Genomic DNA, 55469 nt, shown 5'->3' with positions numbered 1-55469 from the left:
CCATCGTCGAGTTCAAGTGCGAAGTACCGGGACAGTACGTTCTTGTGGACCATGCCCTCTCGCGGGCTGAACGCGGGCTGGCCGGCTACCTGATCGTGGAAGGCGAGGAACAACCCGACATCTTTGGCCCTATCGGTGAGCCACCGGACGCGTCCATGTCGGGCCACTAAGCCAAGCCTGATCGACCTGCTGGCACCATGCCAGCAGGTCACCTTTTTCTATGATGCCAGCGGAGACCCAAATGACCTTGAAACTTCTGAAGCGGACGCTGCTCGCCGGCGGCGCAACTGCCCTGCTCGTGGGAGCGACCTGGCCATTCAGCGTAGCGCAGGAAATGCAAGTCGAAGGTGTTTTTGCGCTGCCTGATGTCAGCCAGAAAGTTTCTGGCGACATGGTTCTGGAGGAGACTGGGCCACTCAGCCGCGCAGTGGAGCTGGTTTACACAGACCTTGCAACCAACAAGCAAGTCTCCAAGTTCGACGTCGAGCTTACTCAGGAATTGCACATCCTAGCTGTCGACGCAGAACTGACTACCCTGGTCCACCGGCACGTGGAAGAAGCCAATGACGAAGGCGTTTTTGCGGCCGAACTCGACTTCCCCAAGCCTGGGCTTTACCACATCTATACCGACGCCGTTCCCTCGGGTATGGGCCAGCAGGTTCTGCGCTTTGACGCTTCAATTGGAGCTGGGAGCAAAGAAACACCGAGGCTTCCCGCCCCCTCCGCTTCAAGCGGTCCAATTTCATCTGGGGACGGTGAATACACCGTCACCCTGGATCCATCGCAGCTGCGCGCAGGCGCCGAAAGCCTCATGACCCTCTCGGTTGAAAAGAACGGCAAGCCTGCCCAAGATCTAGCGCCCTATCTGGGCGTCGCTGCCCATGCCGTGCTCGTGCGGGCTGAGGACCTAGCCTATGTGCATGCGCACGCCATGAGCGATGGTGCCGAGCAGCATGGCTCCGAAACCGCGATGCAAGGGCACGACGGGCATCACAGCTCTGGCGGCCATGGCCACGCCGGTCATTCGCAAAGCGCCACTACGCCAGCCACGAGCCATGGTGCACATGGTCACGGTGCTGCGGATCACCCGCCGGCGCAAACATCGAGGAGCCATTCAGGCCACGGCGACCATGGAACAATTGCGACAGCAATCTCCCCTGAAATGAGCATCCATGTGACGCCACCGGCACCGGGCACCTATGCTCTTTGGATCGAATTCATCGGCGGTGAAGAGGTTCTCACCGTGCCTTTCACCATCGAAATTCCGGAACAACGTAACTAAGGCTGCGGATATGTTCCACGCCATAAGGAGAAGAAGAAAATGAGGATTGCACTTACGCTGGTCACCGGTACCGCTGCATTACTGGCAATGTGCGCCCCCGCATTCGCTCACATCACGCTGCAGACAAAAGAGGCACCAGTCGGGGCCTCCTACCGTGCAGTGCTTGTTGTGGGTCACGGCTGCGGCAATGAGGCAACTACCGCCGTTCGGGTCCAGGTTCCGGAAGGGCTGTACAACGTCAAGCCGATGCCCAAGGCCGGCTGGACGATCGAAACCCAGACGGGTCCTTATGAAACCCCCTTCATGAATCACGGCACTGAGCTAACCGAGGGCGTTAAGGAAATCACCTGGACCGGCGGCAACCTGCCCAACGATTTCTTTGATGAGTTTACCTTCCGTGGCACCCTGGGCGGTGAACTTGAAGAAGGAAGCACCCTGTTCTTCCCCGTGATCCAGACTTGCGGCACAACGGAAGACGCCTGGATCGACCAGTCTGGCGACCATGATTCTGAGTTCCCTGCACCCTCGCTCACGCTTACTCCTGCTGCAGGGCACGCCCATTGAGTTCATCGACCTTCGACGCGAGGGAATACCCTTGCGTCTTTTCTCTGAGCCGCTTCCTTGTCCCGCTCGCCATTATGCTGGCAGCGGGACTGCTGGTTTGCCTCGCCTTGTGTCAGGGCGCACACGCACACGCCACCTTGACAGCAACGCTGCCGGCGGATGGAGCGGTTCTCGAGAGCGCACCAGACACAGTGGCTCTCTCGTTCAACGAACCAGTGTCGCTTATTGCGGCGTCCCTTGTGCGCCCAGGGGGAGAACTGAGCGATCTGGAGCAATCTTCGGCCTCTGGCACCACCATATCAATCAGCTTGCCCCCAGAACTGGGTGAGGGAAGCTATGCGCTGAGCTGGAGGGCAGTTTCCGAGGATGGGCATCCCATCAGTGGAACGAGCTTTTTCGTTGTAGGCACAGCCAGCGCTGCTCAAAACTTCGTTGCTTCACCGACTGGCTCGGCTGTTGCCAGCGCGCTATGGGTAACGCGGTTGGCGATGTTTATCGGCTTGTTCTTCGGAGTCGGCGGAGCTGTCTTTCGTTTGCTTGCGCCTGAACTGCCGCCACTTGCAGGTACTAGCTGCAAATGGACAATTATTGCCGGCCTCGTCGCTGCGCCTCTTGTTGTTGGCCTTCAGGGCCTGGACCTGGCCGGCGCAGATTTCTTCGCACTTCCCCAACCCCGAACCTGGCTGCTGGGAATAAACAGCCCGTACGGCACCACTGTTCTCCTCGCCGTCGGCGCATTGCTGTTTGGATTCGGAACCTTGTACGCCAAGTCGCCAACATGGGTTCGCGTTTCGGCCGCTGTGGCGCTGCTGTTGACTGGCATTGCCATCTTGTCCAGCGGGCACGCGAGTGCTGCCCAGCCGCAATGGCTTACCAAAACTGCCCTGTTCCTGCACATAACGACAATCGCCTGGTGGGTAGGCGCCTTGTTCCCCCTTGTGCTGCTGCTCCGGCAAGATAGGCGCTCCGCAACGCCACCGCTGATCAAGTTCTCCCGCGCCATCCCTTTCGCCATCGTCCCGCTTGTGCTTTCGGGCGCCATTTTGGCTGCAATTCAGCTGGGACCGCCGGGCAGCAATTGGCTGTCACCCTACGGGCAGGTTCTGGCGGCAAAGCTTGTCCTGCTTGTGGTTCTCTTTGCCATTGCCAGTTGGAACCGCTGGGTTTTGACGGCGCCGGCAGCGGCGGGGGATGTGCGCGCTTTGCGGCACATGCGCCGCGGCATCATCGCTGAAATCCTCATCATACTCGCTGTGCTGGGCCTGGTCTCAACCTGGCGCTTCACGCCGCCGCCACGCGCCCTGATAACTCAGCCAGCAACATCGATCATGATTCCGATCTCGCAAGAAGAGCTGCATGCATCGCTGAGTTTTTCCTCGCCACGGGTCGGGTCCACCAACGTCGAGATCGCTCTGGGAAAACATGGTGGCGAAACACTCACCCCAAGAGGGGTCAAGGTGTCGCTCAAGCCAGTGGGCGAACAGATGGCGCCAATTGTCCGTACCGCGGAGTTGAACGACGCAGGTGTCTGGCAGGTAAACCAGCTAACCATACCTCTTCCTGGCATTTGGTCTGTCGAAGTGGAAGTGCGGGTCAGCGACTTTGAATTGGCCAAGCTCAAGAGCCAGATAGAAATCACTCCTTAGCCTTAGGCGTCATTTCGCTCGGCGTCTCCCAATACATAAGGGAAGACCGCGTCAGGGATCACGCTGTGCGCCACGCTCATAGGCGCGGTTTTGATGGCTGCGATGCTTGCCATCGCCACGCTAGAGGGCGTCCTTCCTATCACTCCAGCCAGTTCCAGTTGCACTTGCGGAGGTATGAGCAGGAACATCTCGGCCGCACGCGTGGCGTGACGAAGTGCAGGCCCTCTCTTGCCTTCCCGCACCTTCACCCCGGAGGCAGAGAGCAGGATCAAGCCTTTGAAGAACAGTTTTTCATCTCCCAAGGCCATCTGCCACAGCCCCTCCCAGGCTTCGTGCGCTTCCCAGTAATAGCCGTGATTGAAAAGGTCGGTTCCCCAGAGAAACTCGTGTGAGCCCAGCATAGGGCTCCCATGGATTAATGGTGCCGGGAGCCCGTGGCTGTGCCCTGCTGGATCCCGCACCGGATGAGGATAGCGTCCTGGCAAATACGCATAAGACGGAAAGCTCCTGCCGATTGCATAGCGCGGCCGATCAGTCACGTTGTTGATCCCTCCAGGCCGCAACATTGTACGTCAGGCTGTCAGGATCGGACTAGAAGGTTTGTGCAAGCGCCAGCTTTTCCCTGCGCTTGAGACAAGAAGCTCCCAAGGCGTGTGCGCTCGGGAGCCATGGGAAGCCGCTCATCACCAATCGCTTACTGCAGCGAAGGATCATGACCCCCCGGTTTGGTAGTGCCGACTGTGGCTCAGGCAGCCTGGGAAAAGCGCACGCTTGTCCCATCAACCACATCCCGCACACAGATCAAATCGGCCAGGAGCGAGGTCGCGCGAAGCACTTGTTCGGGGTCCAGATTATTGCCCGTCAAGGTCACGACACCATCGGCTACGCTCACCTGCATGCCGGTGGGGTCCAGAAACGGATCCTCCCACAGCGACACCATGACCCGGTCCGCGATCGCCTCGTCCGTGCGTGTCATATTTGTCTTGCTCATGTCAGCCTCCAGAACTTGAGGCATCCATAACCCGGGCAAGAGCGCGCTTTGTTGCGCAAGATCAAAGATCCACCGGATCGGCTGCATGCCAGCTATGTGTCGCACGCGCAGTGAAAGGCCAGCAGAATATTCCTGCTGGCCAAAGCTTGTGCGCTTTTAGTCGTTGTAGTCGGGCATGGCTTCGATCTGCTCCTGAGTAAGCTGAGTAATCAGGCGCCCCTCAGCCACGCTCAATTCGCTGATCTCCAAAATGATCGTTTTGTCGTCGAACAAACCTTCATCGATTTCGATTGCGACTGCTGAAACGACTCCAGCTTCGGTGCCAAGAACTTCATCCACTTCGCCAATGCTCTCACCACGCTCGGTGAAGACATCCATGTCTTCGAGCTCGTCAACACTTACGTTGAGCCCGGGAACCTGTACGGCATCGTCATCGATCTCGATCCAGTTCGCTGGCGCATTCTGCGCAAAGGCGGTGCTGGTCATCAGCAGAGCTGCGGCTAGGGTAACAATCTTGTTCATGTAAACCTCCTTGATGGTGGCATTTGAACGACCACCCCTGTCGCAAGTTCCGGGCAACCGGCTGCACGGTCACGTTAGTACGGAGTTTACCAAAGCCGTCCAATATCTGAGGGCGCGATCCTGTACTGCTTACGCGCTTTTCACCTTCTGGCCCCGGACACATCCATGCTCAAGTCTTTATCCGCTTGCCTCTTGCTGCTTGCGGCTCCGGCATGTGCTGCTGAATGGCAGTTTGAGAGCGGCAGCACCCCTATTGCCTATTTCGACAATGAGGGCGCACAATTTCAGTTTGCCTGCCGGGGCGGTGATCTCGCCATGGCCTTTTGGGTGCGAAAGCCCGACAGCGAGGTAGCCTCGGCAAGCACCATGAGCCTTGCCCTCAATGCCAAAGGCAACAAAGTGTCTGTCGCCAACGACACCAACTTCGCTCAGGATTTTCCCCTGATCCACAGCGATGGCAGTTCCGTCCTGGTTCGTGGTCCCGTGGCCCGCCAATGGGCACGCCTGGCCCAAGAAGCTGGTGACAAGATCCATTTGGCCTTCGCCCGCACGAAGCGCGACGGTCAACTCGAATTCCTGGATCGCCAGACTTTCGGCGCCAAGAACTCGTCTGCCGCTATTGGCAAGGTTTTAGCCCGCTGCGGCTAGCTGATTTTGCGTATAGCGCTCGGCTGGAGCCCAACGGTCTGACACACCTAAAAGGGTCGGGTTGTACTTCACCTGAGGCAAACGGGAACCCTGGCGCATGCGCAATGTTCACCGCTGATACCAGGAAAAGGAGAACAAGATGCGCTTCGCCATAGCTATGGGCACCGCCCTGCTCGTAACCGCACCGACCTTCGCACAGGAAGCAGGCACCACCACCGCATTGGAGATCAATCCACAGTCCTATACTGGGCTCTGGTACGAAATTGCCCGCACGCCCACGCCTTATCAGCAAGACTGCGATGGCGGCGTAACCGCGACCTACAATCTGGTGGATGATGCCACCATGGAGGTCATCAACCGCTGCGACCGCACCTCCGGCGACGAGCAGGGTGTTGTCGGCACGGCCGAAGTCGTCAACGGCAACTTCAACACCTTCTCGGTTGAATTTGGCGAAGACAGCGGTGCTCCAGGAGTCAACTACGTCGTCGCCGCCGTAGGCGAAGAGGAAGACGGGCAATATCCCTGGGCCGCTGTTTATTCGCCTGATGGTAACACAGGCTGGATCCTGGCGCGCGAGCCTGAACTCTCGAGCGAGGACCGCGAGGAAGCTGAAGCGTCCCTTAGCGAGGTCGGCGTGGATCTCTCGGAGCTTTCCGATACCTCCCAGCCGCCCCAGACCTATGACCCGTCTGCGCAATAAAAGCTTTCGTGAGCTAGAATAACAAATAGATCGATCGATGTTGCTCAGCCAGCATCGATCAATCATTCGACGCCCGCTCGTAGCCGGGTAAAAAATCATGCGCGCCTCCACAGCGCTCTACCCAGCGCGAAGTTGGCCGGACCAATGCCCGAGCAAGCCAGCTCCTAAATTCTGGCATGCTCGCTTTCGCATAAGCCATGATCCGCCAGCGCCTCGATGATCCTGCATTCACAAATACGCCCATGGCCGCATTCATCGATCATGCGCGTCAGCTCGCCCTTGAGCGCCTCCAAGGCCGCGATCCGGCGGTTGATCTCGGCAAGATGGCTTCGGGCAATGCTGTCCGCCTTGTGGCAGGAAGCTTGTGGCTCGGCGGCCATCGCAAGAAGCTCGCGTATGTCCTCGACCTCGAAGCCCAGCTCGCGCGCGTGCCGGATGAAGTTAAGACGCCGGATTTCAGCATCGCCATAAAGGCGGCGATTGCTTCCTGTTCGCGGCGGTGAAAGTAGCAATCCTATTTGCTCGTAATATCGGATGGTCGGGACCTTGATCCCGGTCCGATCGGACGCCATGCCTATGGGAACAGCCATGGGAAGTTTCCTCTTGATCCTCTAGTCACTAGAGGATGTAGGAGTGATCCTGAGGCATTGCAAAGGAAGCAATATGGACAAGACAGCAGAGGCAAGGGCGTGCACCGTGGTTCATGGCGGTTGCGGCTGCAGCAGCAATGCGCCCTTTGACGGGATGGCACCAGGCTATAAGCGCGTGCTCTGGATCGTGATTGCCATCAACGCCGTGATGTTCATCATTGAAATGGCAGCAGGACAGCTCGCGGGTTCGCAGGCCCTCCAGGCGGACGCGCTCGATTTCTTGGGCGATACGCTTACCTATGGCCTCAGCCTCGCCGTGATTGGCGCCAGCTTGCGCGTGCGCTCCACGGCTGCCCTGTTGAAGGGGCTCTCGCTCTTGTTGATGGGTCTATGGGTATTCGGTTCCACGGCCTATCAGGTGCTTGTGCTGGGCACGCCCAGCGCCGAAGTTATGGGCCTTATCGGCCTTCTGGCGCTTGGGGCAAATTTGGGCAGCGTTCTTCTTCTTATGCGCTACAAGGACGGAGACGCCAACGTCCGCTCCGTCTGGCTATGCTCGCGCAATGATGCGATCGGCAATGTCATTGTCATGGGTGCGGCAGTAGCAGTGTGGTTCACAAAGAGTGCCTGGCCCGATCTCATCGTGGCCGCGATCATGGCCGCACTCTTTCTCTCTTCCTCCTTCCAGATCCTGCACCAGGCTTGGGGTGAGTACCGCAGCGGGGAGGATAGGGGAGCCCTGAGCAGTCACGGGCATGACCATGCCCACCACTAACTAGCGCGTGGAGCCCATAGGATAACGCTTGCCCCCAAGAGTGCCAGCACGCCGCCGGCAAGATCCCACCTGTCGGGAACCCGCCCTTCGGCCAACCACAGCCAAAGCAGAGAAGCCATGATATAGATGCCGCCATAAGCAGCGTAGGCTCGTCCGGCATTCTCGGCTGGCGCCAGGGTCAGCAAATATGCAAACGCCACAAGCGACGCAGCGCCGGGGAAGAGCCACACGGGCGAATGTCCCTGGCGCAGCCAGGCCCAGAATGCAAAACATCCTGCAATCTCGGCCAAGGCTGCCCCAGCATAAACAAAGGCGGTGGTTGCATAGACGGGCACGACGATCTCCCTGCAGCGCAGCAGCTAGATCGCAGCCATGGTCGAGAACGAACCAGTTGGACAAGGGCCGTTGGGGTCCAGGGGCGCTTTCCTCGGATCGTTCTGGTTGAACACATAGCGCTGTTCGCAGACATCCCAGACCGGAGGCTGCCTTGTTTGGTCAAACGCATCCACACCCGTTTTGAGGTTCCGCCAGAACCCTACATGCGGGCTTGTGGCGTGCCGCGCGAAATTATCTTCAGTCATCCGGAAAGGCAGCAGCTGAAGCTGGAATGCCGCGCTGCCACCTCGGAAGGCCTCCCGCGCAAGCGCATAGATCTCCTTGATCCCCTCGTCGGTCATCGCATAGCAACCCACCGATTTGCAGTCCCCATGGATCATCAGATAGCTGCCGGTGCGGGCCAGCGCCTGGTCAAACTTGTTTGGGAAACCGACATTAAACGCCAAATGGTAGGATGATTTTGGGTTCAGCAGCGCAGGCGTCACGTCATAGAAACCCTCGGGCGACTGAAGATCCCCTTCCCGGATTTTAGGGCCAAGCGTTCCCGACCATTTGCAGATCGGATAGGTCTTAAGGAGGGCAAATTGGCCTGACCGGCTCCGTTTCCAGACCTCGAGCTCGGACGATTCTTTATAGACCCGGATCATCATGGGCTCGGCCGGCGATGTCCCTATGGCAGCCATGCGCTCCACCAGCGCCGCCGGAAGCGGTACGTTGGCGCGATTGTCACCCCAGAGCTGGCAACCAGCCAGGAACGCAACCGCTGCCAACAAGGTGATAATGCGAATGGTGCTGTTCAACATGGTCAAAAGCCCTTTTAATTTGTGCGCACCATGCGGGCAGAGAATTACTCCCCGGTAAACCAAAGCGATCTGTGACCGGAACGAAAGGGAAGGTCAGCTCTCTGGCGATTTCGCGCGGCTAGAGCAGCCAAGCTTGTTTGGCGCTCGGGATCGCACTAGGGCTGGCGGTACTGCGACCAGCAAGGGCATCTACCGGCAATGGCGAAACAATTTCCCCGTCTTGAATCCCACCATCATCGATTCATCGCAGAACAGCACATGTTCTTCACCGCCACGGCAGCGCCGAATGGCCGGGTGAACATGTCGCCGCGCAGTACGGACATGTTCCGTGTTCTGGATGACAATACGGTCCTCTATCTTGATCGAACCGGCAGCGGCAACGAAACTGCCGCCCACCTCGCGATCAATCCGCGCCTGACCATCATGTTCTGCGCTCTGGCCGGCCCGCCATTGATCATGCGGCTCTACGGCCATGGACGGGTGATCCATCGCAAAAGCACAGAGTTCGCCGCCTTGCTTGCCCAACACTATGGCGGACAAGCTCCGCTGGGCGCCCGCCAGATGGTGATGCTTGATTTCGATCTGGTGCAGACCTCGTGCGGCTATGGCGTGCCACTTTTCGAATACCAGGACGAGCGGCCTCAGATGGATGCCTGGGCACGAGCCAAGGGCGTTGATGGCATCGAAGACTATTGGCGCCAAAAGAACCAGACCAGCATGGATGGATTCCCCACGGGCTTGATGGACCAATAGATTGCTGCTGTCTCCCGCTGGGCAACGCGGGAGTTAGTGCCTCATCATTAATGAGCCAAGCTCTGAAGCCGGTAAGGCGCGGCTGATCAAATAGCCCTGAATCTGGTCGCAGCCCTCCCGACGCAATAGCTCTAGCTGCTCCTTGGTTTCAACGCCTTCGGCTGTGACCTTTGCGCCCAGCGCTCCTGCAAGCGATGTCACCGCGCGCACAATGGCCACGCTGACCGCGTCATTGGGCAGGTCCTTGATAAAGGAGCGATCGATCTTGATCTTGTCGAAGGGAAAGCTCCGCAAATAGCTCAGGCTTGAGTAGCCGGTGCCAAAATCATCGAGGCTGACCTTCACGCCTAGCGTGCGCAAATCGTGAAGGGTGCGGGCAGGAAGATCCCCCTCCTCCAGCAGCGCGGTCTCGGTAATCTCCAGTTCCAGCCGGGCAGGGTCAAATCCAGTAGACCCAAGCGTTGCCCGAATTTTTCTGGCCAGATTGGGATCGCGAAACTGTACAGCCGAGATGTTGACGGCAACCGTGATTTTGCGGGGCCACTCGAGAGCATCCTCGCAGGCGCGGCGCAAGGCCCATAAACCAAGACTTCCGATGATACCGGTCTCCTCCGCCAGGGGGATGAACTCGGCGGGGGAAACCATGCCACCAATTGGATGCTCCCAGCGCATAAGCGCCTCGAACCCGGCGACGCTCTCATCGGCCAGATCATAAAGGGGCTGGTAATGCATCGCCATCTGGTCCCGCTCCAGAGCCTGCCGCAACTCGGTTTCCATGGTTTGCCGCTCTTGAGCGCGCGCGTTCATCGCGGGATCAAAGAACACATAAGACCCGCGCTTGCCCACCCTTGTGGCCGCAAGGGCGAGGCTGGCGCTGGTAAGCAGCCTTTCAGCTGTCAGACCGTCCCGGGGCGCCAGTGCTATTCCAGCGCTGCAGCTCAGAACATGTTGCTGGCCGTCCAGCCTATAGGGCTCGGCCAATCTGCCCAGAAGGTCCTCGACGAAGCGGGCAGCAGCTTCCTCATCACGGACGTCCTTAAGGACAATCGCAAACTCATCGGCACCGAGGCGCGCTACAATCCCGGTCTGCGCGGCAATACCCTCAAGACGCTGCCCTACGGCCTTGATCAGGGCATCGCCGGCTGCGTGGCCCAAAGCGTCGTTGATGGCCCTGAACTTGTCGATATTGAGATGCAGAACGGCAAGACTGGTGGATGTTTTCTGCTCCTTGAGCGCCTGGATCAGGCCTTCCTTGAGCATTGCGCGATTGCCATGACCAGTGAGGCTATCCCGATAGGTCATCTGGTGAATGCGCGCCTGCGATTGCTGGCGTTCGGTGATTTCGTGTTCGAGCCGCTCGTTGAGCCGTGTGAGTTCACCGATCCGGTTCTGCAAGGCAACTTCAGCCCTGCGGCGGGCGACATGGGCTTCCACCCGCGCCAGGGCAATGGAAAATTCGACTGGCTTGGTGATGTAGTCATTGGCGCCAAGCTGCAGCGCCGTGACAATATCCTGCACTTCTGTTTTTGCCGTCACCATGATCACGGGCAGCATAGCCTGTGACCAGGTGGTGCGTATTTCTCGCAATACCGCCAGACCGTCCATGCCTGGCATCACAACGTCGAGCAGCACGATATCGTAGATATTGTTGGCGATCAGATCGAGCGCCTGCGGGCCGTTCTCCGCCTCAGTGACGTCATAGCCCCGGCGCGTAAAGCGGCGGCGCAATATTTCTCGGTTGTCGGCGATGTCATCGACCACCAATAGCTTGGGCGCAGGAGCGGAGGGAATATTGTCAATCAAGGCGCTGCCTCGCAATTTGTATGATGGCGGGATTGCGCGTAAGTGCGGACGGGCCTGGGGGTCCATCCGCAGACTGGGAATTTGCTGAAGGAATTACGCGACAACATCGAGCGGTTGGGCGTTTTCCGCCTCGAGCAGCACGTTGGCTTCGTCGTAAGCCTGGCGCAGAATGCGAACCGCATCATCGATGTTCTGCCTCGAATGCCCGGCCATGACCTGCAGCCGGAAGCGTGCCGCCCCCTTCCCCACTGCGGGGAATTCAACCAGATTGGCCAACAGCCCGGTCTCGGCAATCTGCCGGCTGACAACACGCGCGAGACCTTCCGAACCCATCTTTACCGCCACGATAGCCGAGGGCTCTCCATAGACTTCTAGCCCGGCATCGACGAGCTTCTGCCGGAGGTCAAGCACATTGCGCATCAGGGCGCCGCGCAGTGCTTCCCCTTCGGCCGAGTCAACGATCTCGAATGCCCGCAGCACGATTGCAGCCTGAACCGGCGACAGCGCGTTCGAGAATGTCTGCGGAGCACTGTAGAATTTGAGATATTCTTTTACGGCGCGCGTCTTGCTCGCCACAAAGCCACCATTGGACCCAAAGGTTTTGGAGAAGCTGCCCATGACGAGATCGACCTTGCCGATCATGTCCTGCGCGCCGATGTGACCGCGTCCGTTTGGACCTAGGGCACCCAGATCATGGGCCACGTCAACAACCAGCGTTGCGTTATATTCGTGGCATAGATCCTGCATGGCACCGATATCGGGCGTGTCGGAGTCCATCGAAAACAGACCCTCGGTCACTACCATGATGGCGTTGGTCGTGTCTTCGGCGCGAATGGTGTGCAGCCAGTGGCGGCAATGCTCCAGGTCGAGGTGGCGGAAGCGGTACAAATTCTTGGTGGCAGCCGCTGCCCCTTCCTGAAGACAGGCATGGGCAAGATTATCCATCACGATGTGATCGGCGCTGCGAACCAGGCCCTTGATCACGCCGAATCCTGCGGCCCAACCAGTGGGAAAAAGCGTTACCTCTTCCATGCCCAGGAAGTCTGCGATCTTGCGCTCAAGCGCCACGGAGTGACTGGTGTTACCCACCAGCGCGGGCGAGCCGGCGCTATGGACACCCGTCTCGTCAATAACCCGTTTGGCAGTTTCGATAATGGAGGGGTGGGAAGACAGGCTCAAATAGTCCTGCGACGCAAAGTTCACGCCGCGCATGGCAATGCCGCGATCATCCCGGGCCGAACACACCGCACCGGGGCCGCCCTCTGTGGCGCGAGAAAATGGCCAAAGGCCGCTGCCACGCCGCGTGTCCTGCCAGGCAAAGAACTTCTCGACTCGAGAGATGATGTTATTGCCATCAATGATGCGGAAGTCCCGCATGCTGCCCTTAAGAGCGGCAGGCGGCAGGCTTTTCACTGTATTTGTCAAAACGAACCCCTGTTTACTTGAAGTATTTGGCCACTTCTTCTTGGGCGTCGCGGCGCATAATGAAGATCACGGCCTAAATTTTGCCTTAAAAAACAAAGTCGAGTTCCCTGTGTGCTGCTCACATTTAGCGGATTGGTTATCATGGTCTTATGGGAGAAGCCTAAGCGAACGTGAACCCCCATAGCTTGGTTGTACCTAATGAGGAGAGCTAGGCCCACATGGGGAACAAATTGGCTTGCAGCGCAGGCTTATCCTTACTAATCAAGGTACTTAACCCGAGCAGCAAGGATGGAAAACATGAAAATAGCTGGTCTTGCCTTGACTGCTTCCTTGTTGCTTGGCGTTGGGAGCGTTGCTGCTGATCCGCTGATCCTTGCGCCAGATGCTTCCCCGTCCGCGATCGCAGAGGTACAGAGCTATAACTGGTCGGGCTTCCATGTCGGCATCTTCGGTGGCTATCTCAGCAGCAATGCTTCATCGGAGCTGGACAGCGTAGAAGGCGCTCTTCTTGAAGCCGATGTCGCGAACGGCGCCTTGCCAGGAAGCGTCTCGGGCAGCTCAGGCGGCGCATTGTTTGGCATTGGGGCTGGCTATGACCAGCAATTCGGCCGTTTTGTCCTCGGCATCGCAGGTGACGTGGCTTGGGCAAATGCTGATGGATCGGCGGAGTTCCGTGCCATTGACCCTGGCACTCCCTTTAGCCCGCCGGCCTTCGTTGGCCAGGAAACGGTCACCAGCTTCCAGACCAATCTGAACAATCTCACTACGGCCCGACTTCGTGCCGGCGTCACCGCCGACAAGGCTCTATTTTATGTCACAGGCGGCTTGGCCGCTGGCCACGTGGAAAACGAATTTGGGATTGCTCTGCCCGGAATTGCGACAAGCTTCGGACCTTGGTCGGCTGACGGCCTGCTATGGGGTTATAGCGTAGGCGCCGGCGTCGAGTACGCTGTCACGGAAGATGTTACGGCCAAGCTCGAATATTTGTACTATGATTTTAGCGATCGGAGCGTCCGCGCTACGGACGGAGCCTTCCCCGGCCAGCAGATCACCTATCGCTTCCTCAACAATGGTGGCCTGGTCCGCGCTGGCTTGAACTTCAAGTTCTAGGAACCGCTTGAGCCAAAGAGACCGGGAACAATTCAGGACCTGGTTAAGGTACACGCGCTGCGAGGGGCGAGAGCGCGTTCAATCCGATATAGAAGACGCGGCAGGTCGACCGGCTTGGTCTCAAAACCAGCACATCCCATTTCCGCGCTCCTATTGCGGTCAGCCGCGAGCGCATGGGCAGTCAGCACGATAATGGGTATATCGCGGATCTCCGAAGACGATCTGATGATCCGGATAGCTTCCCACCCGTCCATTTCCCCTAGCGCAATATCCATCAAAATGAGGTCTGGCCGGCTACTTGCCGCTTTGGCAATGCCATCCGGCCCGTCCACTGCACACACAATTTCATAGCCGTGGCGTCTCAGCCGGCGGGAAAGCATATCCCGATTGGCTTCGTTGTCTTCCACCAGCAATATCTTATACATAGTCTCTGCTTTTCACCGCAGGGTAATCAGTCCTGCCCGCGAACGCCGTAAGGACGAAATCGGGGGCGGGGCAATCCGCTGCGGGCCGATCGTTGTTAGGCAACTTCACTAAGAAGGTGATCGCCGTCCGTGCGCTCACCATTTCCAGTCTGACCTTGTGCTATCTGCCTGTCGCCAAGAGGCAGTGAGACGGTGAAGCAGCTACCTTTCCCAGGCTCGCTTTGCACCGCAATGACGCCCCCCATCAAACCTGCGAGCTTTTGACTAAGGGCAAGGCCCAGGCCAGTTCCACCATATTTGCTAGAACTATAGTCCTCGGCTCCGTTGAATGCGTCGAACAATCCCGGCATCATCTCCTCGGACATGCCAATCCCGGTGTCCTGAACCTCGAGCTGCAGCACGCCATCGGCACCGTCTGTGATGCGCCTGGCGCGAACTTCTATCTTTCCGCCCTCTGTAAACTTCACCGCATTGCTGACCAGCTGCGAAACGATCTGCTGCACCTTGTGAGCGTCGCAGGCGGCCCTTTCTAGATCCGCGCAAATGTCCACAAACAGCTGGGTCCCGCGCCCTTCGGCCGTGGCTCGGAACTCCTCGGTTGTCGCCGCAATCAAGGCGCCAATCTCCGCCTCTTCAATAAAAAGCTCCATCTTCCCGGCGGCGATTTTGGAGAGATCCAGCAGATCATTGACGAGGCCAAGCAATTGCTTGCCTGCGCCCCGAATACGCTGAAGGTCAGACACCCCGAAGCTGTCTTTGGACGCTTCGGCCTCCTCCAGCAGCATTTCGCTATAGCCGATCACAGCGTTGAGCGGCGTGCGCAGTTCATGGCTGGTCTTGGCCAGGAACTCGGACTTGGCGGCATCTGCGCGTTCTGCCGCCGCAGTAGCTTCGCGGAGTTCAGCCGCAGTAGAAAGATGCTGCTTAACCTCGCTCTCCAGCCCGGCCTGTGAGGCAAGTATCCGAGCATAGTAGAACGACATCATTGTCACGTACAGCGAAGCCGCAACTGTGGAGATGATCCCAAGGGTCAGCTGCGAGGACTCGGGAAGATCGTGATGGGGCGTGTAAACGAAAATATAGAGCCCGCACGCAAGGACGACATTTGCGGCAAAGAGCGCCATTGCCGCTCCACGAAGGGCAGGCACTGGGCCAAGGTAAAAGAAGGCAAGCAAGGGTATGACAAGTACCCACGGCAAGGTCGGGGACGTCACACCGCCATAAAAATAGCAGCTCCACAAAATGCAGAAGATCAGGTTTTCGACCGAAAGCAGCGCCAACAGATTGTAACGCGCTGTAAACCGCAACAGAAAGGGAAACAGCCAGAAGCCGGTAATGGACAGGGCGAGCACCGCAACAGGCAAGCCCGGAGCCGGATCGAGCAAGAACAGCGCAAGCGGCACGGTATTGCCAAGAAACGGCCCAAACAGATGGCTGATCAGGAACACCCGCGCCTGTTTGCTCTTTTCCGGGTCAGCAGCGAGCCGTTGGGGGATAAACCATTCCACCAGGCGGCTAAGGTGATCGGACACCATCTTTGAGCTGAAGGGCCGTGGCATGTTCAATCTCCAGCGGCGGAATGGCCGGGCGATAGCTCTGCCTGACCTGCCTTCGCGCCCGCCACACAAGCATATCTACTGATGTTTAAGTGGGTGTTACCTCCAGCCGATGCACAATTCCTTAAAGGCTCCCGCCGCACCATGGCACGCTTGAAGGAGTGAGCTCGTTGGCCGCTAAAGACAGCATTCTTGATTTTATCGACAGCTTCATACCGGCGTCTGCCAAAGCTGAACGCTGGGAGCTAGGCCAGGCGAGAAACTTCGTTTTCACCCATTTTCTAGGCCCAGCCCTGGCCCAGACGATGAGCGTCTACCTTTATCTGGTGGACACTGAGCCGAGCTGGCAAAAATGGGTCGTGATCTGCCTGATCTGCTCATTCTTTGTCATGCCGCTTATTTTGCGCAGGTCAGGCAATCTCAAGCTCGTGGCCCTGCTGTCTTTCCAGGTGCTGACATTCGCCTCTCTGTTTGGTGCCTATCACTACGGCGGCGTGGTATCGCCATTCGTACCCTGGGTAATCGTCGCCCTTATGCTCGGCTTCTTTTACCTGTCCGAGCATGCTCTGGGGGTGATCGCCCTGTTTGCCGCCAATCTGGTCGGCTTCGGTATCGCAACCATGGTCTGGGGTCTTTCCTCGCGCCTCCCAATTTCCACCCTCACCCCGCTCAGCTACGTGTCCATCATGTCGGCCACTATCTATATGGCGTGGATGGCCAACTACTACGCCGGCATCGTTTCATCGCGATCGGAAACCGAACGCGAGGCAGAGCGGCATCGCAACACGGCGCTGCGGCTGCGCGAAACCAAGGAATTGGCGGAGAAGGCAAGCACGTCGAAATCCATCTTTCTCGCCAAGATGAGTCACGAACTGCGAACACCGCTGAACGCTGTGATCGGCTATAGCGAGATCCTGTTGGAAGACGCCGAAATGGAGGGCAAGGGAGACCAAACACTTGCTGACCTCAAGCGCATCAATGCCGCAGGAAGGCACCTACTATCGCTGGTTGACGACGTTTTGGATCTTTCCAAGATCGAAACGAGCACCATGGAGCTTGAAGCAAGTGCATTCGATCTCCGTTCATTTGTTGATGATGTGATCTCCAACGCTCAGCCTTTGATAACTCAAAATGGAAATCGGCTGGAAATTGAAACTAGCGGCAGGCTTGGCTCGGTCCGCAACGACGCAACTAAACTCCGGCAAGTCGCGCTCAATCTTCTGAGCAACGCGGCCAAATTCACGCAAGACGGCATTATTACATTCACAGTGCGCCGGGACAGCAAAGTAGGCGGCGACTGGATCGAGATCTCGGTGCGCGACACTGGCATAGGCATGTCGGAAGCGGATCAGGCCAAGCTCTTCCAGAATTTCGCCCAGCTAACGGAATCCACCTCCAGCAAATATGGCGGCACCGGGCTGGGACTAGCACTGAGCCAGAAACTTTGCGCCATGATGGGCGGTGCAATTTCTGTGCGGAGCGAGCCCGGCAAGGGCGCCCTCTTTACAGCCCGCGTGCCGGCCGACGTCACAATCGCCCAAAGCCCCTTTATAGGGGAAGCAGGGGATGAACTCGAATACCCGCACCCCATGGCCACTGCGAGCTGATCGCCGTGCATCTCAGCCGGCTGCGGCTACGATAAATTCCGATACTACCTCAAGGGCGCGGTCCTGAGTGGCTGCTACGCCCTCTGGTGGTTGGTGATCACGCAAGGTGCGGTCTCGCTGGCGGATCAGCTCAGCCACGACATCTTCATAGGCCACCATCACCGATGTGAGCCAACGATTAACCAGATAAGAAGGCCTGGGCATCTGGATATCAAAGCGACCCAGCAATGGGATGGTTTTGTCTGCATCGGCCCAGTCGTCCCCCACCACCCATTGGTTCACAGTGAAGATCCGCAGGAGCCGCCCCTCTGCGTCCACACCAATGGCAGCCAGGTGATGGATCGACCCTCCTGGCCCCTCTGGCCGCACAAAGCAATGGAAGTGCCCGTGCTCTCGCGCGCCTTCCTCGGCAGGGTGGCAGTGGTAAAACCACTGCCCATTGCTGACGGGATCAAACACATCCCCTTCCGGGTAGTGCTCCCAAGCATCGATATTATCCACGCCCCGGAAAGTTTCACTCAGAATGGAAAGCCCTTCCTTGGCGAGGATCGCCTCGCAGAAGGCCTTTTCGGCAAGTGCACGCTCCCGAGCTTCGCTCATTGGCTTGTGACCACCAGATCGGGGGCTTCCTGGTCTGCAGGTTTGCGCACCGGCGGAGGCGGCGGAGCCTTGAGCACGGGCGCAGCCGGTTGCGCCGCTGGTGGCGGCGGTGGCGCCTTTTTACCCTCGCTTGTAGGCTGAGGCGCTGCGGGCGGAGGCGGTGGTGCCTTCAAATTCGGTGCACCGGCAGCGCAAGGGGCTGCAGGTGACGGTGGCGCCGGAGCCCGCGTGGGCGCCCCGGCCGCACAGGGTGCACCTGCAGCGCAGGGCGCAGCACCAGCCGCACAAGGTGCGGAACCCGCAGCCGCGACACTGGTGCCTTGGGCGCTAGGTCGGGGCGGCACGGGGTTTGTTACAGTGTCATAGGCTATTGCGACGGTCGTAACGGCGAGTGCTGCGCCAAACAGGAGCGTGTTGCGAGTTGTCGTCATTTCTTGGCGAACCCATCAAGACCAAAGACCGGCCGCAGCCATACGCCGCCGAGCGACCCAACAAATGCGGCCGCGAACCAGAGCCAGCCATGCAGGCTTCCCGTAGCGATACCCGAAAACAAGGCACCGATATTGCATCCGAACGAGAGCCTTGCGCCATAGCCCATCAGCACTCCACCCAAGGCAGCAGCCAGGAGCGATCCAAGAGGTAACTTCGCTTTGGGAGCGAACTTACCGGCCACCGACGCTGCGAGCGCAGCACCAAGAACCAGCCCGAAATCCATTACCGAAACGGTGTCGGCCAATACGCTTGAGTTGAGTGCTCGAGCCTGCGCAGGCCAGGTCCAGAACTCCCAGCTCGCAACATCGACACCCAGCCCTTGCGCGAGTTTTGCGCCCCAAAGGCCAAAGCCATAGGTGATGGACCATGGATGCCCGGCCAAAAGCAGGGTGGCGTTGTTCAGCAATGCCAGCATGAGCCCTGCCCCGACAAGCGGCCAGGGTCCACGCCAGATCCAGGTCCAACCGGGTCGCGCCGGAACGGGTTCAGCTTCTATGTTGCCATGGACACGCTTTTCAATGACAGCGGTGACCAGCGCCACACCAGCCAGTCCGGCTATGGTCGCGGCAATGGCAAAACCCACCCCAAGTTCTGCGCCCAGGCTGATCGTGCCTATATTGGGTTGTTGGAGCCAGAAGGGCAGATGCGCGGTGCCCACCAGCGCGCCGATGATAAAAAAGGCGAGGGTGACCAGCATCCTGGCTGAGCCGCCACCAACGGTGAACAAGGTTCCCGAGCCGCAACCACCACCCAATTGCATGCCAAGACCAAAGATTGCCGCCCCCAGCAGCACCGACACACCCACTGGACCGGCCGCCGCCGCAATGGATTGACCACCGATATTGCCTGCTGCAACCAGCGGGATCATGGCCAGAGCTGCCACCCCAATGGTGAGCATCTGCGCCCGCATGCCTCGACCGCGCTTTTCCACCACCATGCGCTTCCAGCCGCCGGTGAAGCCAAAGGAGCCATGATAAAGCGTAACGCCCAGCGCGCCCCCGATCAGGAAAAGGCCGCCTTGCCTCAGGTCAACCAGCCAGGTGATCGCAGCAAAGCCAAGAAGCAGGAAGGCGACGGCCACGGCAAAAGGCGCCCGATCGGCAACAGCTGTCGGCAGGAACTTCGGGGCGGAAATGGAAAGATCTGTCATGAGTTCTCGAAGAAAAAAGACGAGCTCCGGAGCCATGCCAAGGTGCATGAACTCCGAAGCTTTTCATAGGCTTGGGTCAGGTAGAATTACTGGATCGGACGCGCCGGATCAGCTGCCCACTCAGCCATGGAGCCATCATACATGGCCGTGTTCTTGTTGCCCCTGACCTCATGGAGCGCAAACCAGGCAATCGATGCCCAATGGCCTGTGTTGCAGAAGACGATGTTCTTTTCATCCGCAGCTAGCCCCACAGCCTGCTCAAGCGCAGCAATGGTCTCGGGCTGGGCGAAGCTGGCATATTCGCCGCTGTAGAGTTTGGAATGGGGAATGTTGATCGCACCCGGAATGGTCCCCTCAACTCGCACGACCGGGCTCTTGGACTGTCCGAGGAACTGCTCCTCGGGGCGGCCATCGACCAGCTTGATGCCGGCAGTCAAGGCTGCTTCCACGTCCGCTGTCGTTGCGCGCAGGTCAGGGCGCACCTGCGCAGGAAATTCCACCGCAACAGGGGTTACCGGCTCTGCAACACGCTCGCCGCCCTGAGCATCATATTGGCGCCAGCCGCCGTCAAGAATGGAGACGTCGTCGTGCCCAAGGTACTTGAAAGTCCAATAAACGCGCGTTGCGCCACCAAACTCTGAAGAATCAGTACCCCACGGCACGATAACCACATGGTCATCCCCATCGATGCCCAAGCTCCCGATCAATTCGGCAATCTCGCCTTCGGACGGTATCTGCCCGGGCACGCCATCCACTTCGACGCGCCATCCAGCCGACGCATAGGGAGCAACCACGGCATTGGCGATATAGGGAAGCTCACCCAGATCCGTGCCTTCGATGTCATCGCGAATATCGAGGATCTTTACATTTTCCTCCCCCGCATGCGCCTTGAGCCATTCGGCCGTTACCAGCGGAGTGACTTCCTGCGCGAAAGCGATGGAGGGCGCCGCGATAAGAAAGGCAGCAGAAACAACAAGCGATGCCAAACGCATTGCGAAAGCTCCAAAAAACATGGTTGGGCGCATACTAGATCAGAGCAGTCGGCTATTCGACGCATAGCGCTTCAAAGAAGTCCCGCTTCGGGGAAAGCCACTCCAAGGTCAAAGCTTGGGAGAGCATGATCTTCTCCGGCCTATGGCCGCGCGTTTATCCTTAAACACGGCAAAGCAGAGGCGACAGGAAAATGCCCCGCAGTTTAGCCCGGCTCGGCACTGCACACATCGGATGCCCATATGGATACCGGCTCGCCCGGCGTTGCGCCGAGTTCATGGCAATTCTCGTCTGCACAAAGCTGCCAGCCACTGAGTGTGGCGCCCGAAGCTGCAAGATCGAGGCGGCGGAGCGGCGCCAGATCGGGCCGGTAAGTCCAGCGGCCATCCTTCCACACGGCATCAGGTGGCAAGTCGATCCCTGCCCCCGAGCCTTCAACACTGGCGGAACTCAGCGCCAGGCGATCACCCTCTACATGCCAATGTTCGACCCATGTGGTTTTTTCAACCGAATGGATCCAGCTAAGGGAAAAGCTTGCGGCCAAGATCGTTATGATGCCGCCGGCCGAAGCGATGCAGAGGCTCATGTAGCGGGCCGTGGCTCAGCGGTACTACGACGCCACCAAAGCCAGGCCGTGAGCACAATGCCCAAGGCAAATCCCAATTCGTCGGTCCAGGGCAAGGCTAGGATCAGGAGCAGTCCGGCTGCAAAGGCAACAATTCGCTCCACCAGACTGAGCGGCGCGAACAGGAAACCCGCGACGGCAACGCCCCATAGTGCTATTCCAAAACAGGCCTTGAGCACGATATAGACCACCTCAACAGGATAGCCGAAGCTTTCCGCGATGGCGCCCCCGTCCTGAAGCATCAGGGATGGCGTATAAACCGCCATGAACGGCACCACGAAACCCGCGGCCGCCAGTTTTGTTGCCTGGAGCGAAATCTTGAGCCCCGATGTCTTGGCCATGGGTGCCGCAGCAAAACAGGCAAGCGCAACGGGCGGCGTCAGATCGGCCATGATGCCGAAATAAAAGACGAACATGTGGCTCACCAGCAGCGGCACACCGAGCTCCAGCAGCGCTGGCCCGGCCAGCGCCGAGGTGATGATGTAGTTGGGGATGGTGGGAATACCCATGCCCAGAACAAGGCAGGTGAGCATGGTGAGAAACAGCGAGAAGAAGAGATTGTTTTCGCCGATATTGATGATGGCACCGATAAAGGTTGATGCGATCCCCGTCAGCGTCAGCGTGCCGATAACGATGCCTACCACGGCGCAGGCAATACCCACCGGCAGAGCATTGCGCGCGCCTTCGGCAAGCGAGTCCTGAACGATCAGCAGGGTTGCCCGCCCACCCTTCGTCACGGCGCAGGCAAGCACGAGTGCGGCGATAACAATCAGCAGCAGGTTCACGCCATATTGCAGGAAAGCTGCCGAGGCGAGGCCTAGCGCAATCCAGAACGCGAAGCGGAACGCACGTGGGCCGATCATAGCCGCTAGGGGCGTGCCCAAGATCAGAACGACAACAAGGGCTAGTCCCATAGTACCCGCAAAGATCGGCGTGTAGCCGGCAAAAAGGAGGTACACCAACGCAGCCAGCGGCAGCACCAGGGGCCAGTGGTCACGGACGGCATGCCAAGGATTGGGAAGCTCGTCCTTGCTCAGCCCGCGCAGCCGCCATTTGCCGGCTTCAAGATGCACCATCCAGAAGCAATTGGCAAAATAGAGCACGGCAGGGATGATCGCGGCGAGGACGATGCTGCTATAGGGAACGTTGAGCGTTTCCGCCATGATAAACGCCACCGCGCCCATGATGGGTGGCATGATCTGTCCACCCATGGAGGAAGTTGCCTCCACCCCACCGGCAAAGGCTGAGCGGAAACCGAACCGCTTCATGAGGGGAATGGTGAACTGTCCGCTGGCCACTACATTCGCTACCCCAGAGCCTGAAATTGTTCCCATCAGCGCCGAGGAAAGGGTGCAGACCTGCGCAGGCCCACCGCGCCAGCCGCCCACCAGGCCAAGCGCAAAGTCATTGAACAGCTTGATCATGCCCGCCTTTTCAAGAAAGGCGGCAAAGACCACGAAAATGAAGATGTAAGCCGAGGAGACATAGATCGGCGTGCCGTAGATGCCCTCCGTACCAAAGCCGAAATGCTCCACGATCTGCACAAAATCATAACCGCGATGCACCAGCGGACCTGGGGCATATTGACCGAAAAAGCAGTAGGCGAGGAAAATGCCGGAGATGATCGCCAGCGGCCAGCCCATGAGCCGCCGGGCAGCATCGAACACGAGGACAATTGCGGTCGTGCCCACAACGATATCGAGCGTGGTCAGGAAGCTGCTGCGCCGCACAAGATCGGCATAGAACACCCAATTGTAGATGCCGGTCACAAACCCGGCGACGCCCAGAACCCAAAACCCGATGCGGCCCCATTTAGTCTTGGCTACGAGGTTGCCCAGCAAGGCATATCCGAGCAGCAGGAGAAGCCCCACGTGCATGGCGCGCACCACCTGGCTTGGCAGCGTGCCATAGGCAGCGGTCCATATCTGGAAAAGAGAAAACAGGACGGCGATCCAGAAGGCAATCCGCCCCATAATGCCCAAGCCAAAACCGGGTGGCAGTCCCTCAACGACCTCTTCTACGCTGGGTGGCGGCTGATCGGGAAAAGCATTGGTGGTGGCGGTGGACATCGAGTCTCCTCCCAGACAACTCGAGCGCAGCCTGGTGCTGGCCGTAAATCAGCTGACCAGATGGCGCGAACATGACGTAAAAAACATTGTCAAAGGGGCCCGCCGCCGCAAGCCGGCGGGCCATGCGGCCTACATGAGGCCGGCTTCGCGATAATAGCGTTCTGCGCCTGGATGAAGCGGGATCGAGAGGCCGGAAAGCGCGTTGGCCGGATCGATATCGTTGGCCGCTGCGTGCGAGGCGATCATGCGATCAAGATTCTCGAACATCAGCTTGGTCATTTGATAGGCCGTTTCCTCGCTGACGCCTGCGTGGGTTACGAGGATATTGCCGATCGCAGCCGTGGAAACGTCTTCTTCCTGCCCATCATAGGTTCCAGCGGGAATGGTCGATGCAACATAGGGGGCCCCGATCGCTTCAACCACTTCAGCTGGGATGGAGACGATGTTGATGTCCATGGTTGCCGCAAGATCCTGGATAAAGGCCACGCCCAGGCCCGAGGACTGCAGAGTCGCATCGAGCTGACGGTTCTTGATGAGTTCGGCAGACTCCGCATAGGGGAGGTATTCAACCTTGCCCATGTCTTCGTAGCTCATGCCCGCGGCCGCGAAAATCGCGCGTGCATTGAGCTCGGTGCCCGATGCCGGAGCACCAACCGAGATGGACTTGCCCTTGAGGTCCTCAAGCGTCTTGATGCCGGATTCGGCACTGGCAACGATCTGCACATAGTTCGGATAGATCGCGGCAATGGCGCGGATATCGGTCAGTGGCTGGGGAAATCCGGCTTCCTGCAGGCCCTCCCAACCGGACGCAACCGAGTCACCTAGGGCAAATGCCAGTTCCCCCTTGCCTTGCTGCAGCAGGTTGAGGTTCTCGACCGATGCCTTGGTGGCCTGCACCTGGGTTCGAGCACCCTCGATATTGTCTGCGTAAATCTCGGATAACGCGACGCCCAGCGGATAGTAGACACCCGATGTGCCGCCCGTCAGCACATTGATGAATTCCTGAGATTGGGCCGCACCGGCGCTGGCACCGAACGCAAGAGTGGCGCTGACGAGAATGCCGGACAGCCAGCGTGGGGAAACAACAGTCATGCTCAATCCTCCTGTAGCATGCGTATTATTATGGGCCGAACAGCTCCTCAGTGTCCGACAGGCAGTACATTGCAAGCATCATGCCAGTTCCGCAACTGCGTTCTGGCCGCCTTATTCCGGGATTGCTCATGCAAACACCGGCGGAAATCCGCCCACTCGCTCCTCTCCCGAGGCGAAACTTCGCTCACTGGGTCGAATATGGAAGCGCACCAATGGCGGGAATGCCTCCCAAGCTTCGCTCCGGCTGCCCTATCGGGCCATAGCTGATGCCTGCTTAAAATTGGAGAGGCCGCCTATCCGCTCGATATGGCCGATGATCTGGTCAATGTTCTCGCGACGCAGGAGATCGGTGAAGATATACGGCCGCCCCTCGCGCACCTTTTGCGTATCGCCTTCCATCACCTCGAGGCTCGCGCCGACATAGGGTGCAAGATCGGTATGGGTGATGACCAGGAGGTCGGATCGTGAAATAGCCGGGCCACCCTTACGCGGGATTTTTTCGCCCTGTGCGACGGAGATCACATATAGGGTGATATCGGCCAGATCAGGCGAGAAGGTCGCCGCCAGATTGTCGCCGCCGCTTTCGATCAGGATGATGTCGAGGTCGGGGAACTTGCGATTGAGGGCATCAATGGCGGCAAGATTGAGCGAAGCATCTTCGCGGATGGCCGTATGGGGACAACCGCCGGTTTCAACGCCCACGATGCGGTCTTCGGAGATCGCCTGCACCCGCGACAGGATCAGCGCGTCTTCCTTGGTATAGATGTCATTGGTGACAACAGCCATGGAATAGCGTTCGCGCATGGCCTTGAGCAGCATTTCGCACAAAGTCGTTTTGCCCGAACCGACAGGGCCGCCGATACCGACGCGAAGGGGACCGTTGGGAGATGTCATGAGCGGAAAATCCTTGTAGGCAAAGTATCATGGCGCATCTGAGCGATGTCGGCGGCATAGCCGATTGTGCCAAGATCCTTGAGCGTAGCGGTGGAGCAGAAATTAGCTAGATCTGCAATTGCGGGCTCAAGCGCAACCAGCGCCCTTAGCCCCGCATTTTGGCCGATCGGAACGAGCCGCACGGCCACCGAAATCTGTGCCTGCACCTGGGCGGTGAGGAATGCCAGGGCAGCCTCTGCTACCCCGATACCGTGCGCAGCGGCAATCGCGCCCACCGCAATCGGGTAGGGAGCTTGAGATGGCAGCTCGATCGGTACCGGCCACACGCCCGCAGCTTTCACAAAGGCATCGCCCATCTGCAGCAATTCCGCCTGCCGCTCGCTGGCAACAGTCAGGGCCAGGCAGAGCTCGGAAAGCTCGCCAAGATAAAACGGATCAGCGTTGTGGCGGTGCGCTTCGCAAAGAAGAATGGCGTCGGTCTTGAAGCTGCCATGGTGCAGCAGGCCCTCGAGCCATTGTCCCGTCGTCGCGCCATCGCTCACGCTGCCTTCCGCAATGGCAGTCTCAAGACCTGCAGACCAGGCAAAGCCGCCCACCGGAAAGGCAGGTGACAAAAACGCCATGAGCCTTTGCAGCGCTACGGTCATCGCTGAAGACGCAACGCGTGGTTTTCCGTGCCATGGCTATGCCCATGATAGGCACCATGTTCAGGCGAGAACGGTGCTTCAACGTCGCAGACCCTGGCACCCAAACCCACAAGCATTTCGCGGATCACATGGTCGCGGCGGATCAAGAGTCGTTCCCCTTCGAGCTGCGCTGGCAAATGCCGGTTGCCGATGTGCCAAGCCAGGCGAACGAGGTGGGCCTGGTTCTTGCCGGTCACCTCATAGAGTGGCTCCCGCGCCGCCTTGATCCCCACCAGCCGGCCATCGGAGAGTTCAAGCCCGTCCCCATCATCCAAGGTGATCGTAGCGGGGAAGTCCAGGAGAATATCCTCGCCAGTCGACAGGCGCAGCGATCTGCGCCGCAGACGACGCTCGCCGGCTTCCAGGGTAACAGTTGCGAAGAATTCTTGGGCGACTTCGGCTGCGGGGAGGTGGGCGGAAACAGTCAGCATAGGGCCTCAGAACAGGAAATAACGCTGCGCCATGGGCAGCACATCGGCCGGCTCACAGGTCAAGAGTTCACCATCGGCGCGCACCTCATAGGTTTCGGGATCGACTTCGATGTGGGGCATAGCCGAATTGTGGATCATGGATGCCTTGGTGATGCCGCCGCGCGTGTTCTTGACCGGCAGCAGCGTTTTTTGAAGGCCATAGCGCTCCCGGATCCCGCTATCGAGCGCTGCTTGGGACGTGAAGGTTACGCTGGTGGCGCGCTTGGCCAGGCCATAGGCGCCGAACATGGGGCGGTAGTGAACCGGCTGCGGCGTTGGGATTGAACCATTCGGATCGCCCATAGGCGCCGCAACGATCACGCCGCCCAGAAGCACCATTTCGGGCTTCACGCCAAAAAAGGCGGGGCTCCAGAGCACCAGATCGGCGCGCTTGCCCACTTCGATCGAGCCGATATGTTCGCTCATCCCCTGCGTAATGGCGGGATTGATCGTGTATTTGGCGATATAGCGTCGCACGCGGAAATTGTCGTTGTCGCCGGTTTCCTCGGGCAGGCGCCCGCGCTGCCGTTTCATCTTGTCGGCCGTCTGCCAGCAGCGGATAATTACCTCGCCGACCCGCCCCATGGCCTGGCTGTCCGATGAGATCATCGAAAAGGCACCCAGATCATGCAGGATGTCTTCAGCCGCGATCGTTTCCTTGCGAATGCGGCTTTCGGCAAAGGCAACATCCTCGGGAATCGAAGGCGAGAGGTGGTGGCACACCATCAGCATGTCGAGATGCTCGGCAATGGTGTTGACCGTATAAGGCCGCGTCGGATTGGTGGACGAGGGCAGAACGTTGGGAAGCCCCGCCACGCGGATGATGTCGGGGGCATGGCCACCGCCAGCCCCCTCGGTGTGGAAGGCATGGATGGTGCGGCCCTTGAAGGCAGCGATGGTATCTTCCACAAAGCCGCTCTCATTGAGCGTATCGGTATGGATCATCACTTGCACGTCGTAGTCATCTGCGACGCTGAGGCAGGTGTCGATACTGGCAGGGGTCGTGCCCCAATCCTCATGCAGCTTCATGCTGCAGGCGCCGGCAAGGATCATTTCCTCGAGCGGGGCGGCAACGGACGCATTGCCCTTGCCTGCAAGGCCAAGGTTCATGGGGAAGTCTTCAAAGGCACCCATCATCGTCATGATGTGCCAGGCGCCGGTGCAGGTCGTCGCCAGCGTTCCGTGGGCCGGGCCTGTGCCGCCACCCAGCATGGTGGTGATCCCCGACATCAACGCTTCCTCGATCTGCTGAGGGGCGATGAAATGTATGTGGCTGTCCATGCCGCCGGCCGTCAGGATCTTGCCTTCGCCAGCAATAACTTCGGTCGAAGGGCCGATGATGATGGTGACGCCGGATTGCGTGTCGGGATTGCCGGCATTGCCGATGGCGTGGATGCGGCCATCCCGAAGTCCTATATCCGCCTTGTAGATGCCGGTATGGTCAACCACCAGTGCATTGGTGATGACGGTATCGACCGCCCCTTGGGTGCGCGTGGCCTGGGACTGCCCCATGCCATCGCGGATCACCTTGCCGCCGCCGAACTTGACCTCTTCGCCATAGGTGGTGAAATCCTTTTCCACCTGGATAAAGAGTTCTGTGTCGGCGAGGCGCACGCGGTCGCCGACGGTTGGGCCATACATCTGCGCATAGGCAGCACGGCCAATCTTGACTGCCATCAGAGTTTTCCCATGATTTTTTGCCGGAAACCATAAACCTCGCGCTTGCCGCCCAGTGGCACAAGGCGCACTTCGCGCTCCTGTCCCGGCTCGAAGCGCACGGCCGTGCCTGCAGCCAAATCAAGTCGCATGCCGCGCGCCAAAGCGCGGTCGAAGCGGAGCGCCCCATTGGTTTCAAAGAAGTGGTAGTGCGAGCCCACCTGAATAGGCCGGTCACCCGTATTGGCCACCAGCAGCGTGATAGCCTCACTCCCTTCGTTGAGCGTAATCTCGCCCTCGCGCGTGATAACTTCCCCGGGGATCATCCTAGCTTCCCACCGCGATCCAGAGGCCACCCAGCGCCAGCACGCCACCAGCGACGCGCGCCGCAACAGGACCGGTGAACCGGCCTGCAAGCACCCCACCCACAACGCCCAAGGCGTGAAGCGCTGCACTAGCGGCGGCAAAGCCAGCCATGAACGGAACCGCACCTGCCTCCCCAAGTTCGCTTCCATGAGCATAGCCGTGAAACAGCGCGAAAAGCGCAACCATCACCGCAGCTACCGCGACCGGCGCCTGAACGGCCACCAGCGCCAGAAGCCCCAGCGCCACTACGGAGGCCGCGATCACCGGCTCAACAAAGGGAAGGCCGATTGGGGTCATGGAAACAGCAAAGCCCAGCACCATGGTGCCAACAAAAGCTGAAGGGACAGCCCAGATGGCGCGCCCACCCAGGAGGCTTGCCCAGAGGCCAACGCCCACCATGGCCAAGATATGGTCCAGTCCAAACAGCGGGTGGGAGAAGCCGGCAACGAAAGAGCCATGCTCGAGCGGGTCAAGATGGGCAAAAGCGGGCGTCGAGGCGAGCACGAGCATGCCCAGCGCTCCCCAGAATAGGCCTAGTGTCTTCTTCATCTGCTTTCTCTGCCTCTTGTTCAGCGAATGGGCTGGTGCACGGTGACGAGCTTGGTGCCGTCGGGAAAAGTCGCTTCCACCTGCACGTCGTGGATGATCTCGGCGATGCCATCCATCACCTGTTCGCGCGTGATGACATGGGCCCCTGCTTCCATGAGGTCGGCGACCGAGCGGCCGTCGCGCGCACCCTCAACCACAAAGTCGGTGATCAGGGCGATCGCCTCGGGATGGTTGAGCTTGACGCCGCGTTCGAGGCGCTTGCGGGCAACAATCGCCGCCATGGCGATCAACAGCTTGTCCTTTTCGCGCGGGGTAAGGTTCATGCAAATAATCCTATAAAGTCCAGAGGCTAGGCAGCCCGCCATTGCCAGAAAGCACACTGATGATCGGCACAATAAGCCGCCTGAGGGCAAGGCCCGAAGGAGCCATTACCCGTACCACCAGCCGCTCGCCCGTACGGCTGATGCCAACCCCGGGCAGCGGAGCCGGCAAAAGTGCTTGTCGACGCTCGGCATCGGCCCCGACATAAAGCACGATGGCAAAAGCCGAAGCGCCGGCGAGAAGGGCAATGCCATCCCGCTCCCGCTCGGGCGCGCCGCTTATCCCCGTTTCTTCAGCATGCACCAGCTTGCCACCGCGCCGGATGCGCCATGAGTCAGCGAAGCAAGCATGCCTTGCACTTTCCCCCATGGCGTCGCGGCCGAGCAGCACCGCTTCCACGGCACAAAGGCTGGCGGTTTGGTCGAGATCGATACTGATCCGGCGCGAGAGCCGCCCCTTTTCAAAGAGGATCGTCTCCTGCGGCATCCAATCGAGATGCGCATCAGGACCGACAGCAAGCCGCGTCTCGATCTCCGCATCATTGCCCAGCGATTTATAAACGCGCTCGCAGGCCTGGGTGGTCACCGTCAGCCGGCCGCCCGCCTCGACATCGGCTTCCCAGCGGACATGGTCGCCACCGGTCAGCCCACCCGCCGTGTTGATGAGAACGGCGTTAAGGGATGAATCAAAGCTGTTGGGCAGCCGGATCTTGGCGCAGCCTTCCTGGAAAAGCGTGCGCAGCGCCGTGCGGCCATCGCGCATCTTGACGCTGATGCGGCCCACGCCCCTGGCGCGCTGTAGAACCGGAACGGCTGACAGGACCATGCTCAAACCATTAAATGCCGGCGCACGTCGGGCCGGTCGAGATCACTGGCAGGGCCGGCATGACGAATTTCGCCCCGATCCATGACATAGATGTCGTCGGCGATCTCCCGGCAGAAATCCAGAAATTGCTCCACAAGAAGAATGGTCATCCCCTTTTCGTCGCGCAGGAACTGCAAGGCGCGCCCGATATCCTTGATGATGGAAGGCTGGATGCCCTCGGTCGGCTCATCCAGCACCAGCACTTTAGGCCGCGTTACAAGCGCCCGGCCAATCGCTAATTGCTGCTGCTGCCCGCCCGAAAGATCCCCTCCCCTGCGGCCGAGCATGGATTTGAGTACGGGAAACAGGGTGAAGAGGTAATCGGGTATATGCCGCTCCCCGCGCGGCAGTCCGGCATAGCCTGTTTCGAGATTTTCCCGAACGGTCAGCAGTGGAAAGATTTCCCGCCCCTGCGGCACATAGCCAAGTCCCATGCGCGCCCGCTTATAGGGCGGCGCCTTGCGCAGCACATCCTCACCGAACACGATCTCGCCGGCCGATATGGCATTGACGCCGGTGATGGCCCGCAAGGTGGAGGATTTGCCCACGCCATTGCGGCCGAGCACCGCGGTGATGCGGCCCGGCTGGCAGGCAATGCTGACGCTGCGCAAGGCCTGTGCCGCGCCGTAATGAAGATCGATGGCATTGATCGCGAGGGCAGTGCTCATGCGGTTTTATCCCGGTAATTCATACTCATCGCCCCAGATACCGCTCGATCACGAGGGGATTGGCGCTGACCTGATCGAGCGTGCCTTCAGCCAGCACCGAACCTTCCGCGAGGCAGGTGACGCGGCTACCCAGATCCCGCACAAAGCTCATGTCATGCTCCACCACGACTACGGAGCGGGTCAGGGCGATGTTCTTAAGCAGCTTTGCCGTTTCCACGGTCTCGCTGTCAGTCATTCCGGCCACGGGTTCGTCCACCAGCAAGAGTTTTGGATCCTGCGCCAGCAGCATGCCGATCTCGAGCCATTGCTTTTGCCCATGGCTGAGATTGGCGGCGAGCTCGTCTTTGCGGCCTGATAATCGGACGATGTCGAGTATCTCCTCGATGCGTGCGATATCCTCTGCGCTCGGGGTGTAAAACAGCGTGCGGAATATACCCCGTGGTTTGCGGAGCGCCATTTCGAGATTGTTCCAGACGGTCTGGCTTTCGAACACGGTTGGCTTCTGGAACTTGCGGCCAATGCCTAGATTCGCAATGGCCGCTTCATCAAGCTTGGTGAGATCCGTCCGCCCGTCAAACAGCACCTCACCATCGTCCGGCCGGGTCTTGCCCGTGATGATGTCCATCATCGTGGTCTTCCCCGCGCCATTGGGGCCAATAATGGCCAGCATTTCGGCAGGTTGGACGATCAGCGAGAGCTTGTTGATGGCTCTAAAGCCATCGAAAGCCACCGAAACGCCGTCAAGGTAAAGCATGGTGCCGGTCTTGTCGGTCATGGCGCTCACTCCGCCGGCTCTGGTTGAGGATCGACGCCGGCGTCGCGCTGGTTACCAGAGCGTTCAGGCCTGGCCCGTGCGGCACGATACTGACCCAGCAGGCCCACAATGCCCTTGGGCAAAAACAGCGTCACCAGCACAAACAAGGCACCCAGGGCAAAGAGCCACAGCTCTGGCAGCGCACTGGTGAAATAGGACTTGCCCATATGGACGAGGATCGCGCCGATGATCGGACCCACAATGGTGCCGCGGCCGCCAACTGCCGTCCAGATCACCACTTCAATGGAGTTGGCCGGATCGAACTCGCCGGGATTTATGATGCCCACCTGCGGCACATAAAGTGCGCCCGCAATCCCCGCGATCACCGCCGAAACGGTGAAGGCAAAGAGCTTCACATATTCGACGCGATAACCGAGGAACCGCGTGCGGCTTTCGGCATCGCGCGCGGCAATCATCACCTTGCCCAGTTTGGAATTGACGATCCCCGAACACACAAGCACCGATAGCGCCAGCGCCAGGGCCGTTGCGGCAAAGAGAGCACCACGGGTCGTGGCAGCCTGCACCGGCACGCCCAGGATCTCCTTGAAGTCCGTTAGCCCATTATTGCCGCCAAAGCCCATGTCATTGCGGAAAAAGGCGAGCAGCAGGGCAAAGGTCATCGCCTGGGTGATAATGGAGAGGTAAACGCCCGTGACGCGGCTGCGAAAGGCAAGAAAGCCGAAGACGAAAGCCAGAAGCCCAGGCACCAGCACGACCATGAGACAGGCAAACCAGAAATTGTCGAACCCCTGCCAATACCAGGGCAGTTCCTGCCAGTTCAGGAACACCATGAAGTCAGGCAATTCTGGATTCGCATAAACGCCACGATCCCCGATCTGGCGCATCAGATACATGCCCATGGCATAGCCACCCAGGGCAAAGAACGCCCCATGCCCCAGCGAAAGAATGCCGCAATAGCCCCAGACGAGGTCCAGTGCTAGGGCGAGCATGGCGTAGCTCAGATATTTGCCGAACAGCGTCACCACATAGGTGGGAACATGGCCTGGCTGGCCAACGGGGATCAGCAGATTTGCCGCCGGTACCAGGATGGCCAGGGCCACAAGAATGCCCACCAGCCAGATGGCCTTGCGGTCGAGCGCACGAAAAAGGGCTTGGCTGATCATGAGTTTACTCCACAGCCCGCCCTTTGAGGGCGAAAAGGCCACGCGGGCGGCGCTGGATGAAAAGGATGATGAGGACGAGGATTAAGATTTTGCCCAGAACCGCCCCGGCATAGGGTTCGAGAAACTTGTTGGCGATCCCCAAGGTCATGGCACCCACCAGCGTGCCCCAGAGATTGCCCACCCCGCCAAACACCACGACCATGAAGCTGTCGATGATGTAGCCCTGTCCCAGATTGGGCGAGACATTGTCGATCTGGCTGAGGGCAACACCGGCCAGCCCAGCAATGCCGGAGCCCAGGCCAAAGGTCATCGCATCAACCAGGGGCGTGCGGATACCCATGGCCGAAGCCATGCGCCGGTTCTGCGTCACTGCCCGCATCTGCAGGCCCAGTGCCGTCCTGTTCAGCACAAGCAGCAGCGCCACAAAGACGGCAAGGGCGAAAACGACGATCCAGAGCCGACTCCACGTGATCGCAAGGCCATAGAACTCGAACGAGCCCGACATCCAGCTCGGATTGCCCACCTGCCGATTGGTGGGACCGAAGATAGAACGTACCGTCTGTTGCAGGATCAGCGACAGTCCCCAGGTAGCAAGCAGCGTTTCGAGCGCCCGCCCATAAAGCCAGCGGATCACGCCCCGCTCTATCGCAACGCCCACAAGCGCTGTCAGGAGAAACGCCAACGGCAGGGCAATGGCGAGGGAATAATCAAACAGGCCCGGCGCGTTCTGCCGGATGGTTTCCTGCACCGCAAAGGTCGTGTAGGCGCCCAGCATCACCATTTCGCCATGGGCCATGTTGATGACGCCCATGACCCCAAAAGTAATGGCAAGCCCAATGGCGGCCAGCAGCAGCACCGAGCCCAGCGACACGCCGAACCAGACATTCTGCAACGCATCCCAGACCGCGCGATCCCGTGCCAATCCATCAATGCTTGCCTGGATATCGGCGCGCAGCTCATCGGGCACAGTGCCCATTGCTGCAGAAAGAATGCTCGCGGCATCGCGGCTGCCCGAATGGGCTACCGTCTCGGCGGCGGAGCGAATTTGCTCGACATCAGAACCAGATTTTAGCGTGATCACCGCACGCGCCAGTTCCATGGTGCGCTTGATGGCTGGGTCGATCTCGGCAGCAAGCGATTCGTCCAGCAATTGCAGATTGGCCGGATCGGCATCGCGCAGGATCGACTGTGCAGCCGCCAGGCGCGTCCCGCGATCCTCGCTCAACAGTGTCAGCTGTCCAATGGCGGTACGCAGGGTGCGGCGCAGGGAATTGTTGACCCGTACCTTTTCCACGTCGCCCCGGGGCACACTGCCAAGGCTTTCGCCTGTGAGGGGATCGGTCAAGGCAAAATCTTTGCCGCTGCGCTCGACATAAACCACCTTGCCGGTCTCCTCGACCACCAAGAGATCGCCCTCCGCCAGCACCTGCAGCACACCAACGACGCGCGGATCGCCACTCGCGACCAATGCTCCAACTGCTCCGGCACGATCCGCATAGGAGCCCGGAGCCAGGGCATCGATGCGCTGCGTCAGCTCGGCATCACTTACCTGCGCCAGAGATGGCGAACCAAAGGCAAAGACGGCAACCAGAAGAGCCATGGCGGCGGCCAGCCAGCGGCGCGCGGCACTCCTCTCCATAATCGTTCCAATCAAGTCGCTCATCATTGTGGTTCCAGCTCAGGCAGATCGGGAAGACGAGGGCGGCGAGCCGCCCCCGTCGCTTCTTTGGCGGGGCCTTATTGTGCGGCCGCGACGCCGCCGCAGGCCTTGGTTTGGGTATTGTAGTTGCCGCAGTTGATGGGCGCGGTCCAATCGGCCTCGAGCACGGCGCTTTCAGGCAGGAAATCGGACCAAGCATCGCCGGGCACCAGTTCTTCGGTTTCCCAAACGACGTCGAACTGGCCATCATCCTGGATTTCCCCGATCAGCACGGGCTTGGTGATGTGGTGGTTTGGCAGCATCTTGGCGGTACCGCCGGTCAGGTTGGGCGTTTCGAGGCCCACAATGGCGTCAATCACAGCGTCCGCTTCGGTGCTGCCAGCAGCCTCCACAGCCTTCACCCAGAGATTGAAGCCAATGTAATGGGCTTCCATCGGATCATTGGTGACGCGGTCTTCCGAACCGATGAATTCATGCCAGGCGGCAATGAACTCTTCATTCTCGGGCGTGTCGACGCTCATGAAGTAATTCCAGGCGGCGAGATGCCCCACCAGCGGCGTGGTGTCGAACCCTGAAAGCTCCTCTTCACCCACGGAAAACGCCACGACCGGAATGTCTTCGGCCATGATGCCCTGATTGCCCAGTTCGCGATAGAACGGCACATTGGCGTCGCCGTTGATGGTGGAGACGACCGCGGTTTTCTTGCCTGTCGAGCCGAAGGTCTTGATATCGGATACAATGGTCTGCCAATCGGAGTGCCCAAACGGCGTGTAGTTGATCATGATGTCTTCGGAGGCCACGCCCTTGTCGAGCAGATATTGCTCGAGAATCTTGTTGGTGGTCTGGGGATAGACATAGTCGGTACCCGCAAGCACCCAGCGCTCCACACCCTCTTCGTTCATCAGATAATCGACGGCAGGGATTGCCTGCTGGTTGGGCGAAGCACCGGTATAGAAGACGTTGCGCTGCGACTCCTCGCCCTCGTACTGCACGGGGTAGAACAGGAGGCCATTGAGCTCCTCGAATACCGGCAGCACTGATTTGCGGCAAACCGAAGTCCAGCAGCCGAACACCGCATCAACTTCATTGACCGTCAAAAGCTCGCGCGCCTTTTCGGCAGCAAGCGGCCAGTCCGAAGCAATATCGACCACAACGGGCTCGATCTGCTTGCCCAAAAGGCCCCCATCGGCATTCTGCTGCTCAATCAGAAACAGCATCGTATCCTTGAGCGTGGTTTCCGATATCGCCATAGTCCCCGACAGCGAATGAAGTATGCCCACCTTGATCGTATCGTCCTGGGCTAGCACCGGCGTGGCCAGGCTCCCCAAGCTCAGCGTCATCAACCCCGTCAGCGCCGCACATGTTTTCATTGCAGTCATGATTGTCTCCATCATTTCCCGCGAAACGATGTTGCAAGGGGCATGCCACTGCCCATCAATCATGTAAGCTGTTGTTCTGTTTGCTGTTTCTTGGCGAGGTCAAAAGCCAAGGCTATTCAGCCGCTTGTTTGCTAGGCGCAAAGCTTCAAAATGCCTAATATTTGCGCATTGGCATAACAGATCATTCGAAGGGAGCAAACTGTGCCTAAATCTCGCCCACTCGTCCGGCAATGAGAGGCAACAAGCCTTCTCGCTCGCCAGGATTAAGCTAGCCCTACATGTCCGCCAACAGCGAGCTTGCTCACAGAATTCGCCAGGGCTTCAGCACCCGACAAGCATGCTACGTATCTTGGTCGCCAGCTCGTCCATGGCGAAGGGCTTGGTGATCATGTCCATGCCGACGCCCAGGAAATCCGAGCGCGAAGCGGCCATGGCAGCGTATCCCGTGATAAACAGCACACGCAATTGTGGACGGGTTTGCCGGGCGATATCAGCCAGTTGGCGCCCATTGAGGCCGGGAAGGCCGACATCGGAGATCAGCAGATCAAGCCGCGCATCTGATTGCAGGATCGGCAGCGCCGCATCGCTATCAGCAGCCTCCAGGGCAACATAGCCCAATTCCTCCAGAACATCGACGACCAGCAACCGTACAGCGGCGTCATCTTCGACGATCAGCACCGTCTCGCCCTGTCCCAAGGGCGTGGGTTCCGCATCCGCTATCGTGATCACAGGCGCGGTTTCAAGATTGCGCGGCAGATACACCGAAACATTGGTGCCCTTGCCTACTTCGCTGGCCAGCTCCACATGGCCGCCCGACTGCCGCACGAAGCCGTAGATCATGGAAAGGCCGAGCCCAGTCCCTTGCCCTATGGGCTTGGTGGTAAAAAATGGGTCGAAGGCCTTTTCCATCACCGCCTCAGGCATGCCCTCGCCCGTATCGATCACCGAAACGCGCACATAGTCACCGGCGGCTGCTCCGTCCACGCTCGGTATGGCACCTTCTGCCAGCGTTACATTGGCAATTTCGATCCGCAATTGCCCGCCTTTGGGCATGGCGTCACGGGCATTGATGGCAAGGTTGAGAACAGCGCTTTCAAGCTGGTTGGCGTCGGTAATTACCTGCCAGCTATCGGGGGGCAGAACGGTTTCGAGGCTAATGCTTTCGCCCAGGGTACGGGTCAGCAAATCTCGCATGGAGTGAATCAGCGGCACGACGTCGGTAGGCTTGCGATCAAGCGACTGGCGGCGCGAAAAAGCGAGAAGGCGATGGGTCAGGGATGCGGCGCGTTGTGCCGAGGTGATCGCCGCATTCATGAACCTGTCGAGATCATCATAGCGCGCGTTGTCGATGCGCCGCTTCATCACGTCGAGCGAACCAATAATGCCGGTGAGCATGTTGTTGAAATCGTGCGCAATGCCGCCCGTGAGTTGCCCGACCGCCTCCATTTTCTGGGACTGTCGCAGCAAGGCTTCGGTTTCCCGCAGGATTTCCGCCTGCCGCCGCTCCGCAGTGATGTCGTGGCCGTAAAGGTAGATCAACTCGCCTTCGGCCGCTGCATCCCAGGAGAACAGGCGCGGCGACCCATCCGCGCCAACAAGCTCCAATTCGCGCGATGCCGGCGGGCTGCCCGGGTCAAACGAGACGAGTTGCTTTGCATTGCCCTGCTGCTGCTCGCTGGCCAGGCCAACAAAGGACATCCCGATCAGGCTGGGCTGTTCAAAGCCCAAAATGGTGTACCAAGCCGGATTGACGTCGCGGATGATGCCGTCCACCCCAACAACGGTCAGCAGATCGCGCGAGTTCTGCCAAACTTGGTTCCGCTCTCGCGTGCGCTCACGCACATTCTCGGAAAGCGCTTCATTGGACAGGCGCAGCCGCTCCTCGATGCGCTTGGATTCGGTGATGTCATAAATGACGCCGATATAACGCAGCCCGCTTGCTTCCAAGTCCTCATGGCACTCGCCGCGACGCGCCAGCCAGCGCGTTTCTCCCGTATCGGCGCGTGTAATGCGAAATTCTATGTTTCGATCCGGCTGCGGCTCATTGTGCAGCTTGGGATCGATGATCGGGCGATCCTCGGGATGGACCAGCAGATTGATCGTCCTTACCGGAAGAACACTGGTTGGATGCAATCCAAGCAGCCGGCAGAACTGCCGGGAGACCGAGACCGTCCCATAGCCATCAATGTGCTCGAACGTGCCCACCTGCCCTGCGGTCTGGGCCACGCGCAATTGCTCCTCGGTCCGCTTGCGATCGGTGACATCAACAAGCGTGCCGTGGAAACGGATAGGCTGGTCGAGCTCGTCGAGCACAGTTCGGCCATCAGCGTGAACCCAGCGAATGCCGCCATCTTCCCGCAGCAGCCGGTAATCCTTGGAGAACACTTCCGCCCCGGCCAATATGCCGGCCACGGCAAGGCGGATGCGGCGAACGTCTTCGGTGTGTATGCCGGCAAAAAACCGGCTCGTGGGCACACCCTTGGCAAGCTCGATCGGATCCTGGCCGGTCAATGCCGCAAAGCGTGCATCAGCGGTCAGGCGCTGGCCCGGAATGTCCCATACCCAGACGCCAGCGGCCCCTGCAGCCTCCAGGGTCAGCTCAAGTCGCTGGCGCGCTTCCCCGATCTTGCACTGCAGTTCGGCAAGCTCGTTCCGGGCGGATGCGATTTTGTCCATGTCTTGGTTGGTCAGCACTTAGAGCGCGGCTTTCATCGTTGACGCCGTTGGATCATCCACCAACAGCCCAATTGCTGTCAGCGGTGACGCGGCTGATGAAGTCGCCAAGCAGTTCCTTGAGCATGCCCAGCGAGGGAAGATCCATGATCATGGCGATATAGCCCCGGATGTTCCGGTCGCGCACAGAAAAATTGATGTAAAGAAACAGCACGAGCCCGTCAGTGTCGGCCTCTTTGTTCACGTCGAACAGCACCTTGCCATCGCCATAGAGCACCTTGGGCAAGGACATTTGCAGCGACTGGTCAAGCATGTTGGCAATCGTACCCAGGCAGCCATTGAGGATGACATTCCCCGTTTCGGCAAGCGCTTCATCCTTGAGCGAGGCGACCTCGGCCGAATCGAGCTCGTCTCCCATGATGGCCCTGACCAGATCGAGGCTATTGTCCTCGGGGAAGATCAAAAGGGCCTTGCCGGAAAAGGCACCACCGAACTCTTGCCTTATGGCAACCAGATCATCGCTTTCGCGCTGCCCGATCAGGGCTGCCGCGGCATTCTGGGTCACGACCTCTACGGATGGAACCGAAAGAAGCACCTGCTTGCCCACCATCTTGCGCAGGCTCGCGGCAGCACGGCTCACCCCGATATTGACCAGCTCGGTCAGGGCATCGCGTTCTAGTTCGTCAAGCGTCACGCTGATGAAGCTCATGCGCTCGCCTGGCGCAAGCGCAGCGCCGCGCCGCTGAGAAAGCCCTTGATGGCATCCTCCGTTACGGGCTTGCCCACAAAGGTGGCGTTCAGCTCACGGGCGCGCGCAACGATTTCGTTCTGCACATTGGCGGTAATGATCGCGATTGGCATTTGCGGATAGCTTTCACGCAGCTCGGCCGCCAGCTCAAGACCGTCCTTGCCGGGCATGTTGAAATCCAGCACAGCCAAATCCACGGACTGATCCTTCACAGCCTGCAGGGCTTCTTCGGCACTACTGGCTTCCACGCGCTGCCAGTCCGGCTGGAGCGCAGCGATCGTCTTGCTGGCGACAATGCGCGCCAGCTTGCTGTCATCCACGAGCAGGACCGTCACCATCCAAGAAACTCCGTCATTATGTTGATCCGGGGATCACAAAATCCATCTGTAGGCCCCTGACAGTTCAACGGCAAGCTAACTCGCCCTCCTATCAGATGTATCATGGGCAAGAAGTGGCAATATCCAGTCATGGATAAACCCATGTAAAGGCACGCCCCTCACCGGCGGCCCCAGCGCAATGAGGATTTGCCACAGCGCCGTGTGGACCCACTCAACCCCGGCTATATCCACTGCCATGCCCGGATGAGCCTGGATCAGGGCGAGCAGGCTTTCTGCTTCTTCCGCGCCGCAATTGCCCGAAAGCACAATGGCATCTTGCCCCAGAGCTACGCTCATCCCACCAGCTCCGTCACATCGAGCACCAGCAGCACCTGCCCACTCCCCAGCACTGTTGTACCCGCCATACCCGGCATGCCTCGCAAAAGTCCATTGAGCGGGCGGGTGATTGTTTCGATCCGCTCATTGACGCCGTCGACCGCGATGCCCACCAATTGCCCGTCAAAATCCACCACCAAAACGGTCAGCTCGCCGTCGGAAGCGACCTCGGCCAGGCCAAGCAGATCGGACAGCGCCAGCAGGGGAACGGTGCGGTTTCGCAGCACAAAAGCCCGGTTAGATCGAATGGGGGTGATTGCATCATGCCGGAGGCGCACGGTTTCGACCACGTCCTGCATGGGCACGCCATAGCGTTCACCCCCCACCGAAACCACAAGCAGCTGCGCCATCGCAAAACTGATCGGCAGCCTCAGAATGGTCCTTGTTCCCTCGCCTAAACGGCTATGGAGGCTTACCGTGCCTCCCAATCGGGCAATGTCGGTCCTCACGGCATCAAGCCCCACGCCGCGCCCCGAAAGGTCGGTGACATCGGCGGCGGTGGAAAAGCCGGGCATGAACAGCAGCTCCAGCGTGTCGCGCTCGGACAGCGTGGCTGCGTGTTCGGCGCTTACCAAGCCCTTCCGCAGGGCCGTGGCACGAACAAGCGCCGGATCAATGCCGCGCCCATCGTCGCGCAGTTCCACTGACATGGTGTCCCCTTCGGAAACCACAACCAGCTCTATCCTGGCTATCGCCGGCTTGCCTGCAGTCAGCCGCTCGGCTTGGGGCTCGATGCCGTGATCCATGGCATTGCGCATCAGATGCAGCAGCGGCTCAAACAGCTCATCCACAATGGTCTTGTCGGCCTCCACCGTGTCGCCCTCGATATGGAGATGAACCGGTTTTCCCAGGCGCCTCGACAAATCCCGCACCATGCGCGGAAGGCGCTGGAATGCCTGGGACAAAGGCACCATGCGCGTCTGCAACACGCTGCCGTAAAGCGCGCCGCCAAGCCGATCGAGATCCTTTTGCGCGCCGGCTATGCTGCGCGCCAGTTCAAGGCCATTGGGCAATGCACTGGCCATTGCCGCAAGGGAAGCCATGCTGTTCTTGGCCGTGATGAGCTCACCAACAAGGTCGAGCAATTGGTCGATACGGGCTGGGTCGACCCGCAGGCTACGCGTGCTATCTGCCCGGCTCTCCCCCGCTACCGGCTCCGCCTGTTGCTCTCTACCTCGAGGCAAAGCAACGATCTCCACCTGGTCTGGCATCAGCCGGAAGATCGCCTCCACCTCTGCGAAAGGCGCGGCGCTCAACACTTCGAACTCCAGATTGGAGCGGAACGGATCAAACAGATCCGGAGCCGGCCAGGGATCGCGATTTTGGATCGAAAGGTGAAGCAGCTGCGGGATGCGCGCGACAAGTTCGAGCGGATCGTCGCCGCTGAAAAAGCATTCGGGGTGCGGGCGATAGCGGAGCGCCACGGCGGCATGGCCCCCGATCTGCGCCGCCAATTGCAACGCCCATTCCGCCAAGGCATGTGGCGCAGTTTCGTCGATCGCCTCGGCCTCTCCCCTCAGCGCCTCCTCCAGCGCACCCGCCTGCCCTAAGCGTCGGGGATCAACCATGCCGCGTGTTTCAAGATCATCCACACACCGGTCAAACCACTCGAGCACCGCGCAAACAGCATCGATCTCCCTGGCATCGAGCCTGGTCGCCCCGGAACGAACCCGGCCCAGATTGTCCTCGGCCGCATGAAGCGCCGAGTGCAACGGCACAAGGTCAAAGAGCCCAGTCGATCCCTTGAGGGTGTGAACAGCTCGGAAGGCGCTATCAAGCCGGGCCGCATTATCGGGCTCGGCCTCAAGCACCAGAAGGTCATCGATCGCGGCCTGCACGAGCTCGCGCGCTTCCACGATGAACTGATCCAGCAGCTCGTCCATCAAAGCTCCTCCGGCCGCTGATAAACAATGGCCTGGGGAAAGCGCCGCGTGATAAAACGCTCGGAAATCCGCGCCATGGATTCCGAATGCCCAAGGCACACATAGCCGCCCGGAACCAGGCTCGCGAACAGATGCTCCATGCAGCGCATGCGCGCCGCCGCATCAAAATAGATCAGCAGATTGCGACAGAAGATAACATCGAAACGCCCCTGCCGCGCCACCGAGGCTGGGTCGGTAATGTTGCACGGCGTGAAGGTAACGGATTCCCGTAAATCCTGGATCAACCTGAACCGGCCGTTGGCAGAGGGCGCGAAATAGCTATTGATGAGCTCTGGCGACAGCCGCATCACCGCACGCGAGCCATAATCTGCCTCGAGCGCTTCGGCGATAATGTCCGTGTCGATGTCCGAGCCCACGATCTCGACATTGTAGGCGTCCACCAAAGCCCAGTTCTCCAGCAGCCATATAGCAATGGAATATGGCTCCTCCCCGCTTGAGCACGGCACCGACCAGATGCGGATCTTTTCGCCCGGCTGCTTGGAGCGAATGATTTCGGGAAGGATAAACTGGCTCAGGCAGGAGAGTTGATGCTCTTCCCGATAGAAATAGGTTTCATTGATGGTGAAGCTGTTGATCAGGCGCTCGACCTCGCCCGGTTCGGATCGCAGCAGCGCATGGTAGTCGGCGAAGCTGCTGAGGCGCGTTTCCGCCATTCGATCCGCAACACGGCGGTCGATGTAATAGCGCTTGGTTTCACCAAAGCGCATGCCGGTGCGAGCGTGGAGAAAATCAGTCAGGACGGCGAGCTCGGCCGCCGACAGCGGGGGCAAGGCCCTGGCTCTTTCCAGAAGTTCGGCCCTGCGCCTGATCATGCCAATAATTCCGCAAGGCGCCGCGGGATATCATCGATCGGCAGCGTTTCGGATGCCCCGCCCCGGCCGACCAATTCCCCGGGCATGCCCCAGACAACAGCCGTATCGCGCGCCTCGGCGATTGTGTAGCCGCCTCGTTCGCAAAGCTCGGCCATGGCCGCGGCCCCGTCGGACCCCATTCCCGTCAGCAAGACACCAAGCAGCTGCGCTGCCGGTACATGTTGGCAGGCGCTGCGCACAAGGCGGTCAACGCTGGGATGCCAAAGATAATCCTCCTGCATCGGCGCGGCGTTCGCCACCAATTGCCCGCCGCGCATGGCAATGACCATGTCCGTTCCGCCACGAGCAATATACACGCCACCCGGCAACAACGGCGTGGGTCCCCCCACTTCACTCACGGCAAGCGGGGAGAGCCTGTCGAGCCGGCGCGCCAAGGGACCGGTGAAGGCAGCCGGCATGTGCTGGGCAACAACAATCGGCCATTGGAAGGTTTGGGGCAAATTGCGCAAAAGGATGTCCAGAGCAGGAGGCCCCCCGGTCGAGGTGCCCACCACGACGAGCCCGGAACCGCCCCGTTGCGGAGCAGCAGCCTTGGGCATGGCAGGCGCCGGAACGGCGTTGGCCCGGCGCAACCGCATCCGTTCCGCGAGGCGTCTCGTCCTTGGCAATTGCACTGCCGCCGCCGCGCGCACCTTGGCAACCAGATCATCGGCGAGCCTCTCCATATGGAGCGACACCGCGCCTTCCGGCTTGGCAATGAAGTCCACCGCGCCTATCTCGAGCGCGGTCAGGGTTTCATCCGCCCCATCCTCGGTCAGCGCCGAAACCATTACCACTGGTACCGGATGCTCCAGCATGATGCGGTCAAGGCACGCCAGACCGTCCAGCTTGGGCATGTTGATGTCGAGCGTCACCACGTCGGGCCGAAAGCTGGTGACCTGCTCAAGCGCCTCGAGCCCGTCCCGGGCCACAGCGATCTCGAAATCTCCCGCAGCCTTGAAGATATTGCCCAGCAGCTTGCGCATAAGGGCAGAGTCTTCTGCAATAAGTAGCCGGATCACGCCGGGCCCGCCGAGCGCTGTTTGGCGGCAATGTCGGCAAGCACATCCTGCTCGGCGCGGCTCAGCAGTTCCGCTGGATCGATCAGCAGGATCAGCCCGCCCTCTTCGCCGTAATGCACCGCGCGATTGAACACGCTCGATCCTTCTGCAGACAAGGACGGCGTAGCGACAATCTCCGAGCGGGCTACCGACACGATCTCGGAAACCGCATCCACCACGAGCCCGGCCTGCAGGTCCCCAACCGTAACAACGATCACACGCGGCTGCACGTTGGCGCCTGACACTGGCGCCGCAAAGCGCTCGCGCTGGTCGATCACGGGCACTGGGCGACCGCGCAGATTGATGATGCCTTGGACAAATCGCGGTCCATTGGGCAGGCGTGCAATGGTTTTGGGCTGGCGGAGAACTTCCTGCACCGCGGCAATGGGAAGCCCGTAGCGCTCTGGCCCAAGCTCAAACACCACAAACTGTTCCTGCGCCTGCACAGCGTCCTGATCGGCCATCACTGGAGCTTTCCCTTGGGTGCCGGCAAGTGTCGCTTCAACGGTTTTGTTGGCAAAAAGTCGAGAAATCGAAAGAATAGACACGAGGGGCTTGCCCGCCCCCTGCCGACCAATCGCGTCGAGTTCGGCCTTGCCGGCACTACGCTGGAGAATGGGCGGCACATCGTCGATCGCGGTTTCCGGTAGCCGCAGAATGGCTTCGATATCATCAACAACAAGCCCGATCTGCGCACCCTGGTGATCAATCACAAGGACCCGGCCACCAGCGAGCCCCGCCTGAAGCCCACCAAAGCCCAGAAGGGTAGCGAGCGAAATAATGGGCAGCGTTCGCTCGCGCAGCTCGGTTACGCCGAGCACCGCATCATCGGCACCAGCGATTCGGGAAATCTCCCTGGGAACACGCAGCACTTTCACCACAGCCTCGAGCGGCAAGGCAAAGCTTTGGCTGGCGATCTGAAAAGCCAGGAGAACGCGCTGGGCTATTTGGGCTCCGGCCGTGTCCTTTGCCGTATCCAGCACGGGGAGCTTGGCGGACGCCTGGGGCGCCTCTCGCTTGAACCCCGCTTGAAGCAGAGCCGACAAATCGATCCGTCGGCCGCCCCCGGAGCCTTGCCCATTGTCCAGCCGCAGCACGGCGTCCACCAGCACGCCCACGGGCCCACCATGATCTATCACCACGAGCCGCTCTTCTTCGCCGGGGCTTTGATCCATCAACCGGGCAAGCGAAACCACCGGCAACACGGCGCCACGCAGATTGCTGACGCCCAGCAAAGCCTCTGGACCATTGGGCACACGCGTGATCTTGGGGCGGCGCAGCACCTCAACAACGCTTTCCCCCGAAAGCGAATAGGTTTGTCCCGCCACCGACACGGTCAGTTGGCGCTCCGCGCCCGGGCTGGCTTTCGCCTCTGTGCCCACCCTCAACCCGCCGCCTGGAGTTCTTCGGAAAGCAGGGCAATTTCCTCGATCGCGGCCGCCAGATCCTCTGCTGCGCTCGATTGTTCACGAGCCGCGCTTGCGGCCTGGCCAGCTGCCGCGCTCGCCTCCTGGGCTACGGCCGCGATCTGCTCGGTGCCCAGCAGGATTTCGCGCGCAGCCCGCAGCACTTCGTCTGCGCTCCGCAGAATGGCGGAATTGCCCGCACTGATGGTTTCGCAATCGCGCTGCACCTGGTCGAGCCGTTCCACGATGATCCGGTTGCGCGCTAGCTCCGCCTCCGAGGCCTGCACGGTCATCTCGAGGTCGCGTCGAGCCGAACCAATCGTGCTCTGGATGGAGCGCACATTTTCCTTGGCGCCCTCGATTGTATCCGAAGCATTATCGGCCAGCTTGCGAATATCGCTCGACACAATGGCAAAGCCGCGCCCCTGGGCCCCTGCGCGCGCCGCCTCCACCGACCCACTGACGGCCAGCATGCTGGTTTGCACGCCCACCAGGATGATCCGGTCCACTGCGCGTTCGATCCGACGCGAGACTTCATCGAGCGAGGAAAGCGTCTGGATAGCCGCGCTTATGCTGGCGAGCCCCGTCTGGAGTTCGGCACCAATGCCGACCACTCGGCTCCTGCTGCGCGTCAGGCGCTCGGCAATAGCCTCTATCTGCCGCACCGCTTCGCGGGCATTTTCCGTGCTGAGGCCAGCGCTGGTCTCGATCTCCGCCATGGCGGCATTGGACTCCTGGGTCGCAGCTGCCTGCTCCTCGGCACCCCGGCTGATCTGGTCCACGGCGATGAGGATTTCGGCGGCCGCGCTGGACAATTCCTGCACCGTGGCAGACAGCTCCTCGGCAGCCGCCCCCATTGCCGCGGGATCGCTTTCCCCGTCAGCACCATCCAGCAGATTTTCTGCCATTTGCGACAGGATCTGCGCAGCCTGCTGGCTTTGATCCAGCGCTGCACTCTGCTGCTGCACGGAGCGCTGCGCCTCGGCGGCGGCAGCAGCCTGCTCTTCGGCAGCGGCCGCAACATTTTCCGCGCCCTTCTGCGCCTCGCGTGCCGCAAGGTCGGCTTCAACGGCAGCGGTCAGGATAATGCTGCTGCCATCGAGCAGGGCCAGCAAATCGCCCCGGATCGTACCGAGATCAGCGGACACAGCCTGCCCCACTTCGGTTTGTGCCCGAGCCGATTGCGCGGCTGCAGCGATAAGCGTCGCAACCTCCGCCACACCCTCGCCGACCGACTGGGCCAATTGCTTGACATCGCGCGCGCTGCGCTCGGCACTTTCAGCCAGCGCCCGCACTTCGTCGGCCACAACGGCAAAGCCGGCGCCCTTGTCCCCCGCCCGGGCAGCCTCGATTGCCGCATTAAGCGCCAGCAGATTGGTTTGATCGGAAATATCGGCAACAACAATGGTTGTTTCCCCGATGCTCCCGGCCTGGCTCTCGAGCCGATTGATCAGTTCCACGGCTGCCAGCTGGCGGGCGGCATTGTTGTCGATGGCCAGCAGCGAATCCTCGATCGTGGTTGCTGATTCCACAATGGCTGACTGGAGAATTTCGGTCTGCCGCCGCGACGCTTCGGCATCGGTGCGAGCCGCCGAGAACTGGCGGGACAATTCCGAAACCGTCGCCAGCGATTCATGTGCTGCTCCTGCGGCTTCCTCGGCGCCACTGGCGATCTGCTCAAGCGTGCGCCGCAACTCTTCCGCCGCCGCCGCCGATTCCGTCACGCCGCTCGCCAACTGCATGGTCGCCGCTGCAATCCGCTCGGCAGCCTGCTCCCGCGACACGGGCATGCGTGGCTTTGCCGGCGCGCGTGGCGTCTTTTGTTCGGCCAGCACAGACGCGGGTTCAGCGCTCCTGCGCTTTGCGAGAGTGGTCGTCTTGACGAGTGCCATGCGCTTTTCTTCCGGTCTCACTGCAATCAGCCGAACGGAGATAACACCCCGCAGCGCAGAGGCATACACTCACCTGACATATCAGCGCCACAATCGCGTCCGAACCGGCCCTCAGGCCGGAACATAGGTGAGCAGGATCACGTCCGTGTCGAACCGCTCGCTGCCCACAAGGCGCAGCGGCGGCCGTGGTCCGGCAAAGAACGGCTTGCCTTTGCCCAGCACCACCGGATGCAGGTAGATGCGGTATTCATCCACAAGCCCCAGCTCCGCAAGGCTCTGCGCCAGCACTGTCCCACCGATCTCGACCTCCCCATCCACCTCCGCCTTGATCCTGCGCACTTCCGCTTCAAGGTCGGGCCCCAGGAGCTGCGCGTTCGGACCCACGGCGCCAAGAGTGCGGGAGACCACCCATTTCGGCACGTTCCTCCAGGCCTGGGCGAACTCCCGTTCCGCCTCGTCCCAGCCATCCTGCTCGTCATCCCAATAGCGCATGATCTCGTAGAGCCGCCGCCCATAAAGGCTGCCAACCAGGATCTGCGTTTGCTTGATGAAATGCTGGAACAGGCCTGGCCCCGGCCCGAAGGCATCGTGATCGACATAGCCGTCCAGCGACTGGTTCATTCCAAAGAAAAGCTTGGCCATGTGTCAGCTCCTCATCATTGGCCTGCCTGTTACGTTTGGACACGTCTGCGTTGACCCGAAACCACCGATCTCACCCGGCGAGAAACCGCCGGAATGGACATCAAGATCGTGACCACAATCACCATGCAGATCACGGCACTGATCGGCCGGGTGAAAAACGGGCTGGGATCGCCATTGGTCAGCAAAAGCCCGCGCCGTAAGTTGATATCCAGCAAATCCCCGAGCACTATGCCCAGCACCAGCGGCGCCATCGGGTACTTCATCTCGCGCAAAAGAAAGCCGACTACGCCGAACACCAGCATGACATAAACATCGAACATGCGCTGGGTGATGGCAAATGAGCCCACAACGCACAGCACATAAACCACCGCCATCAAGCGTTGCCGCGGCACCTGCAGCACCTGGATGAAAAGCTTGGTGAGCGATAGGCCGAACACCAGATTGGCGATCGTCGCCAGCAAGAGCATGGCCACGACCTGGTAGAGAAAGGTCGGGTTCTCCACCATGATCATCGGGCCTGGCCGTATGCCATGGATATACATGGCGGCGATCAGCACTGCAGCTGCCGCCGAACCGGGTAGCGCCAGGGTTAGCGTGGGAATCATGGCGGCTGACACCACCGCATTGTCACCGGTTTCTGCCGCGATCAGCCCTTCCTGGCTGCCCTTGCCGAATTCCTCGGGATTTTTGCTGGCTCGCTTGGCGGCAGCATAGGAGGTCCAGGAACCCACATCCTCGCCTACCCCCGGAATGATACCGACGAATGTGCCAATCAAACCCGACCGCAGGATCGTGCGCCAATAGCGGAAGATTTCACCGAAGCTGGGCACCACGCGATCATTGACCGCCGCAACATGAGCCACGCCATTGCGCTTCATGGCCGACAGGATTTCTGCCAAGCCAAAGGCGCCAACCATGGCCGGGATCAGATCGATCCCACCCCCGAGCGCCGGAATGCCGAAGGTAAAGCGTTGATGAGCATGCAAGGTTTCCATGCCGACCATTGCGACCAGGAGGCCCAAAATACCGGCGATGTATCCCTTGAGCGGCGTATCGCTGCCGGTCATTTGCCCCGAGATCAGGACGCCAAATAAAGCCAGCCAGAAGAACTCGTATGAACCAAATTTCAGCGCCGCTTCGGCAAGAAAGGGCGCAATGATCGCCAGGAAAAACACTCCCACCAGCGTACCCAGCGAAGATGATGTCGTTGCCAGTCCCATGGCCAGCCCGGCCCTGCCCTGTCGGGCCAGCGGATGACCATCAAGGGCTGCCGCGGCATTGGCCGGCGTCCCCGGGATATTAAGAAGAATGGCTGTGCGGCTGCCGCCATAAATGGCGCCGAGATAAACGCACATCAGCGTCAAAATTGCCTGGTCTGGCGCCATTTTGTAGGTCAGCGTCACCAGCAGCGCGACGCCCATGGTGGCCGTCAGTCCTGGCAGGATCCCGATAACAATGCCCAGCAGCGTGGCCCAGGCCACATTGAACAGCGAGGCCGGGGTCATGAAATGGCCAATGCCCTGGCCCAGCAGGAACACGCCGTCAAACATGGGCAATTTCCTTGCGCCTCACCGGTCTCATGGCAAACGCACCAAAAAGATGCGCTCAAAAACAAAGGAAATTCCGCCCCCGCCAACCACCGCAATGCCTAAAGCCCAGGCAATCGTCGACAGGAAATTGGGCGGCTCCTCGGCCAGCCATGTTTCGAAAAGGACGATAAACGCAAAGATGAACGCCATGGCGGCCGCCCAGAACGGCAGCCAGCCGACCAGCACCAGCGTGTGCAGAAACGCCAGAGCCAGGATCACCCCGACCCGCAAGGCCGCCCGTGTCCCCAACAAGGCCCCCAATCCGCTCCAGCCTCCAGGCGCGGCGATGCGCGTTGAACGCCACAGCAAAAGCAGGCCGCAAAGGGTTAGCGCCGCGGACAGCAGGATGGGAACAAGCCCGGGAATGGTTGCCGGATGCACGTGCCGGTTCTCAAGGCGCGGCATGGTCCAGGAAAAGTAAAAGATGGTAACGCCCAGCGCCACAAGCACCAGCGCCATCAGCACATCGGCCCGCGCGCGAATAGCAGCTTCAAGGCTTTCCGCAGCCGAACTGCGCCTCAGCTCATCATCGCGTGAAATCGTTGCCTTGACCGCTCCCGATCCCTGCGGTCCGCCATCAAAAGTCGAAATAGCCGCTCTCCTTATGGAGCCTCGCACCACCACACGACACGCCCACGAAGGCGCGCCCAGGTGGACTTGATTGCAGGTGGAAAGAACCGGGGCAGAGCCCTGCCCCGGCTTGCCTTGAGCAAAACTACTGCTGCACTTCCGTGCGCGTCTCGCAGTCGATCCCGATGGTGGATGGATCATTGACCGCTTCGCCGCGCTCAACCGATGAGCAGGCCTCAAGGATCACCACCGGCATGGCCAGCGCACGGGCCTCGGCGCCGTAGGAGGGCGCAAAAACCGCGCCGAACGTTTCGGCATAGGTCCGCAGCTCAGGCGATGTTGCAACCTTTTCGGCCCATATCTTGTCCACCGTCGCAAGCACTTCGGGTGGCGCATCGGCGGGGATAAAGATGCCGAAATAATCGGGCGCCAGTTCCATGTCGGGGATCCAGTCCGTGATAGCAGGAATGGGGTCGACCCCATCAAGCACCAGCGGCTCGTCGGAAAGAACGGCAAGCGCGCGTAGCCGTCCGCCGCGGATCAATTCGGTCTGTTCCACCGCCAGCTGGGTTGTCACCATGGCTTCCCCGGATGCCGTGGCGATCGCGGCCGGCCCGCCCCCGTCATAGGTGATCATGTTGTAGTTGAACCCGCCAGCCGCATCCGACAGGGCCGCAATGGCCGTTCCGCCGGACGAGGTAATCCCAGCCGTCGCGACGGTAATTTCCTGCCCCCGCGTCTTCAAGGCGTCCAAAAGCTGGCCGAACTCGGTGAATTCACTGTCCGCCGGCACGCTCACCACCGGCACATTGGCCACCGAAAGATAGATGTGCCAATCGTCTATGTCGGTATTTTCCAACAAGCCCGTCACCGAATAGGTCGCGTTGTTGGCAATGGCATTGGCCGTCCAGGTATAGCCATCACGGGGTGCGTTGAGCACTTCCTGCGTCCCGATCGCGCCGGAAGCCCCTGGCTGGTTGACCACCACTACGTCCACGCCCAGCGCCTCTGCCAGGATTGGCGCGGTAACGCGTGTCACCTGATCGGTGGAGCCGCCTGCGCCCCAGGGCACGATCAGATTGATCGGCCGGTCAGGCTTCCACTCCTGCGCAACTGCCAAAGAACTGCCCAGCAGGAGCGCCGATGCGCCGCCAGCCAGAACAAAGAAAAGCGCACTCTTCATTGCTTCCTCCTCATGTGCCAACCCGGATGTTTCCGTGGCCCGACGCGGCTAGACTGCGACCTGACGGCAGGAGAAGTCAACTACTAAGTAACCAGACAGTTATACCTGGCCGCGCCTCCCCACTGTGCCTTTGCCCGTGTTTTCGGGCACATTGCTTATCGGCGCCAAAAAACGGTCGTCGGGGAGAACTGAAAAGGGATATGGAAGAGAGGAAAAGAACCCGACAAGCGGATGCGCTTGTGCAACAAGCGTAAGAGCGAATTATTGGTGTCGTGCAGCAGTCAGCAATGCGCGCGGCATTGCTGCTCGCGCAGGTAGATCATCCAAACGTGCAGGAAACAGTCCCGAGCCCTTCGGCTGCTGCAAAAACCTGCTCGCCGGCAAACGAGATCGGCCCCAGCCGCGAGCCGGTGATCACCACGTCACCCTTTTTCAGCGGCAATCCACGTGCCGCCGCATGATTGGCCAGCCATGCCAGCGCTGCCAGCATATTGTCGGTCGCAGCGCCGCTCGTTGTGGATTGAACCTCCGCGCCATCGAACTGCAGGGACATCTGCTGCTGCGCAAACTCGGGGAGTTCTTCTGCTGCAATGGCAGGTCCCAGCACCACGCCACCGCTGTTCTGCAAATCCGCTATGCCAACAAGCTGCGGATTTTTGGTACGATCGGGGAAGCGCGAAGCAAGGATTTCGAGCCCCACATGCAGCGAGGCGATAACCTCCCGCATGTCTCCGGCGGCATAGCCGCTCTCGCGCGCCGGAAGATCGTGGCCGATGGTGACCGCAACTTCCACCTCGATTGCAAGACCGGGAAAGTCAGCTGACTTCAAAGCCGCGCCATCGGGAAAAACCGTGTTGGCCAGGATCGGCGAGGCAAAGGGCTCGCCCGATTGCGGAATTGGCTGCACCTTCCAAGCGCCGACCGGCCCCAAAGCCTTCACCGATTCCGTCTGCACGCGATAGGCTTCCGCCGCATCACGGGGCACGACATAGTCGGGAAGGCTCGAGATCAGGGTGCCGCTTTGACGATGGGTCAGCAGCAGGTCGGTCAGTGGATGGGTCATGGCTGTTCCGGTTCGCGACTAAAGCGCCTTGCTATAAATGGCCTGGATATCGGCAAGCCTAAGGGCGCGCGGATTGTTGTCGATAAGCCGTTTGATCGCAAATGCTTCCTCGGCCCACAGGGGAAGATCATCTGCCTTGGCGCCATGGCTGGCAAGGCTCATATCCACGCCAAGCGAGCGGCACCATCCCCAGGCACCCTCCAGCACCTGCTGCTGGTCCATGGCTTCTCCCAGACCAAGAGCCTGTGAAACAATGGCAGTTTTTTCCGGCCGCTCCGGCGCGTTGAACGCCAGCACATGGGGGAAAATGATTGCATTGGCCAGGCCATGGGGGAGCTTGAGGCGAGTGCCGAGCGGATAAGCCAGCGCATGACCACCCGCAGTGTTCACTGGCCCCAGGCAAATGCCGCCATAATAGGAGGCGAGCATCATGCCAGCCCGGGCTTCGGTATCCGCACCGTCGGCGACCGCGCGTTGCAAATAGCGCCCCACCAGGTCAATGCCCATGCGCGCATAGCCATCAATCAGGGGATGCGCCTTGATGTTGGTAAAGGCCTCCACGCAATGGGCCAACGCATCGATGCCCGTGGCAGCTGTCACGGCTGAAGGCACCGAATAGGTGAGCTCGGGGTCAAGCACGGCGATATCGGCGAGCATATGGGCGCTCTCGATCGCCATCTTGGCCAGGGTGTCGGGATTGGTCACAAGCGAGCGGATACCGGCTTCCGAACCCGTACCGGAGGTTGTTGGCACCTGCGCGAGGGCCGTCCGGCGGCCGGCAATTTTGCCTGCGCCAACCACGTCCGGCACCGACTGCTCGCTATTCCACAAAACAGCAACGAGCTTGGCAACATCCATTACCGAGCCGCCCCCCAGGCCTACGACGAGGTCCGGCTTGAAGCGGCGCGCTGCCTCCAGGACGGCATTGACCGCCGGCAGGTCAGGCTCTGGCGGAATGTCGACATAGGTCTCGATATCGCCCCCAAGCCCAAGCCGATCGACAAAGCCGACTGTCGGGCCCATGGCGACAACAAAGACGCGGGCGTAGGCGGCGGCCCATTCACCCAGCTTTGCGGCGGCGCCTGCGCCGATTTCAAGACGTGCGGGTTGCAGCAGGGTAATGCCACGCGCCATGGAAAGGATGGCGTCAGGCATTCTCCGCGGCCTCCAGCGCTTCCATCTTGCCCCAGACCGTGGCGATCTCGTCGGCATTGAGTTCCACCAGCGGCGGACGCACGCGCGTCCATCCGGCATGATTGCGGCGCCGCGCCAGCATGGCCTTGACGGTCGGCAGCTGCACATAGGCATTGGAGAGGTCACGCCAGGCATTGACCCGCTCCTGGGCGGCTTCGACCTTTTCGCTTTGTGCGGGATCAAACCAATTGTCGAACACGACGCGCAAATGCTGGCCGATCAAATTCGAACTCGAGGTAATGCAGCCCGCACCGCCCGAACGCAGCAGGGGCAACATGAGTGGATCGGCACCGGCGAGCACCGAGAAATTCTCGAACGCCTGGGCATAAGCCTGCATGCTCTCGAGCTTGCCCGAGCTATCCTTCACCCCAACGATCACCCCCGGAAACGCCTCGCGCAGCCGCGCCGTCAGTTCGATCGAGATCCCGATCTGGGCAATGGGTGGGATATGGTAGAGAATGATGCGCAGATCATTGCTGCCGACACCCTCGATGAGTTCGGCATAAAAGCGGAACAGCCCCTTGTCGCTCACGCCCTTGTAGTAGAACGGCGGCAACACCACGCAGGCTTTTACACCGGCTTGGACGGCATGCTTCACCAGGGTAACGCTGTCTTGCACATTGGTCTGCGACGTGCCGGGCAGGAGGCGCTTCGGATCAAGGCCTGCCGCGATCACGGACTCGAGCAACTCCTGGCGCTGCCCGAGGCTGAACGAATTGGCCTCGCCTGTTGTGCCCAGCAGGGCAACACCGTCGCAGCCCTCTTCGATCAACGCCTTGCAATGGGTGGCAAAGGCGGCGTGATCTGGCGCACCATTTTCCGTCACGGGTGTCGCGGAGGCGCAGAACACACCATGGATGGGGAGCTGAGTTGCAGGATTCATGACTTCTTCCCCGAAACGAGCCGGCGCGCATAGGCGATCGCGGACTTCATGTTGACGTGGTTGGCCTTGCCAGTGCCGGCAATGTCGAATGCGGTGCCATGATCCACCGAGGTGCGGTCGATGGGCAGCCCCAGCGAAACGTTGACGGCGGTGTCAAAGGCAACGAGCTTGATCGGGATATGTCCCTGGTCGTGGTATTGCGCGACCACCAGGTCAAAAGCCCCGGTATAAGCGCGGTGATAAACCGTGTCGGCCGAGATGGGCCCGACCACGTCGATTCCTTCCGCCTTAGCCATGGCGACGGCCGGCACGACCTGCTCGTCGTCCTCGCTGCCAAAAAGCCCGCTTTCCCCGCAATGGGGATTGATGCCCGCAACAGCAATGCGCGGCTTGTCATAGCCGATGCGCTTGAGGTGCTCGTTCCCGGCGCGAATAGTGGCAAGGATGCGCTCGGGCGTTGCGCGATCGATCGCTGTCTTGAGCGAAACATGGGTCGACACATGGATCACCTTGAGCCGCTCGGACCCAAGCAGCATGAACGCCGATTTCTGCCCCGTCAGATGGGCCAGCATCCCGGTGTGCCCATCATAATGGTGCCCCGCAAGGTTGAGTGCTTCCTTGTTGATCGGCGCGGTCACAATGCAACCGATCTGTCCCGCCTCGGCGTCTCGCACAGCCTTCTCGATAAAGCGGAAAGCCGCATCGCCACCACGCGGATCAAGCCTGCCCCAGGGCAGCGGCCCCCCTTCAATATGGAGGTCGACCACAAGGCCATCTAGCTCAAGTGTGGCGCCAACCGCCTCACGCGCTTTTTCCAGCGTTTCGCGATTGCCATAGATGCGGGTGCGGGCACGCTCGTCCGCCCCCATTTCCGCCAGGGCCTTGACCGCGATCTCGGGGCCGACGCCAGCCGGGTCGCCCATGGTTATTCCGATGATGTCGCTCACGCATGTTCTCCGTCGATCCATCCCGCGGGGAGACGGACATATTTGATGGCGCGCCGATAGAAGGTGTAGGCAAGGTGCAGCTCGCCCGCGTCCCCTTCCAGCAGGT

At 60.1% G+C, this 55469-nt stretch carries 56 protein-coding genes (1 of these 56 running past the window's edge); 9 read left to right on the top strand and 47 right to left on the bottom strand.

The window, feature by feature from the left end; genetic code table 11:
• Window positions 1-241 precede the first annotated feature (241 nt).
• The 3 genes from DDE77_RS17090 to DDE77_RS17080 all read left to right on the top strand — a co-directional run bounded on the left by DDE77_RS17090 (window position 242) and on the right by DDE77_RS17080 (window position 3492).
• Window positions 242-1282 carry a hypothetical protein gene (locus tag DDE77_RS17090; RefSeq protein ID WP_157959903.1) on the top strand — a complete coding sequence of 347 codons (1041 nt, stop codon included), beginning with the start codon at window positions 242-244 and terminating at the stop codon, window positions 1280-1282.
• A 39-nt stretch (window positions 1283-1321) separates the two neighbouring features.
• Window positions 1322-1846, top strand: a complete 525-nt coding sequence (locus DDE77_RS17085) for a YcnI family copper-binding membrane protein (RefSeq protein ID WP_210204421.1) — start codon at window positions 1322-1324, stop codon at window positions 1844-1846.
• Between the two features lie 137 nt (window positions 1847-1983).
• Window positions 1984-3492: a copper resistance CopC/CopD family protein gene (locus tag DDE77_RS17080; protein WP_170116543.1), complete on the top strand. Its 1509-nt coding sequence runs from the start codon at window positions 1984-1986 to the stop codon at window positions 3490-3492.
• A 2-nt stretch (window positions 3493-3494) separates the two neighbouring features.
• Here the strand turns inward: DDE77_RS17080 and DDE77_RS17075 are convergent, their stop codons facing one another.
• From DDE77_RS17075 to DDE77_RS17065, 3 genes are all read right to left on the bottom strand, one after another.
• Window positions 3495-3893, bottom strand: coding sequence for a DUF309 domain-containing protein (locus DDE77_RS17075; protein ID WP_245895351.1), 399 nt, complete (start codon window positions 3891-3893; stop codon window positions 3495-3497).
• Window positions 3894-4237: 344 nt separating this feature from the next.
• Window positions 4238-4483 carry a BON domain-containing protein gene (locus DDE77_RS17070; RefSeq protein WP_157959901.1) on the bottom strand — a complete coding sequence of 82 codons (246 nt, stop codon included), beginning with the start codon at window positions 4481-4483 and terminating at the stop codon, window positions 4238-4240.
• A 156-nt stretch (window positions 4484-4639) separates the two neighbouring features.
• The gene (locus DDE77_RS17065; RefSeq protein WP_108398681.1) at window positions 4640-5005 is read right to left on the bottom strand and encodes a PRC-barrel domain-containing protein; all 366 of its coding nucleotides are present in this window, start codon (window positions 5003-5005) and stop codon (window positions 4640-4642) included.
• A gap of 165 nt (window positions 5006-5170) precedes the next feature.
• On the opposite strand from DDE77_RS17065, the gene DDE77_RS17060 reads away from it, so the two are divergent.
• Together DDE77_RS17060 and DDE77_RS17055 are read left to right on the top strand one after the other, a co-directional pair.
• The gene (locus DDE77_RS17060) at window positions 5171-5653 is read left to right on the top strand and encodes a hypothetical protein (RefSeq protein WP_108398680.1); all 483 of its coding nucleotides are present in this window, start codon (window positions 5171-5173) and stop codon (window positions 5651-5653) included.
• A 139-nt stretch (window positions 5654-5792) separates the two neighbouring features.
• Entirely contained in the window at window positions 5793-6353 is a 561-nt protein-coding gene (locus DDE77_RS17055; protein WP_108398679.1) for a lipocalin family protein, read from the top strand.
• 164 nt (window positions 6354-6517) lie between these two features.
• Here the strand turns inward: DDE77_RS17055 and DDE77_RS17050 are convergent, their stop codons facing one another.
• Window positions 6518-6943: a MerR family transcriptional regulator gene (locus DDE77_RS17050; protein WP_108398678.1), complete on the bottom strand. Its 426-nt coding sequence runs from the start codon at window positions 6941-6943 to the stop codon at window positions 6518-6520.
• 73 nt (window positions 6944-7016) lie between these two features.
• On the opposite strand from DDE77_RS17050, the gene DDE77_RS17045 reads away from it, so the two are divergent.
• On the top strand, window positions 7017-7718 hold the full coding sequence (locus DDE77_RS17045; RefSeq protein WP_108398677.1) for a cation efflux transmembrane domain-containing protein: 702 nt from the start codon (window positions 7017-7019) through the stop codon (window positions 7716-7718).
• Here the strand turns inward: DDE77_RS17045 and DDE77_RS17040 are convergent.
• Window positions 7715-8053 carry a YnfA family protein gene (locus tag DDE77_RS17040; protein ID WP_108398676.1) on the bottom strand — a complete coding sequence of 113 codons (339 nt, stop codon included), beginning with the start codon at window positions 8051-8053 and terminating at the stop codon, window positions 7715-7717. The genes DDE77_RS17045 and DDE77_RS17040 overlap by 4 nt on opposite strands.
• 24 nt (window positions 8054-8077) lie before the next feature.
• A complete protein-coding gene (locus tag DDE77_RS17035) occupies window positions 8078-8857 on the bottom strand; it encodes a L,D-transpeptidase family protein (protein WP_245895349.1) in 780 nt (259 codons plus the stop codon).
• 198 nt (window positions 8858-9055) lie between these two features.
• Between DDE77_RS17035 and DDE77_RS17030 the strand changes: the two genes are divergently transcribed.
• Window positions 9056-9610, top strand: coding sequence for a pyridoxamine 5'-phosphate oxidase family protein (locus DDE77_RS17030; protein WP_108398675.1), 555 nt, complete (start codon window positions 9056-9058; stop codon window positions 9608-9610).
• A 33-nt stretch (window positions 9611-9643) separates the two neighbouring features.
• On the opposite strand, the gene DDE77_RS17025 is transcribed toward DDE77_RS17030, so the two are convergent.
• On the bottom strand, window positions 9644-11413 hold the full coding sequence (locus DDE77_RS17025) for a putative bifunctional diguanylate cyclase/phosphodiesterase (RefSeq protein ID WP_170116542.1): 1770 nt from the start codon (window positions 11411-11413) through the stop codon (window positions 9644-9646).
• A 93-nt stretch (window positions 11414-11506) separates the two neighbouring features.
• Window positions 11507-12838, bottom strand: coding sequence for an aminotransferase class I/II-fold pyridoxal phosphate-dependent enzyme (locus DDE77_RS17020; RefSeq protein WP_210204420.1), 1332 nt, complete (start codon window positions 12836-12838; stop codon window positions 11507-11509).
• Window positions 12839-13135: 297 nt separating this feature from the next.
• Between DDE77_RS17020 and DDE77_RS17015 the strand changes: the two genes are divergently transcribed.
• A complete protein-coding gene (locus DDE77_RS17015) occupies window positions 13136-13948 on the top strand; it encodes an outer membrane protein (RefSeq protein ID WP_157959900.1) in 813 nt (270 codons plus the stop codon).
• A 32-nt stretch (window positions 13949-13980) separates the two neighbouring features.
• Here the strand turns inward: DDE77_RS17015 and DDE77_RS17010 are convergent, their stop codons facing one another.
• The gene (locus DDE77_RS17010; RefSeq protein WP_108398672.1) at window positions 13981-14373 is read right to left on the bottom strand and encodes a response regulator; all 393 of its coding nucleotides are present in this window, start codon (window positions 14371-14373) and stop codon (window positions 13981-13983) included.
• Window positions 14374-14468: 95 nt separating this feature from the next.
• Complete coding sequence (locus DDE77_RS17005; protein WP_108398671.1) at window positions 14469-15932, bottom strand: sensor histidine kinase; 1464 nt, start codon at window positions 15930-15932, stop codon at window positions 14469-14471.
• A gap of 167 nt (window positions 15933-16099) precedes the next feature.
• On the opposite strand from DDE77_RS17005, the gene DDE77_RS17000 reads away from it, so the two are divergent.
• A complete protein-coding gene (locus DDE77_RS17000) occupies window positions 16100-17536 on the top strand; it encodes a sensor histidine kinase (RefSeq protein WP_108398670.1) in 1437 nt (478 codons plus the stop codon).
• Between the two features lie 12 nt (window positions 17537-17548).
• On the opposite strand, the gene DDE77_RS16995 is transcribed toward DDE77_RS17000, so the two are convergent.
• The 37 genes from DDE77_RS16995 to DDE77_RS16810 all read right to left on the bottom strand — a co-directional run.
• On the bottom strand, window positions 17549-18136 hold the full coding sequence (locus DDE77_RS16995) for a DUF6969 family protein (RefSeq protein WP_108398669.1): 588 nt from the start codon (window positions 18134-18136) through the stop codon (window positions 17549-17551).
• 427 nt (window positions 18137-18563) lie between these two features.
• Entirely contained in the window at window positions 18564-19778 is a 1215-nt protein-coding gene (locus DDE77_RS16985; protein WP_108398696.1) for a YeeE/YedE family protein, read from the bottom strand.
• A gap of 86 nt (window positions 19779-19864) precedes the next feature.
• Entirely contained in the window at window positions 19865-20770 is a 906-nt protein-coding gene (locus DDE77_RS16980) for a sulfurtransferase (RefSeq protein ID WP_108398668.1), read from the bottom strand.
• 203 nt (window positions 20771-20973) lie between these two features.
• Window positions 20974-21354, bottom strand: coding sequence for a DUF1850 domain-containing protein (locus DDE77_RS16975; protein ID WP_108398667.1), 381 nt, complete (start codon window positions 21352-21354; stop codon window positions 20974-20976).
• Window positions 21351-23462 (bottom strand): TRAP transporter permease, encoded by a 2112-nt coding sequence (locus tag DDE77_RS16970; protein WP_108398666.1) that lies wholly within the window; start codon window positions 23460-23462, stop codon window positions 21351-21353. Before DDE77_RS16970 ends, DDE77_RS16975 begins: the two co-directional genes overlap by 4 nt.
• A gap of 129 nt (window positions 23463-23591) precedes the next feature.
• Window positions 23592-24554 carry a TAXI family TRAP transporter solute-binding subunit gene (locus tag DDE77_RS16965; RefSeq protein ID WP_108398665.1) on the bottom strand — a complete coding sequence of 321 codons (963 nt, stop codon included), beginning with the start codon at window positions 24552-24554 and terminating at the stop codon, window positions 23592-23594.
• Between the two features lie 249 nt (window positions 24555-24803).
• Complete coding sequence (ureG, locus tag DDE77_RS16960; RefSeq protein ID WP_108398664.1) at window positions 24804-25448, bottom strand: urease accessory protein UreG; 645 nt, start codon at window positions 25446-25448, stop codon at window positions 24804-24806.
• On the bottom strand, window positions 25445-26095 hold the full coding sequence (locus tag DDE77_RS16955) for an urease accessory protein UreF (protein WP_108398663.1): 651 nt from the start codon (window positions 26093-26095) through the stop codon (window positions 25445-25447). The genes ureG and DDE77_RS16955 overlap by 4 nt, the downstream gene beginning before the upstream one ends.
• Window positions 26092-26565 (bottom strand): urease accessory protein UreE, encoded by a 474-nt coding sequence (locus DDE77_RS16950; protein ID WP_108398662.1) that lies wholly within the window; start codon window positions 26563-26565, stop codon window positions 26092-26094. The genes DDE77_RS16955 and DDE77_RS16950 overlap by 4 nt, the downstream gene beginning before the upstream one ends.
• A 6-nt stretch (window positions 26566-26571) precedes the next feature.
• The gene (ureC, locus tag DDE77_RS16945; protein WP_108398661.1) at window positions 26572-28281 is read right to left on the bottom strand and encodes an urease subunit alpha; all 1710 of its coding nucleotides are present in this window, start codon (window positions 28279-28281) and stop codon (window positions 26572-26574) included.
• Window positions 28281-28586, bottom strand: coding sequence for an urease subunit beta (locus DDE77_RS16940; RefSeq protein ID WP_108398660.1), 306 nt, complete (start codon window positions 28584-28586; stop codon window positions 28281-28283). Before DDE77_RS16940 ends, ureC begins: the two co-directional genes overlap by 1 nt.
• Window position 28587: 1 nt before the next feature.
• Window positions 28588-29175, bottom strand: coding sequence for a HupE/UreJ family protein (locus DDE77_RS16935; RefSeq protein ID WP_108398659.1), 588 nt, complete (start codon window positions 29173-29175; stop codon window positions 28588-28590).
• A gap of 20 nt (window positions 29176-29195) precedes the next feature.
• Window positions 29196-29498: an urease subunit gamma gene (locus tag DDE77_RS16930; RefSeq protein ID WP_108398658.1), complete on the bottom strand. Its 303-nt coding sequence runs from the start codon at window positions 29496-29498 to the stop codon at window positions 29196-29198.
• A 10-nt stretch (window positions 29499-29508) separates the two neighbouring features.
• Window positions 29509-30321 carry an urease accessory protein UreD gene (locus DDE77_RS16925; protein WP_108398657.1) on the bottom strand — a complete coding sequence of 271 codons (813 nt, stop codon included), beginning with the start codon at window positions 30319-30321 and terminating at the stop codon, window positions 29509-29511.
• Between the two features lie 2 nt (window positions 30322-30323).
• A complete protein-coding gene (gene urtE / locus DDE77_RS16920) occupies window positions 30324-31028 on the bottom strand; it encodes an urea ABC transporter ATP-binding subunit UrtE (protein WP_108398656.1) in 705 nt (234 codons plus the stop codon).
• A gap of 25 nt (window positions 31029-31053) precedes the next feature.
• Window positions 31054-31803: an urea ABC transporter ATP-binding protein UrtD gene (gene urtD, locus DDE77_RS16915; RefSeq protein WP_108398655.1), complete on the bottom strand. Its 750-nt coding sequence runs from the start codon at window positions 31801-31803 to the stop codon at window positions 31054-31056.
• A 5-nt stretch (window positions 31804-31808) separates the two neighbouring features.
• Entirely contained in the window at window positions 31809-32966 is a 1158-nt protein-coding gene (gene urtC / locus DDE77_RS16910) for an urea ABC transporter permease subunit UrtC (protein WP_108398654.1), read from the bottom strand.
• Window positions 32967-32970: 4 nt separating this feature from the next.
• Window positions 32971-34605: an urea ABC transporter permease subunit UrtB gene (gene urtB / locus DDE77_RS16905; protein ID WP_425430761.1), complete on the bottom strand. Its 1635-nt coding sequence runs from the start codon at window positions 34603-34605 to the stop codon at window positions 32971-32973.
• 98 nt (window positions 34606-34703) lie between these two features.
• Window positions 34704-36005 carry an urea ABC transporter substrate-binding protein gene (gene urtA, locus DDE77_RS16900; RefSeq protein WP_425430760.1) on the bottom strand — a complete coding sequence of 434 codons (1302 nt, stop codon included), beginning with the start codon at window positions 36003-36005 and terminating at the stop codon, window positions 34704-34706.
• 321 nt (window positions 36006-36326) lie between these two features.
• The gene (locus tag DDE77_RS16895; RefSeq protein WP_108398653.1) at window positions 36327-38681 is read right to left on the bottom strand and encodes a PAS domain-containing hybrid sensor histidine kinase/response regulator; all 2355 of its coding nucleotides are present in this window, start codon (window positions 38679-38681) and stop codon (window positions 36327-36329) included.
• Between the two features lie 52 nt (window positions 38682-38733).
• Window positions 38734-39387: a chemotaxis protein CheX gene (locus DDE77_RS16890; RefSeq protein WP_108398652.1), complete on the bottom strand. Its 654-nt coding sequence runs from the start codon at window positions 39385-39387 to the stop codon at window positions 38734-38736.
• Window positions 39384-39764, bottom strand: a complete 381-nt coding sequence (locus DDE77_RS16885; protein ID WP_108398651.1) for a response regulator transcription factor — start codon at window positions 39762-39764, stop codon at window positions 39384-39386. The genes DDE77_RS16890 and DDE77_RS16885 overlap by 4 nt, the downstream gene beginning before the upstream one ends.
• 75 nt (window positions 39765-39839) lie before the next feature.
• Window positions 39840-40100, bottom strand: a complete 261-nt coding sequence (locus DDE77_RS16880) for a hypothetical protein (protein WP_108398650.1) — start codon at window positions 40098-40100, stop codon at window positions 39840-39842.
• On the bottom strand, window positions 40097-42022 hold the full coding sequence (locus DDE77_RS16875; protein ID WP_108398649.1) for a chemotaxis protein CheA: 1926 nt from the start codon (window positions 42020-42022) through the stop codon (window positions 40097-40099). Before DDE77_RS16875 ends, DDE77_RS16880 begins: the two co-directional genes overlap by 4 nt.
• The gene (locus tag DDE77_RS16870) at window positions 42022-42894 is read right to left on the bottom strand and encodes a CheR family methyltransferase (RefSeq protein ID WP_108398648.1); all 873 of its coding nucleotides are present in this window, start codon (window positions 42892-42894) and stop codon (window positions 42022-42024) included. Before DDE77_RS16870 ends, DDE77_RS16875 begins: the two co-directional genes overlap by 1 nt.
• Window positions 42891-43955: a chemotaxis-specific protein-glutamate methyltransferase CheB gene (cheB, locus tag DDE77_RS16865; protein WP_108398647.1), complete on the bottom strand. Its 1065-nt coding sequence runs from the start codon at window positions 43953-43955 to the stop codon at window positions 42891-42893. Before cheB ends, DDE77_RS16870 begins: the two co-directional genes overlap by 4 nt.
• Window positions 43952-45376: a chemotaxis protein CheW gene (locus DDE77_RS16860; protein WP_245895361.1), complete on the bottom strand. Its 1425-nt coding sequence runs from the start codon at window positions 45374-45376 to the stop codon at window positions 43952-43954. Before DDE77_RS16860 ends, cheB begins: the two co-directional genes overlap by 4 nt.
• A 2-nt stretch (window positions 45377-45378) precedes the next feature.
• Window positions 45379-47292 carry a methyl-accepting chemotaxis protein gene (locus tag DDE77_RS16855; RefSeq protein ID WP_108398693.1) on the bottom strand — a complete coding sequence of 638 codons (1914 nt, stop codon included), beginning with the start codon at window positions 47290-47292 and terminating at the stop codon, window positions 45379-45381.
• Window positions 47293-47403: 111 nt separating this feature from the next.
• Window positions 47404-47934: a dihydrofolate reductase family protein gene (locus tag DDE77_RS16850; protein ID WP_108398645.1), complete on the bottom strand. Its 531-nt coding sequence runs from the start codon at window positions 47932-47934 to the stop codon at window positions 47404-47406.
• Window positions 47935-47963: 29 nt separating this feature from the next.
• The gene (locus DDE77_RS16845; protein WP_108398644.1) at window positions 47964-49484 is read right to left on the bottom strand and encodes a tripartite tricarboxylate transporter permease; all 1521 of its coding nucleotides are present in this window, start codon (window positions 49482-49484) and stop codon (window positions 47964-47966) included.
• Between the two features lie 27 nt (window positions 49485-49511).
• Entirely contained in the window at window positions 49512-50144 is a 633-nt protein-coding gene (locus tag DDE77_RS16840) for a tripartite tricarboxylate transporter TctB family protein (RefSeq protein WP_157959899.1), read from the bottom strand.
• A gap of 94 nt (window positions 50145-50238) precedes the next feature.
• Complete coding sequence (locus tag DDE77_RS16835; protein WP_108398642.1) at window positions 50239-51276, bottom strand: Bug family tripartite tricarboxylate transporter substrate binding protein; 1038 nt, start codon at window positions 51274-51276, stop codon at window positions 50239-50241.
• A gap of 319 nt (window positions 51277-51595) precedes the next feature.
• Entirely contained in the window at window positions 51596-52339 is a 744-nt protein-coding gene (locus DDE77_RS16830) for a 2-keto-4-pentenoate hydratase (RefSeq protein WP_108398641.1), read from the bottom strand.
• 18 nt (window positions 52340-52357) lie between these two features.
• On the bottom strand, window positions 52358-53494 hold the full coding sequence (locus tag DDE77_RS16825) for an iron-containing alcohol dehydrogenase (RefSeq protein WP_108398640.1): 1137 nt from the start codon (window positions 53492-53494) through the stop codon (window positions 52358-52360).
• Window positions 53487-54416 carry a dihydrodipicolinate synthase family protein gene (locus DDE77_RS16820; protein WP_108398639.1) on the bottom strand — a complete coding sequence of 310 codons (930 nt, stop codon included), beginning with the start codon at window positions 54414-54416 and terminating at the stop codon, window positions 53487-53489. The genes DDE77_RS16825 and DDE77_RS16820 overlap by 8 nt, the downstream gene beginning before the upstream one ends.
• A complete protein-coding gene (gene pdxA, locus DDE77_RS16815; protein ID WP_108398638.1) occupies window positions 54413-55363 on the bottom strand; it encodes a 4-hydroxythreonine-4-phosphate dehydrogenase PdxA in 951 nt (316 codons plus the stop codon). The genes DDE77_RS16820 and pdxA overlap by 4 nt, the downstream gene beginning before the upstream one ends.
• Window positions 55360-55469 carry the 3' end of a sialidase family protein gene (locus DDE77_RS16810; RefSeq protein WP_108398637.1) on the bottom strand. Its footprint extends 1063 nt past the window's final position, so the window shows 110 of its 1173 coding nt (coding positions 1064-1173); its start codon lies beyond the right edge, outside the window; its stop codon occupies window positions 55360-55362. Before DDE77_RS16810 ends, pdxA begins: the two co-directional genes overlap by 4 nt.

Origin of the sequence: Devosia submarina, from assembly GCF_003056345.1 — a bacterium.
GTDB classification, from domain to species: Bacteria; Pseudomonadota; Alphaproteobacteria; order Rhizobiales; family Devosiaceae; genus Devosia; species Devosia submarina.
The sequence above is the reverse complement of the archived record's forward strand: the minus strand, read 5'-3'. Positions and strand labels throughout refer to the sequence as shown.

Excerpts from the sequence above, each read along its gene's own strand:
- DDE77_RS17055 (WP_108398679.1), top strand. The coding sequence starts at position 5,793 with ATGCGCTTCGCCATAGCTATGGGCACCGCCCTGCTCGTAACCGCACCG.
- DDE77_RS16885 (WP_108398651.1), bottom strand. The coding sequence starts at position 39,764 with ATGGTGACGGTCCTGCTCGTGGATGACAGCAAGCTGGCGCGCATTGTC.
- DDE77_RS16980 (WP_108398668.1), bottom strand. The coding sequence starts at position 20,770 with ATGCGTTTGGCATCGCTTGTTGTTTCTGCTGCCTTTCTTATCGCGGCG.
- DDE77_RS16925 (WP_108398657.1), bottom strand. The coding sequence starts at position 30,321 with ATGGTCCTGTCAGCCGTTCCGGTTCTACAGCGCGCCAGGGGCGTGGGC.
- DDE77_RS16930 (WP_108398658.1), bottom strand. The coding sequence starts at position 29,498 with ATGAACCTTACCCCGCGCGAAAAGGACAAGCTGTTGATCGCCATGGCG.
- DDE77_RS17070 (WP_157959901.1), bottom strand. The coding sequence starts at position 4,483 with ATGAGCAAGACAAATATGACACGCACGGACGAGGCGATCGCGGACCGG.
- DDE77_RS16830 (WP_108398641.1), bottom strand. The coding sequence starts at position 52,339 with ATGACCCATCCACTGACCGACCTGCTGCTGACCCATCGTCAAAGCGGC.
- DDE77_RS16825 (WP_108398640.1), bottom strand. The coding sequence starts at position 53,494 with ATGCCTGACGCCATCCTTTCCATGGCGCGTGGCATTACCCTGCTGCAA.
- DDE77_RS16950 (WP_108398662.1), bottom strand. The coding sequence starts at position 26,565 with ATGCTGACTGTTTCCGCCCACCTCCCCGCAGCCGAAGTCGCCCAAGAA.
- DDE77_RS16850 (WP_108398645.1), bottom strand. The coding sequence starts at position 47,934 with ATGGCCAAGCTTTTCTTTGGAATGAACCAGTCGCTGGACGGCTATGTC.
- DDE77_RS16995 (WP_108398669.1), bottom strand. The coding sequence starts at position 18,136 with ATGAGCGAAGCTCGGGAGCGTGCACTTGCCGAAAAGGCCTTCTGCGAG.
- DDE77_RS17090 (WP_157959903.1), top strand. The coding sequence starts at position 242 with ATGACCTTGAAACTTCTGAAGCGGACGCTGCTCGCCGGCGGCGCAACT.
- DDE77_RS16935 (WP_108398659.1), bottom strand. The coding sequence starts at position 29,175 with ATGAAGAAGACACTAGGCCTATTCTGGGGAGCGCTGGGCATGCTCGTG.
- DDE77_RS17005 (WP_108398671.1), bottom strand. The coding sequence starts at position 15,932 with ATGCCACGGCCCTTCAGCTCAAAGATGGTGTCCGATCACCTTAGCCGC.
- urtE (WP_108398656.1), bottom strand. The coding sequence starts at position 31,028 with ATGAGCACTGCCCTCGCGATCAATGCCATCGATCTTCATTACGGCGCG.
- DDE77_RS16940 (WP_108398660.1), bottom strand. The coding sequence starts at position 28,586 with ATGATCCCCGGGGAAGTTATCACGCGCGAGGGCGAGATTACGCTCAAC.
- DDE77_RS17085 (WP_210204421.1), top strand. The coding sequence starts at position 1,322 with ATGAGGATTGCACTTACGCTGGTCACCGGTACCGCTGCATTACTGGCA.
- DDE77_RS17030 (WP_108398675.1), top strand. The coding sequence starts at position 9,056 with ATGGCGAAACAATTTCCCCGTCTTGAATCCCACCATCATCGATTCATC.
- urtB (WP_425430761.1), bottom strand. The coding sequence starts at position 34,605 with ATGGAGAGGAGTGCCGCGCGCCGCTGGCTGGCCGCCGCCATGGCTCTT.
- DDE77_RS17035 (WP_245895349.1), bottom strand. The coding sequence starts at position 8,857 with ATGTTGAACAGCACCATTCGCATTATCACCTTGTTGGCAGCGGTTGCG.
- DDE77_RS16870 (WP_108398648.1), bottom strand. The coding sequence starts at position 42,894 with ATGATCAGGCGCAGGGCCGAACTTCTGGAAAGAGCCAGGGCCTTGCCC.
- DDE77_RS17065 (WP_108398681.1), bottom strand. The coding sequence starts at position 5,005 with ATGAACAAGATTGTTACCCTAGCCGCAGCTCTGCTGATGACCAGCACC.
- urtD (WP_108398655.1), bottom strand. The coding sequence starts at position 31,803 with ATGACCGACAAGACCGGCACCATGCTTTACCTTGACGGCGTTTCGGTG.
- DDE77_RS17060 (WP_108398680.1), top strand. The coding sequence starts at position 5,171 with ATGCTCAAGTCTTTATCCGCTTGCCTCTTGCTGCTTGCGGCTCCGGCA.
- DDE77_RS16985 (WP_108398696.1), bottom strand. The coding sequence starts at position 19,778 with ATGACAGATCTTTCCATTTCCGCCCCGAAGTTCCTGCCGACAGCTGTT.
- DDE77_RS16955 (WP_108398663.1), bottom strand. The coding sequence starts at position 26,095 with ATGACCGTAGCGCTGCAAAGGCTCATGGCGTTTTTGTCACCTGCCTTT.
- DDE77_RS16965 (WP_108398665.1), bottom strand. The coding sequence starts at position 24,554 with ATGACTGTTGTTTCCCCACGCTGGCTGTCCGGCATTCTCGTCAGCGCC.
- DDE77_RS16845 (WP_108398644.1), bottom strand. The coding sequence starts at position 49,484 with ATGTTTGACGGCGTGTTCCTGCTGGGCCAGGGCATTGGCCATTTCATG.
- DDE77_RS16890 (WP_108398652.1), bottom strand. The coding sequence starts at position 39,387 with ATGAGCTTCATCAGCGTGACGCTTGACGAACTAGAACGCGATGCCCTG.
- DDE77_RS16835 (WP_108398642.1), bottom strand. The coding sequence starts at position 51,276 with ATGAAGAGTGCGCTTTTCTTTGTTCTGGCTGGCGGCGCATCGGCGCTC.
- DDE77_RS17045 (WP_108398677.1), top strand. The coding sequence starts at position 7,017 with ATGGACAAGACAGCAGAGGCAAGGGCGTGCACCGTGGTTCATGGCGGT.
- DDE77_RS16820 (WP_108398639.1), bottom strand. The coding sequence starts at position 54,416 with ATGAATCCTGCAACTCAGCTCCCCATCCATGGTGTGTTCTGCGCCTCC.
- DDE77_RS17010 (WP_108398672.1), bottom strand. The coding sequence starts at position 14,373 with ATGTATAAGATATTGCTGGTGGAAGACAACGAAGCCAATCGGGATATG.
- DDE77_RS16875 (WP_108398649.1), bottom strand. The coding sequence starts at position 42,022 with ATGGACGAGCTGCTGGATCAGTTCATCGTGGAAGCGCGCGAGCTCGTG.
- ureG (WP_108398664.1), bottom strand. The coding sequence starts at position 25,448 with ATGACATCTCCCAACGGTCCCCTTCGCGTCGGTATCGGCGGCCCTGTC.
- DDE77_RS16855 (WP_108398693.1), bottom strand. The coding sequence starts at position 47,292 with ATGGCACTCGTCAAGACGACCACTCTCGCAAAGCGCAGGAGCGCTGAA.
- DDE77_RS17075 (WP_245895351.1), bottom strand. The coding sequence starts at position 3,893 with ATGCTGGGCTCACACGAGTTTCTCTGGGGAACCGACCTTTTCAATCAC.
- DDE77_RS16895 (WP_108398653.1), bottom strand. The coding sequence starts at position 38,681 with ATGGACAAAATCGCATCCGCCCGGAACGAGCTTGCCGAACTGCAGTGC.
- DDE77_RS16975 (WP_108398667.1), bottom strand. The coding sequence starts at position 21,354 with ATGAGCCTCTGCATCGCTTCGGCCGGCGGCATCATAACGATCTTGGCC.
- ureC (WP_108398661.1), bottom strand. The coding sequence starts at position 28,281 with ATGGCAGTCAAGATTGGCCGTGCTGCCTATGCGCAGATGTATGGCCCA.
- DDE77_RS16970 (WP_108398666.1), bottom strand. The coding sequence starts at position 23,462 with ATGTCCACCGCCACCACCAATGCTTTTCCCGATCAGCCGCCACCCAGC.
- urtC (WP_108398654.1), bottom strand. The coding sequence starts at position 32,966 with ATGATCAGCCAAGCCCTTTTTCGTGCGCTCGACCGCAAGGCCATCTGG.
- DDE77_RS17015 (WP_157959900.1), top strand. The coding sequence starts at position 13,136 with ATGAAAATAGCTGGTCTTGCCTTGACTGCTTCCTTGTTGCTTGGCGTT.
- DDE77_RS16880 (WP_108398650.1), bottom strand. The coding sequence starts at position 40,100 with ATGAGCGTAGCTCTGGGGCAAGATGCCATTGTGCTTTCGGGCAATTGC.
- DDE77_RS17050 (WP_108398678.1), bottom strand. The coding sequence starts at position 6,943 with ATGGCTGTTCCCATAGGCATGGCGTCCGATCGGACCGGGATCAAGGTC.
- urtA (WP_425430760.1), bottom strand. The coding sequence starts at position 36,005 with ATGACTGCAATGAAAACATGTGCGGCGCTGACGGGGTTGATGACGCTG.